Source organism: Brevibacterium senegalense (genome assembly GCF_000285835.1).
Lineage (GTDB): Bacteria > Actinomycetota > Actinomycetes > Actinomycetales > Brevibacteriaceae > Brevibacterium > Brevibacterium senegalense.
Genome location: NZ_HE978608.1, coordinates 106,895 through 147,578 on the forward strand (window position 1 = coordinate 106,895; position 40,684 = coordinate 147,578).

32 protein-coding genes, 1 tRNA gene and 3 pseudogenes are annotated in these 40,684 nt (G+C 71.3%); 25 read left to right on the forward strand and 11 right to left on the reverse strand.

The window, feature by feature from the left end; all coding sequences use genetic code 11:
- From nrfD to HGBR_RS13880, 3 genes are all read left to right on the forward strand, one after another.
- A partial coding sequence (gene nrfD / locus HGBR_RS13870) for an NrfD/PsrC family molybdoenzyme membrane anchor subunit (protein ID WP_147522520.1) occupies positions 1-1,128 on the forward strand: 1,128 nt, incomplete at its 5' end.
- A gap of 255 nt (positions 1,129-1,383) precedes the next feature.
- The gene (locus HGBR_RS13875) at positions 1,384-2,868 is read left to right on the forward strand and encodes an aldehyde dehydrogenase (NADP(+)) (protein ID WP_019159950.1); all 1,485 of its coding nucleotides are present in this window, start codon (positions 1,384-1,386) and stop codon (positions 2,866-2,868) included.
- Positions 2,865-4,148: a fumarylacetoacetate hydrolase family protein gene (locus tag HGBR_RS13880; RefSeq protein ID WP_315968876.1), complete on the forward strand. Its 1,284-nt coding sequence runs from the start codon at positions 2,865-2,867 to the stop codon at positions 4,146-4,148. Before HGBR_RS13875 ends, HGBR_RS13880 begins: the two co-directional genes overlap by 4 nt.
- A 224-nt stretch (positions 4,149-4,372) precedes the next feature.
- On the opposite strand, the gene HGBR_RS13885 is transcribed toward HGBR_RS13880, so the two are convergent.
- Both HGBR_RS13885 and selD read right to left on the reverse strand, forming a co-directional pair.
- The gene (locus HGBR_RS13885; protein WP_261795176.1) at positions 4,373-5,686 is read right to left on the reverse strand and encodes an anaerobic C4-dicarboxylate transporter family protein; all 1,314 of its coding nucleotides are present in this window, start codon (positions 5,684-5,686) and stop codon (positions 4,373-4,375) included.
- A 65-nt stretch (positions 5,687-5,751) separates the two neighbouring features.
- Positions 5,752-6,789, reverse strand: coding sequence for a selenide, water dikinase SelD (gene selD / locus HGBR_RS13890; protein ID WP_083882907.1), 1,038 nt, complete (start codon positions 6,787-6,789; stop codon positions 5,752-5,754).
- 91 nt (positions 6,790-6,880) lie between these two features.
- On the opposite strand from selD, the gene HGBR_RS13895 reads away from it, so the two are divergent.
- The 3 genes and pseudogenes from HGBR_RS13895 to selB form a co-directional block, all read left to right on the forward strand.
- A tRNA-Sec gene (locus HGBR_RS13895) sits at positions 6,881-6,975 on the forward strand.
- Between the two features lie 29 nt (positions 6,976-7,004).
- On the forward strand, positions 7,005-8,381 hold the full coding sequence (selA, locus tag HGBR_RS13900) for an L-seryl-tRNA(Sec) selenium transferase (RefSeq protein ID WP_019159954.1): 1,377 nt from the start codon (positions 7,005-7,007) through the stop codon (positions 8,379-8,381).
- A 104-nt stretch (positions 8,382-8,485) separates the two neighbouring features.
- Positions 8,486-10,381: pseudogene (gene selB, locus HGBR_RS13905) on the forward strand (selenocysteine-specific translation elongation factor); the annotation flags it as partial.
- On the opposite strand, the gene HGBR_RS13910 reads toward selB, so the two are convergent.
- Entirely contained in the window at positions 10,378-11,190 is an 813-nt protein-coding gene (locus HGBR_RS13910; RefSeq protein WP_019159956.1) for an ABC transporter ATP-binding protein, read from the reverse strand. The pseudogene selB and the gene HGBR_RS13910 sit on opposite strands and share 4 nt — an antisense overlap.
- Positions 11,191-11,473: 283 nt before the next feature.
- Here HGBR_RS13910 and HGBR_RS19070 point away from each other — a divergent pair, with 283 nt between their 5' ends.
- The gene (locus HGBR_RS19070; protein ID WP_147522512.1) at positions 11,474-12,520 is read left to right on the forward strand and encodes a hypothetical protein; all 1,047 of its coding nucleotides are present in this window, start codon (positions 11,474-11,476) and stop codon (positions 12,518-12,520) included.
- Between the two features lie 11 nt (positions 12,521-12,531).
- Here HGBR_RS19070 and HGBR_RS13920 read toward each other — a convergent pair whose 3' ends face one another.
- The gene (locus tag HGBR_RS13920; RefSeq protein ID WP_019159959.1) at positions 12,532-14,154 is read right to left on the reverse strand and encodes a TIGR01777 family oxidoreductase; all 1,623 of its coding nucleotides are present in this window, start codon (positions 14,152-14,154) and stop codon (positions 12,532-12,534) included.
- A 99-nt stretch (positions 14,155-14,253) separates the two neighbouring features.
- On the reverse strand, positions 14,254-14,907 hold the full coding sequence (locus HGBR_RS13925; RefSeq protein WP_019159960.1) for a GntR family transcriptional regulator: 654 nt from the start codon (positions 14,905-14,907) through the stop codon (positions 14,254-14,256).
- 164 nt (positions 14,908-15,071) lie between these two features.
- Here HGBR_RS13925 and HGBR_RS13930 point away from each other — a divergent pair, with 164 nt between their 5' ends.
- From HGBR_RS13930 to HGBR_RS13955, 6 genes are all read left to right on the forward strand, one after another.
- The gene (locus tag HGBR_RS13930; RefSeq protein ID WP_019159961.1) at positions 15,072-16,289 is read left to right on the forward strand and encodes a sarcosine oxidase subunit beta family protein; all 1,218 of its coding nucleotides are present in this window, start codon (positions 15,072-15,074) and stop codon (positions 16,287-16,289) included.
- 10 nt (positions 16,290-16,299) lie between these two features.
- Positions 16,300-16,608 carry a sarcosine oxidase subunit delta gene (locus HGBR_RS13935; protein ID WP_019159962.1) on the forward strand — a complete coding sequence of 103 codons (309 nt, stop codon included), beginning with the start codon at positions 16,300-16,302 and terminating at the stop codon, positions 16,606-16,608.
- On the forward strand, positions 16,605-19,514 hold the full coding sequence (locus tag HGBR_RS13940) for a 2Fe-2S iron-sulfur cluster-binding protein (RefSeq protein WP_019159963.1): 2,910 nt from the start codon (positions 16,605-16,607) through the stop codon (positions 19,512-19,514). The genes HGBR_RS13935 and HGBR_RS13940 overlap by 4 nt, the downstream gene beginning before the upstream one ends.
- Positions 19,507-20,151 (forward strand): sarcosine oxidase subunit gamma, encoded by a 645-nt coding sequence (locus HGBR_RS13945; RefSeq protein ID WP_019159964.1) that lies wholly within the window; start codon positions 19,507-19,509, stop codon positions 20,149-20,151. Before HGBR_RS13940 ends, HGBR_RS13945 begins: the two co-directional genes overlap by 8 nt.
- Positions 20,152-20,225: 74 nt before the next feature.
- Entirely contained in the window at positions 20,226-21,080 is an 855-nt protein-coding gene (purU, locus tag HGBR_RS13950; RefSeq protein ID WP_019159965.1) for a formyltetrahydrofolate deformylase, read from the forward strand.
- A gap of 138 nt (positions 21,081-21,218) precedes the next feature.
- Positions 21,219-22,142, forward strand: coding sequence for an alpha/beta fold hydrolase (locus HGBR_RS13955; protein ID WP_019159966.1), 924 nt, complete (start codon positions 21,219-21,221; stop codon positions 22,140-22,142).
- A 21-nt stretch (positions 22,143-22,163) separates the two neighbouring features.
- Here the strand turns inward: HGBR_RS13955 and HGBR_RS13960 are convergent, their stop codons facing one another.
- Positions 22,164-22,880: a hypothetical protein gene (locus tag HGBR_RS13960; protein ID WP_019159967.1), complete on the reverse strand. Its 717-nt coding sequence runs from the start codon at positions 22,878-22,880 to the stop codon at positions 22,164-22,166.
- Between the two features lie 129 nt (positions 22,881-23,009).
- A complete protein-coding gene (locus HGBR_RS20920; protein ID WP_019159968.1) occupies positions 23,010-23,162 on the reverse strand; it encodes a GntR family transcriptional regulator in 153 nt (50 codons plus the stop codon).
- Between the two features lie 10 nt (positions 23,163-23,172).
- Here HGBR_RS20920 and HGBR_RS18160 point away from each other — a divergent pair.
- Positions 23,173-23,715 (forward strand): annotated as a pseudogene (locus HGBR_RS18160) (SDR family oxidoreductase); the annotation flags it as partial.
- Positions 23,716-23,849: 134 nt separating this feature from the next.
- On the forward strand, positions 23,850-24,614 hold the full coding sequence (locus HGBR_RS18165) for a type 1 glutamine amidotransferase (RefSeq protein ID WP_019159970.1): 765 nt from the start codon (positions 23,850-23,852) through the stop codon (positions 24,612-24,614).
- 177 nt (positions 24,615-24,791) lie between these two features.
- Here HGBR_RS18165 and HGBR_RS13980 read toward each other — a convergent pair whose 3' ends face one another.
- Positions 24,792-25,427 carry a GntR family transcriptional regulator gene (locus HGBR_RS13980; protein ID WP_019159971.1) on the reverse strand — a complete coding sequence of 212 codons (636 nt, stop codon included), beginning with the start codon at positions 25,425-25,427 and terminating at the stop codon, positions 24,792-24,794.
- Between the two features lie 129 nt (positions 25,428-25,556).
- On the opposite strand from HGBR_RS13980, the gene HGBR_RS13985 reads away from it, so the two are divergent.
- From HGBR_RS13985 to HGBR_RS14025, 9 genes are all read left to right on the forward strand, one after another.
- Entirely contained in the window at positions 25,557-26,588 is a 1,032-nt protein-coding gene (locus HGBR_RS13985; RefSeq protein ID WP_019159972.1) for a 1-aminocyclopropane-1-carboxylate deaminase, read from the forward strand.
- Between the two features lie 56 nt (positions 26,589-26,644).
- Positions 26,645-29,158 (forward strand): transketolase-like TK C-terminal-containing protein, encoded by a 2,514-nt coding sequence (locus HGBR_RS13990; RefSeq protein WP_019159973.1) that lies wholly within the window; start codon positions 26,645-26,647, stop codon positions 29,156-29,158.
- A 149-nt stretch (positions 29,159-29,307) separates the two neighbouring features.
- Positions 29,308-30,156 (forward strand): fumarylacetoacetate hydrolase family protein, encoded by an 849-nt coding sequence (locus tag HGBR_RS13995; protein WP_019159974.1) that lies wholly within the window; start codon positions 29,308-29,310, stop codon positions 30,154-30,156.
- Positions 30,157-30,303: 147 nt separating this feature from the next.
- Positions 30,304-31,050 (forward strand): SDR family NAD(P)-dependent oxidoreductase, encoded by a 747-nt coding sequence (locus tag HGBR_RS14000; RefSeq protein ID WP_019159975.1) that lies wholly within the window; start codon positions 30,304-30,306, stop codon positions 31,048-31,050.
- Positions 31,051-31,269: 219 nt separating this feature from the next.
- A complete protein-coding gene (locus HGBR_RS14005; protein ID WP_019159976.1) occupies positions 31,270-32,574 on the forward strand; it encodes an enolase C-terminal domain-like protein in 1,305 nt (434 codons plus the stop codon).
- 133 nt (positions 32,575-32,707) lie between these two features.
- On the forward strand, positions 32,708-34,084 hold the full coding sequence (locus HGBR_RS14010; RefSeq protein ID WP_019159977.1) for a sugar porter family MFS transporter: 1,377 nt from the start codon (positions 32,708-32,710) through the stop codon (positions 34,082-34,084).
- 7 nt (positions 34,085-34,091) lie between these two features.
- Entirely contained in the window at positions 34,092-34,508 is a 417-nt protein-coding gene (locus HGBR_RS14015; RefSeq protein ID WP_019159978.1) for an RbsD/FucU family protein, read from the forward strand.
- A gap of 12 nt (positions 34,509-34,520) precedes the next feature.
- Positions 34,521-35,480 (forward strand): amidohydrolase family protein, encoded by a 960-nt coding sequence (locus HGBR_RS14020; protein ID WP_019159979.1) that lies wholly within the window; start codon positions 34,521-34,523, stop codon positions 35,478-35,480.
- Positions 35,481-35,562: 82 nt separating this feature from the next.
- A complete protein-coding gene (locus HGBR_RS14025; RefSeq protein WP_019159980.1) occupies positions 35,563-36,546 on the forward strand; it encodes an aldo/keto reductase in 984 nt (327 codons plus the stop codon).
- Positions 36,547-36,729: 183 nt separating this feature from the next.
- Here HGBR_RS14025 and HGBR_RS14030 read toward each other — a convergent pair whose 3' ends face one another.
- From HGBR_RS14030 to HGBR_RS18175, 3 genes are all read right to left on the reverse strand, one after another.
- Positions 36,730-37,416: a FadR/GntR family transcriptional regulator gene (locus tag HGBR_RS14030; protein ID WP_019159981.1), complete on the reverse strand. Its 687-nt coding sequence runs from the start codon at positions 37,414-37,416 to the stop codon at positions 36,730-36,732.
- A gap of 43 nt (positions 37,417-37,459) precedes the next feature.
- Positions 37,460-38,737, reverse strand: coding sequence for a TAXI family TRAP transporter solute-binding subunit (locus tag HGBR_RS18170; RefSeq protein ID WP_019159982.1), 1,278 nt, complete (start codon positions 38,735-38,737; stop codon positions 37,460-37,462).
- A gap of 295 nt (positions 38,738-39,032) precedes the next feature.
- Positions 39,033-39,470 (reverse strand): hypothetical protein, encoded by a 438-nt coding sequence (locus HGBR_RS18175; protein WP_147522513.1) that lies wholly within the window; start codon positions 39,468-39,470, stop codon positions 39,033-39,035.
- Positions 39,471-39,694: 224 nt separating this feature from the next.
- Between HGBR_RS18175 and HGBR_RS18180 the strand changes: the two are divergent.
- Positions 39,695-40,684, forward strand: a pseudogene (locus HGBR_RS18180) (IS256 family transposase); the annotation flags it as partial.

The following is a 40,684-nucleotide window of genomic DNA, read 5'->3' on the forward strand; positions in this document are numbered from 1 at the left end:
CTGAGTCGAGGCGCCGACGGCGGGCGCGAGATGCCCATGGTCGAGGACGTCGAGTTCACGTCGTACTACGGGCGGCCCATCGTCAAGGCGCCGCCGTGGGGCGATGAGATCGCCGCGTACCTGTTCCTGGGCGGTCTGGCCGGCGGTTCCGCGCTGCTGGGGCTGGGCGCGCAGCTGACGGACCGGCCCGCGCTGCGGTCCAGGACGCGACTGACGGCGCTCGCCGCGCTTGGGCTGGGCACCGTCGCGCTCATCGAGGACCTGGGCCGGCCCGACCGCTTCCTCAACATGATGCGCACCGTCAAGATCACCTCGCCCATGAGCCTGGGGTCGTGGATCCTGGGCGGATTCGGGTCGACCGCGGGTGTCGTCGCGGTGCTCGAGGTCGACCGGCTGACGGGCGAGCGGATCCCCCTGGGGCCGCTGTCGCCCGCGCGCACGCTGCTGCAGGCGGTCGAGACGCCGGCGGCGGTGACATCGGTCGTGTTCGCGGCCCCGCTGGCCGCCTACACAGGCGTGCTGCTGGGCGCCACGGCGGTGCCCACCTGGAATGCAGCGGGACGGAACGGTCTGCCGGTCGTCTTCGCGGCCTCGGCGTCGTTGGCGGCCGGCGGTGCCGCGATGGTGACGACACCGGTGGCCCAGGCCGGGCCCGCGCGGGTGTTCGCGCTCCTGGGGACCGTCGTGGAGCTCGCGGCGATGCGCGTCATGAAGAACCGGATGCATCCGGCGGAGGTCGAGCCGATGGAGTCGGGCGAGCCCGGCCGGCTGCTGCACCGGGCCGAGGTGCTGGCGCTCGCCGGGGGCGTCGCGACCGCGGCACTCGAAGTGGGCGCGCGGGTGTTCGAAGCGCGGGTGGCGCGCGGCCTCGGCGGCTCCGGCGCGAGTGGCTCTGGTGCGGGTGGTTCCGGCGGCTGGCGGACGGGCGTGCGCGTGGGGCTGCAGATCGGCTCGGCGGTGGCGGGAGCGGCACTGGCGGCGGCCTCGGCGTTCACGCGGCAGGGGATGCTCAAAGCGGGCATCGAGTCGACGAAGGACCCGCGCCACGTCGTGGTGCCGCAGCGCGACCGGCTGGAGGCGCGACGACAGGCCGGCATCACCCACGACTCCATTACGACGACCGGCTGAGGCGCGGCGCCCCGCCGGCGGCGCGTGCTCAGGAGACCCACGCTACTCGTTCGTATAGTGTTGGGGTGAAACCTATATTCCACGAGGCGGCGATTCGCCCGCGGACGACGTCGCCGTAGTGCCCGGCCCCGCCGGTCCGCCCACGACAGCCCGACCACCGTGCTCAGGCATGCGCGACCGGCCGGAACCGGACCGCCGCAGTCCCGACAGACCACACTCGACTCAGACAGTGAGATCCTCGAAAGGAGCACATTCATGACTGAGACCACTCGCACCGCACCCGCCGCCCCGCAGGGGGTCGCCGGCACGGATGAGGTCGTCCGCGCCGCTCACCAGGCGTTCCTCGAAGCGCGCACCCGCACCCGCGACGAGCGCGCCGCCTGGATGGACGCGATCGCCGACGCCCTCGAAGCGAACCGCGAGGAGCTCGTGCCGCTCGCGATGGAGGAGTCGAACCTCCCCGACGCGCGCCTGAACGGCGAACTCACCCGCACCGCGTTCCAGCTGCGCCTGCTGGCCCAGGAGGCCCGCCGCGGCGAGTTCCTGGGCGCCACGATCGACCACGCGGACGCTGACTGGGGCATGGGCCCCCGCCCCGACCTGCGCCGAATCAACGTGCCGCTGGGCGTCGTGGGCGTCTTCGGCGCCTCGAACTTCCCGTTCGCGTTCTCCGTCATCGGCGGCGACTCCGCCTCCGCACTGGCCGCCGGCTGCGCCGTCGTCCACAAGCTGCACCCCGCCCACGAGGGCCTGGCCCGCCGCACCGCGCAGATCGTCGCGGACGCGCTGACCGCCGCCGGCGCCCCGGCCGGCCTCTTCGGCGCCGTCGAGGGCTTCGAGGCCGCGCAGGCCCTCGTCGACCACCCGCAGGTCAAGGCCGTGGGCTTCACCGGCTCGGAGGCGGGCGGCCGCGCCCTCTTCGACCGCGCCGTCGCCCGCCCGGAGCCCATCCCGTTCTACGGCGAGCTGGGCTCCCTCAATCCCGTCGTCGTCACCGAGGCCGCCTGGGCCGCCCAGGGCGAGGACCTGCTGGCCGGCTGGATCGGCTCCATGACGATGGGCACGGGCCAGTTCTGCACGAAGCCCGGCCTGCTGCTGCTGCCGGAGACCGCCGCCGAGGCCGCGGAGACGGCCCTGCCCCGGCTCGCCTCCGAAGTCGCCCCCTCCGTCGGCATGCTCACCGAGTCGATCCGCGACGGCTTCGTCGCGAAGCGCGACGAGGTGGCCGGTTCGGAGGGTGTCGACGTGCTGGTCGCCGGTGACGGAGCGAACCCGCCCGCCCCGGGCGTGCTGCGTGTGCGCGCGGCGGAGCTGTCCGGTGACGCGGCCGCGATCCGCACGGAGATGTTCGGCCCCGCCGCCGTCCTCATCACCTACGCGGACACGGCAGAGCTCGAGCAGGCCCTCGACCTGCTGGGCGGACAGCTGACCGGCACGATCCACAGCGCGGACGGCGAGGACATCACCCGCGTCCTCCAGCTGCTCCAGGACCGCTGCGGTCGCGTGCTGCGCGGTGGATGGCCCACCGGCGTCACCGTCTCCTACGCGCAGTACCACGGAGGCCCGTACCCCGCCGCGACCCAGCACGGGACGAGCGTGGGCACCGCCGCGATCGACCGCTGGCTGCGCGGCGTCGCGTTCCAGGACATGGAGGACGCGATGCTGCCGCTGGAGCTCCAGGAGTCCAACCCCACCGGCATCGCCCGTCGCGTCGACGGTGCGTGGGTGGCGGCGCAGTGACGGCGGAGAAGGAGACTGCGGAGGTCGTGTCCGTGGAGGCGACCGGGCAGGCGGCAGGTGTTGCGGCCTCGGCGGCGGTGGTGACCGCACGGGACGTCCTGCCGGTCGACCAGACCGCCGGCACCTTCGTGGGCCGGGTCTGGGACCCGGCGCGCGGTGTGCCCGTGCCCGTCGCCCTGCGGGGCGCTCAGGTGTGGGATGCCTCGGAGCTGGCCGGGACCTCGGCGTCGCTGTTGGAGCGCGAGGGCCTGGCACTGGATCTGGCCGGCCTCTTCGCGACCCCAGCCACGTGGAGCGTCGACGATGTGCGGCTGCCGCAGGAGCTGGACGCGGGCGACGATCCGGCGCGGCCGTCCGCGCTCACCCTCCTGGCGCCCATCGACCTGCAGGTCATCAAGGCCTGCGGGGTCACGTTCGCGGGTTCGATGATCGAGCGGCTCATCGAGGAGCGGGCCGGCGGCGACCCGGGCAGCGCACAGCGGATCCGGGAGGAGATGACGCAGGCAGTGGGGGTCGACCTCGCCGCGATCGTGCCCGGCAGTCCGGAGGCCGCGGCCGTCAAGGAGCAGCTGCTCTCCTTGGGCTGGTGGTCGCAGTACCTGGAGGTGGGGCTGGGGCCGGACCCGGAGGTCTTCACGAAGGGGCCGCTGCTGTCCGCCGTGGGCAGCGGCGACGCGATCGGGATCCCGGCGTTCTCCGCGTGGAACAACCCGGAGCCGGAGCTCACGCTGGTCGTGACGGCCGACGGACGGATCGCGGGCGTGACCCTGGGCAACGACGTGAACCTGCGCGACGTCGAGGGGCGGTCCGCGCTGCTGCTGGGCATGGCGAAGGACAACAACCGGTCGACGGCCCTGGGTCCTGTCATCCGAGTGTTCGACGAGTCCTTCACCCTGGACGATGCGCGCAGCGTCGAGATCGAGCTGCGCGTCGAGGGCGCATCCGAGGCGGACGGCGGCGACGGCTTCGTGCTGGACGGGCTCAACACCGTGGGTGCGCTCAGCCGCACGTTCGAGCGCCTCGTCGAGGCGACGCTGGGTGACCACCACCAGTACCCGGACGGCTGCGTCATCCTCACGGGCACGCTCTTCGCCCCCACGCTCGACCGGGATGCGCCCGGCGAGGGGTTCACGCACAAGCACGGCGACGTCGTCACGATCGCCAACCCGCGCCTGGGCCGACTGGTCAGCACGGTCGGTCCCACCGAGCAGCTGGCACCGTGGACCTACGGCGTCCGCCAGCTCGTCGCGGACCTGAGCGCGGCAGGCCTGCAGGCGTAGGGCGACTGCGCGGCAGCGCGGAGTGTGAGGGCGGACGCGGGCCGCGCGGCAGCGCGGAGTGTGAGGGGCGTCAGCGAAGCTGGTGCCCCTCATCGTCTGCACCGAAGGAGACGCACCATGGCCACCTGGATCATCACCGGCTGTTCGACAGGTCTGGGGCGCTCACTCGCCGCCCCCGTCGTGGACGCAGGCCACAGTGCAGTCCTCACCTGCTGTTGACTCCGTCAGTGCCTCACGATCGAGCCGATGGCCGCCCCGGCAAGCATGGTGACGAGTGTGACCATGATGGAGGGGACGAAGAACGAATGGTCGTAGAGTCGGCGTCCGAGCTTCGTCGAACCCGTCTGATCGAACGCAGCAGCCGCGATCTGCAGTCCGTTGGTGGGAAGGAGATAGATGCCTCCCAGGCCTCCGACCCACAGGCCGACGGTGAGGGCGATCGGTATGCCGGCATCCAGACCGATGGGCACGATCGCCAGGGTCGCTGTTGATTGGCTGGTGGTCAGCACTGCTATCAGGAAGACGGCGATGGCCATCGCGAACGGCCATGCGTGCACCCACTCGCCCAGGCTCGCGAAGACCGTCTCAGCATGGGCGTCGAGGAAGGTGTTGATCATCCAGGCCAAGCCGAAGAAGGCGATGGCTGCCACCATGCCACCGCGGAAGATGTCCGCGGACGGGACGGAGTCCAGCTGAGGTCGTCCGACGATGAGAATCGCCGTTGATGTGACCAGCATGACCAACTGGATCATCACACCGACGCCCACGACGTCCCCCTCGCCGTTCGAGGGTCGGAGAGCCGGAAAGAGTCCGAACGCGACGACGCTGAGGACTCCCGCGAAGTACACCAGCGCACTTGCACGTGCGCGGGGCGTGATGCCTGTGGTCACGGTGGTCAGGCCCGTGATACCCGGAGGGGCGTCCCTCGCGGTGACGGCAGGACGGGTGTCGGGTCCACCCCACCGACTGACGAGCACCGACGTGACGACAATGCCCACAGCCGCTGCCGGAACGGTCACGACCATGATCTGCAGGATGCTCCAGCCCCCTGCCGGCTGCACGTCCATGATGGAGACCATGACCGCCATGGCTGCGGAGACGGGGGAGCACGCCAGTGCCACACTCGTCGCCACCACTGAGACGCTCATGGGCTTCGAGGGCCGCACTCCTGATCGCTCTGCGACCTCCTGGATCACGGGCAGGAGCGAGAAGAGGATGTTCGAGGTTCCTGCACCCACAGAGAAGAGGAAAGACACCAGGGGAGCCACGATGGTCACACTTCGCGGCCTCTTCACGATGACTCGAGCAGCGAGCGAGATCATCCAGTCGATTCCACCCGCGGCCTGCAGGACGGAGGTGGCGAGGATGACGGCCACGATGATCAGCAGAGCATCCACGGGAGGGGCTCCGATGTCCTCGCCGAAGACGAAGACGAGAAGAGCTGTGCCGACTCCTCCCCACAGTCCGATGCCGACTCCGCCAGCGCGGACACCCAGAAGGATCGCCCCGAGGACGATCATCGCTTCTGTCAGAAGCATGACTGTCTGCACCCGCGCATGTCCTTCCTGATGGTGCTGAGGCCCCAGCAGCAGGGCCGTGCGTCTCAGCGGATGTCGATGCCGTCTCCCGCGACGGTCTCGCCGATGACGGGATAGCCGGGGACCTCGCCCACGACCAGCAGGCCGCCGGACGTCTGCGCGTCGGCCAGCGCGAGGAGGTCGTCCTCCGTGATGCCGACACCCGCGCGCACGTGCGGGCGAACCCAGTCCAGGTTGCGGCGGGTGCCGCCGGAGACGTAGCCGTCGCGCAGGGCCTCGGCCGCACCGTCCAGCAGCGGGACCGCGGAGCGGTCGAGGACGGCGCCCACGCCCGAGGCCCGCAGCATCTTGTGCAGGTGACCCAGCAGGCCGAAGCCGGTGACGTCCGTCGCGGCGGTGGCCCCGGCCTCGAGCGCGGCGGCCGCGGCATCGCGGTTGAGCGTCGTCATCGAGTCGATCGCGGAGGCGAAGACCTCGCCGGTGGACTTGTGGCGGTTGTTCAGCAGTCCCACGCCCACGGGCTTCGTGAGGGTGATGGGCAGGCCCGCGGCGGCGGCGTCGTTGCGCAGCAGCCTGTCCGGGTGGGCGGTGCCGGTGACGGCCATGCCGTAGGTGGGTTCGGGACCGTCGATCGAGTGTCCGCCGATGACAGGGACGCCCGCGTCGCCCGCGACGGCCAGTCCGCCGCGCAGGACCTCGGTCATGAGCTCCATCGGGAGGGCCTCGCGCGGCCAGGCGATGAGGTTGATCGCGACGACGGGGGTACCGCCCATCGCGTAGATGTCGCTCATCGCGTTTGCGGCGGCGATGCGGCCCCAGTCGTACGCGTCGTCGACGACGGGGGTGAAGAAGTCCGCGGTGGAGAGGACTGCGAGCCCATCCTGGATGCGGACTGCGGCGGCGTCATCGCCGTCGTCGAGGCCCACGAGGACCTGCTCGAAGTCCTGGCCGGCCAGCGACGCGACGGCGGTCTCCAGCTCGCCGGGCGGGATCTTGCACGCGCAGCCGCCGCCTGCGGCCATCGTCGTGAGGCGGACTGCGGGAGCCGAAAGGGTGGGAAGAGGGGTGCCGTAAGCCGGTGCGGCGTCGCCATCGATGCTCATGCCGGGGAGTCTACGGGTGATCCGGGCTGTCAGGCCCCCGGGTTCGTATGCCGAGGGTTCCGTGTCCGGGATGCCTGGTAGTTTCACGGATGGAGGCGTCCGCGTCCTGGTGGTCGCCCCGGTCTTCAAAACCGGTGAAGCCCAGCATCTGGGCTTGGCGGGTTCGATTCCCGTCCGCCTCCGCCAATCTCTGGAGCCCCGATGGAGGAGTGTCCGTGGACGACGACAACGCAGCCGGCCCCGCAGACCCGCGCCGGCGGATCCCGCGCACGGACGCCCTGCTGGCGCACCCGCGGGTGGCCGCCGCCGTCGCCTCCCTGGGCCGGTCCGTCGTCCTGGGCCTCATCCGGGCCGCACAGGACCGTGCCCGGTCCGGTGACATCGCGCCCGAGGCCGTGGAGACGGAGCTGCTGGCCTCCCTCGAGTCGTCCCGGGCCTCGTCGCTCACCCCGGTGCTCAACGCGACCGGCGTCGTCGTCCACACGAACCTGGGCCGGGCCCCGCTGTCCCCGGCCGCGCAGCGGGCGCTGGCGGACGCCGCCGGGTACACGGACCTCGAGTTCGACCTTGTGTCCGGGGCGCGCGCCCGGCGGGGAGCGGCTGCGCGCGCCGCGCTGCTGGCCGCGTGCCCGGCGGCGGAGGACGCGCTGGTCGTGAACAACGGGGCGGCCGCCCTCATGCTCGCCACGACCGCGCTCGCCCGGGACGCGGGCGTCGCGATCAGCCGCGGCGAGTTCGTGGAGATCGGGGCGGGCTTCCGCCTGTCCGACCTCATCGAGTCCACCGGTGTGCGCCTCGTCGAAGTGGGGACGACGAACCGCACCCACCTGGAGGACTACGAGCGGGTGCTGGGCGAGGTCGCGGCCGTCCTGTCCGTCCACCGCTCGAACTTCCGGATCGAGGGGTTCACGGCGGACGCGGACCTGCGGGAGCTGGCGGACCTGTGCCACGCGCGCGACGTGCCCCTCATCGTCGACCTGGGCAGCGGACTGCTGGCGCCGGAACCGGCGCTGCCCAAGGAGCCAGACGCGGCCTCGGTCCTGGCAGCCGGAGCGGACGTCGTCATCGCCTCCGGGGACAAGCTGCTGGGCGGCCCGCAGGCCGGGATCCTGCTGGGACGGGCGGAGGCCCTCGCGACCCTGGCCCGGCATCCGATGGCGCGCGCGGTGCGGGCGGACAAGCTCACGCTCGCCGCGCTCGAGGCGACGCTGACCGCCGGTGACCCGCCGGTCCAGCAGGCGCTGCACACGGATCCGCAGGACCTGCGAGAGCGGACGGAGACCGTCGCGTACGAAGCGCGGTCCGCCGCGATGGACCATGCGGGGCGGGTCGCGATGGTCGCAGTGCTCGTCGTGGAGCACGCGGGACGCGTGGGCGGCGGTGGGGGCACCGGCGTCGACCTGCCCGGCTGGGCGATCGCGCTGCCGGAGGCCGCGGCGGCGCCGCTGCGGACCGGGACGCCGGCGGTCGTGACGCGGGTGCACGAGGGACGCTGCCTCGTCGACCTCCGCTGCGTGCCCCAGGACCAGGACGGTGCGCTGGCGGACGCGATCGGGCGGGTGCTGGCGGATCTGTCCGCCGGACGTGCGTGACGGGGGCAGGTGTGGCGGCAGCGGGGACAGGAGAGTCTGGGCCGGATCCGGCGGGCCGGACGTCGGCTCGGACGGGGTCGGAGTCAGCGAGGCGGGCTTCGTTCGTCGTCACGACGGCCGGGCACGTGGATCACGGGAAGTCGACGCTGGTGCGGGCGCTCACGGGGATCGAGCCGGATCGCTGGGACGAGGAGCGCCGGCGCGGCCTGACGATCGATCTGGGGTTCGCGTGGACGACGCTGCGCAGCGGCCGCACCGTGTCCTTCGTCGATGTGCCGGGGCACGAGCGGTTCCTGGGCAACATGCTGGCCGGCGTGGGCCCCGCGCCGATCGTGCTCTTCGTCGTCGCGGCGGACGAGGGGTGGATGCCCCAGTCCGGCGATCACCGGGACGCGATCGCGGCGCTGGGCATCGCGCACGGCCTGCTGGTCGTGACGCGGGCGGACCTGGCGCCGGACGGAGTGGACGCCGTGGTGGCGCGAGCGCGGGCGGAACTGGCGGACACGGGTCTGGCGGAGGCGCCGGCCGTCGTCGTGTCCGGGACGACTGGGCAGGGGGTCGACGAACTCCGTGAGCGGCTGGATGCGGTCCTCGCCGCGGCACCGGCCCCGGATCCGCACGCGCGCATCCGCCTGTGGATCGACCGCGCCTTCACGATCTCCGGCGCCGGCACCGTCGTCACGGGCACCCTGGGCGGTGGGACGCTGCGACCCGACGATGAACTGGTGCTGGTGGGCGCCGAGGACGCCGGCGGGCGCGCGGTCACCGTGCGCGGGATGCAGAGTCAGGACGCGGCCGTCGAGGTGCTGGGTCCCGTCACCCGTGCCGCGGTGAACCTGCGCGGGGTGCCGGCGGATGCCGTGCATCGCGGTGATGTCCTACTGAGCACGGGTGCCTGGGGCCTCACGTCCGTCGTCGATGTCCGCGGGCTGACGGGGGAGTCGCTGGAAGAGGCGCCGCGCGAGCTCACCGCGCACGTGGGGACCGCCGCGGTGACGGCGACGGTGCGGCCGCTGGGTAAGACGCACGCGCGGCTGACGCTGGCTCGGTCGCTGCCGCTGACGCTGGGGGACCGTGTGCTGCTGCGTGCCCCCGGTGATCGTGCGGTGTACGCGGGTGTCCAGGTGCTCGACGTCGACCCGCCGGAGCTCGCCCGCCGCGGGGACGCGCGCCGCCGGGCGGAGCAGCTGGCCGACATGCGGCCGGAGGGCGACCTGGCGACGGAGGTGCGGCGCCGCGGCGCCGTGCCGGTGAGCGTGTTGGGATCGGCGGGCCTGGAGGTGCCGGACGACGGCGCACTGCCTGCGGGAGTGCGGCGCGTGCGGGATGTGCTGGTCGACGAGGAACGGCTGGCGAGCTGGGCGCAGGCGCTGGGGGAGGCGGTCCGTGCAGAGCTCGCCGCGGATCCGCTGTCACCGGGGCTGACGGGCAAGGCGGCGGTCGACCGGTTGGGGCTGCCGGACCTGACCGGTGCGGGAGGTGACGTGCAGGCGGGGGTGCGGGCGGCCTCGGCGCTGTTGAGCGCGATCGTGCGGGAGGCGGAGCTGACCGTGGACGCCGGACGGATCCGCCCGCCGGGAGCCCCACGGACGATGGGGACGGCGGAGCCGGCGATCGCGGTGCTCGAGGACCAGTGGACCAGGGCACCGTTCCGGGCGCCGGAGGCCCGTGATCTCGACCGGCTGCGGCTGGGTGCGCGCGAGCTCGCGGCGGCGGAAGCGCAGGGTCGCCTCGTGCGGCTGGGCGGGCAGGACGCGCGCGGCGGCGCCGGTGCCCGCGGAGGCACGGCTGGTCAGGGCGATCCGATCGTGCTGGGGCCGGGAGCGCCGGCGCAGGCGATGCGGGTCCTGGCCGCACTGCCGCAGCCGTTCACCACGAGCCAGGCGCGGCAGGCTCTCGACACGACCCGGAGGACCGTCATCCCGCTGCTGGAGCATTTGGACACGCGGGGGTGGACGAAGCGACTGGACGCGGGCCACCGGGAAGTCGTGCGGTCTTAGCGAGAGCTCCGGTTCGTGCGGGCGCTCCAGCGGCCGTCGTCGTAGCGGACCGCGATGGGGTGGTCGAAGACGGCGGTGACATTCTCTGTGGTGAGGACATCGCGGGCCGGTCCGTGCGCCAGCGGTGCGCCGTCGCGCAGCAGGAGCGCATGCGTGACGGACGACGGGATCTCCTCGAGGTGGTGCGTGACGAGGACCGTCGTGAGGTCGGGGTGCTCGGCGGGGAGGATCTCGAGGGTCTCCATGAGCTGCTCGCGGGCGGCGACGTCCAGACCCGTGGCCGGTTCGTCCAGGAGGAGCAGGTCCGGATCGGCCATGAGGGCACGAGCGATGAGGGTGCGTCCGCGCTCGCCCTGGGACAGGGTGGGCCAGGCGGCGTGTGCGCGGTCGGCCAGGCCGAAGCGGTCGAGGAGCCCCAGTGCCCTCTCGTTCTGCTCCGGTGTGGGCTCCCATCGGAGCATCGTCTCGATCGTCCCGGTCAGACCGGTGAGCGTCACGTGGAGGGCGGTGAGCTTCGAGCGCAGGGGGTGGCGCGGATTCACGTGCCCGATCTGTTCGCGCAGGGCGCGGAGCTCGACGCGGCCCACCCGATGCCCCAGCACGTCGACGGTCCCACTGGTGGGGTGCCCCATCCCGCCGGCCAGACTGAGGATCGTGCTCTTGCCCGCCCCGTTTGGGCCCAGCATCACCCAGTGCTGGCCGCGGCCCACCGCGAAGGAGACGCCGGGGAGGATGACGGTGGAGGCGCGTCGGACCGTGACGTCGTCGAAGACGAGTGCGGCGGTGGGGCTTGCGGGGGCTGTGTGCACGGGGCTCCTGTGCTGGCGGTTGGCTGGGAAGCGGGTGTCGCGCCGCTCACACGAGAGTGCCACAACCGCGGATCCGTGGACCTCGGCGGGTCCCGGCTGTCAGGCGACCACCAGATTCGCGGGCGGCTCCCCAGGATCCCCTGAAGTGAGTGGGCGAGGCTTCCGGGAATCAGGATGGGGAGGGATGCCGGTGTCTGTGACACGAGGATTCGAGAGCCCGGGGCGAGTGCAGGATCGTGAGGCCCAGAGGGGCGCGAGCGGGAGTGACGAAGTCCGGGGAGGCGTGTACGGGGGAGGAGAACCTGCGGGGCACCACCTGCGTAACGACGGTGCGCCCACGACCGCGCAGATGCTGCCGGTCGTCACGGACGACCTGGCCCAGGTCCCCGCGTATGCCGGGGACGTGTCCACCGGACACGTGACCAGCGGACAGGCGGCCGCCTCCGGTGAGTCCGAGACCAAAGACGGCAACGGCGTCTCTGCCACGTCGCTGGTCGCGGGTGCGGCCGCGGCGGCGACCTCGTCCGTCATCGGCGGCCAGCTGGGAGTGGCGGGCACCGTCCTGGGAGCAGGGCTGGCGAGCGTGGTCACCGCCGTGGCGGTGACGTTCTACAGCCGAGGTCTGGACAAAGGCAAGGAGAAGGTCCAGAGGGCCGTCGCGAAGATCGGCCCGGTGCCGAACGCGAAGGATGGGCGCACGATCGCGATCGCGACGGATGAGCCACTCACCTGGCGGCAGAAGCTGCGGCGCAAGCGGGTCCTCTACCCGGTGGTGATCGGTGCGGCGACCTTCCTCGTGGGCATCGGCGCGGTCGTGGTCGCCGAGCAGGTGACGGAGAACGACATCTCACCCGGGACCTCGCAGATCTCGCGGTCGATCACGGGGGATGCGAGCGAGGGTGAGGGGACCTCGGGAACGGAGGAGACCGGCACCGGTGAGGCGGGCACCGGCGACACGGGCGGCTCGACCGGGTCGAACGGTGGTGCGGAACGGCAGGGGACGGGTCAGCAAGTCCCGGCCGACGAAGGCGGTTCCGGCACGGACGACGGGACCGGTGACCAGGAGGGCACGGGCGAGCAGGGCACCGGCCAGGAGTCCGACTCAGGAGCGGGTGAGGGCACCGGCGCGGACGGGTCCTCGGACAGCGGCGGCTCGTCCGGGTCGGGTTCGTCCGACGGAGGCTCGGCGGGGAGCGGCGGGTCCGGCGGAGGTGCGGGCGGCGACGCGAACTCGCAGGGCGGCGGTTCCATGGAGAGCGGATCGGGCAGCGGGAGCGATACGAGCGCGCAGGGCGCAGGCCAGGAGTCCGGCACCGCCGACGATGCCTGACGTCAGCGGGGTCAGGGGCCCAGTTCCTCGATGAGGCAGTCGCGCAGCTGAGGGTGGGCGAACTCGAATCCGACCGACTCCAGCGCGGTGGGGACGACGTTCTGACCGGCGAGGGCGAGCTCATCGGCCCCGTCGTCGCCCAGCAGGAGCGCGGGACCCAGTCGCGGCACAGGGAGGAGCGCCGGCCTGCGCAGATGTTTCCCCATCGTCTTCGCGAACTCCGTCTGCCGCACGATGCCCGGCGCCACCGCGTTGACGGGCCCGGAGAGGGAGTCGTCGACGATCGCACGCGCGTAGACGCGGACGAGGTCGTCGTGGCCGATCCACGGGAACCACTGGTCGCCGGAGCCCAACCGGCCACCGGCACCGGCCAGATAGAGCGGAACCTGCAGGGCGAGCAGACCGCCCAGGCCGCTGAGCACGAGCCCGGTCCGGACGGACACCCAGCGGACACCGGAGGCCTCCACCGCGGCGGCCTCGTCCTCCCAGGCCCGGCAGACATCGGCGAGGAAGCCGGTGCCGGCGGGTGCGGCCTCGGCGGCGGGGGTGCGACGGTCCGTGCCGTAGTAGCCGACCGCCGAGGCGCTGATGAACGCCTCCGGGCGATCTGCCGGCGGCAGCGCGGCGATCGTCCTGACGAGCAGGCGGGTCGATGCGATGCGGGAGGCGAGGATCTCCTCTTTCGCCGCGTCCGTGAGGCGACCCGCGATGCTGCGGCCGGCCAGGTGGACGACGACGTCCGCCCATGCGAGGTCGTCGCGCAGGAGGACATTCGCGCGGGGATCCCAGTGGGACTCCTGGTCAGGTGCCTCGCCGGTGGACGCGAAGCGGGTGGGAGGAGTGGGGGTGGATGCGGGTGTGTGGGCGTAGGCGGCGGTGGCGCGGGGAGCCGCACCGTGCGTGCCCGTCCGGGGCTCCTGCCGGACGAGGCGGCGGACCGTGTGGCCGGCGGTCGTCAGCAGTGCGGTGAGCTGGGTTCCCACCAGACCGGACGCGCCGGTCACGAGGATGCGCAACGGCCGGTCGCCGCCCGTCGTGGGCGCGTCGATGCTGCGGAGGAATGCGAACTCGCGGGTCAGGCGGGTGGTGCGGGCGGCGAAGGTGCGCTCGAGGTTCGTGAGCATCGCGGACTCAGGGAGTCCGGAGCCGGGGAGACGGGAGAGCCGTCCCGGCAGCTGCGGGAGCTCGAGATCGACGGTGTCCTCGATGAGGGTGGAGGAGCCGGGACTCGCGGCGGCCTCGGGAGCGGGGGAGGTGTGGGGTCGGAAGACGTGCCGGTGCTCCCACGAGCGCAGCGGGACGCGCGGGGAGTCGACCATGCGGTCGGCGAATCCGTAGGCGGTGCCGGTGTGGGTGGAGTCGTCCAGGGCGGCGGGAACAGCGGTGAGCGGGGCGATGGCGGGATCGTCCAGAGCGTCGTGCTCCGACTGCCAGGGGAGGCGGATCGCGCCGCGGGACCCGGGTGCGGCGATCTTCATGCGCGTGCGGGTGCCGGGGACGGCGGGATCGCCCTCCTGGACTACCGTCTGCGCCCAGTGCGGGGACAGGCGGGTGACGGCGCCGGGCAGCGCGTGCCAGCGGACCACCTGGTCGAGCGGGGCGGCCAGGGATTCCTGCGAGTGGAACCGGGTCATGCGCGTCCCTTTCAGTGGCTCGGACGGCGACCGGTCCGAGACCACCGGTCGGCTGGTCCGAGACTACGGGTGCGGAGCCGCAAGCGGAAGGCGAATGGCCTACGCGAGGGCGGAGCGGACGGTGGCCTCGAACTCGCGGACGTGGGTGCCTGCCTCCGCGCCGGCCCGGTCCTCGTCGCCTGCGAGGATCGCCTCGAGGAGGTCGACGTGGTCGCGGATGTGACCGATGAGATCCGGGATCCGCGGCAGCGCGAGGCACCAGATGCGCGTGGCCAGATCGTCGAGGTGGACGAGGGACTCCTGCAGGTGGAGGTTGTCGACCGCGCGGTAGACGAGCCGGTGGACCTCCAGATCGCTCTCGATGAGCGTCCGCGCGTCCTGCTCCGGGTCGAGGTCGCGGATCCGCGCGATCGCCTGGGTGAACTCCGCGCGCAGCTGAGGGGTGATGTTCCGCGAGGCGCGGCGCGCGGCGATCGGCTCGAGCGCCTCGCGCATCTCTGTGATCGCCGCGAGGTCCGTGATGTTCACGTTGCTGGCGAAGGTTCCGCGACGCGGGTAGGAGACGACGAGGTGCTCACCCTCGAGGCGCTTGAGTGCCTCGCGGATGGGTGTCCTTCCCACACCCAGCTCAGCGCTGAGGGATGCCTCGTTGATGGCGTCGCCCGGGGGAATGTCGAGCATGATGAGGCGATGTCGGAGGACCTCGTAGGCCTGGTCGGCCAGGGACGACCCGCCGTTCCGGATGTCTGGCACAGGCGTCACCTCCTGGTCGTGAGTCTCGTGTCTCAGAGCTCTTGCGCGGCTGGATTTCCGCCGCTTACACTACAGGAACACAACTGATATATTAGTTGACTATTAAAGGCGCCGGCGGTGGTGCCGTCGATCGCCCCTCGCATCGCAGAGATCGGAGCCCGCTGATGGCTGACCTCCTCCCCGAGCACCCGGACTTCCTGTGGCGCAATCCGGAGCCGAAGAAGTCCTACGAGGCCGTCATCGTGGGCGGCGGCGGGCACGGCCTGGCCACCGCCTACTACCTGGCGAAGAACCACGGGATGACGAACATCGCGATCCTGGAGCGCGGCTGGCTGGCCGGCGGCAACATGGCGCGCAACACGACGATCATCCGCTCGAACTACCTCTGGGACGAGTCCGCTGCGATCTACGAGAAGTCCCTCAAGCTCTGGGAGCAGCTGCCCGAGGAGCTCGACTACGACTTCCTCTTCTCCCAGCGCGGCGTGCTCAACCTCGCCCACACCCTCCAGGACGTGCGCGAGTCGCAGCGCCGGGTGGGCGCCAACCGGCTCAACGGCGTCGACGCGGAATGGCTGGACCCCCAGCAGGTCAAGGAGGTCTGCCCGATCATCAACATCAGCGACGACCTCCGCTACCCGGTCATGGGCGCCACCTACCAGCCGCGCGCCGGCATCGCGAAGCACGACCACGTCGCGTGGGCATTCGCCCGCAAGGCGGATGAGATGGGCGTCGACATCATCCAGAACTGCGAGGTCACCGGCATCGACCGCGTGGGCGACCAGGTCGTGGGCGTGCAGACGAACCTGGGCCCGATCGCCACGGAGAAGGTCGCCCTCGCCGTCGCAGGCGACTCCTCGGGACTCGCCGACATGGCCGGGGTCCGCCTGCCGATCCAGACCCACCCGCTGCAGGCGCTGGTCTCTGAGCTCTTCGAGCCCGTGCACCCCACGGTCGTCATGTCGAACCACGTCCACGTCTACGTCTCGCAGGCGCACAAGGGCGAGCTCGTCATGGGCGCCGGGATCGACTCCTACAACGGCTACGGCCAGCGGGGCGGCTTCCACGTCATCGAGGAGCAGCTGGCCGCAGCGGTCGAGCTCTTCCCGATCTTCGCCCGTGCGCACCTGCTGCGGACGTGGGGCGGCAACGTCGACGTCACCCTCGACGCCTCCCCGGTCGTGTCGAAGACGGAGGTCCAGGGCCTCTACGTCAACTGCGGCTGGGGCACGGGCGGCTTCAAGGGGACGCCGGGGGCGGGCTTCACCTACGCCCACACGATCGCGAACGACGAACCGCACCCGCTCAACGCCCCCTTCGCCCTGGACCGCTTCGAGACCGGTCACCTCATCGACGAGCACGGCGCCGCTGCCGTGGCGCACTGAAAGGTCCGACATGCTGCTCATCCACTGCCCCCACTGCGGGCCGCGCGACGAGACGGAGTTCCACTACGGCGGGCAGGCCCACGTGGCCTACCCCGAGGACCCGTACGCGCTGTCCGACCGCGAGTGGGCGGAATACCTGTTCTACCGCGACAACGACCGCGGCGCCTTCGCCGAGCGCTGGAGCCACAGCGCCGGCTGCCGCAAGTGGTTCAACGCCGTCCGCGACACGGCCACCTACGAGTTCACCGCGATCTACCCGATGGGATCTCCCCGCCCCGCCGCCGGAGCATCCGCCACCACTGAAGGAGGGGCTCGATGACGACCTCCACCCGTCTGCCCGGTGCCACCGGGATCGACACCGGTCGCCCGATCACCTTCACCGTCGACGGCACCGCCTACTCCGGATACGTCGGCGACACGATCGCCAGCGCCCTCATCGCGGCCGGTCGCCTGGACTGCGGCGCCTCGACCTACCTGGGACGGCCCCGCGGCATCCTGGGCGCCGGCGTTGAAGAGTCCAACGCCCTCGTCCGCGTGCATGCCCGGTACCCCGGCGACATCTCCGAATCGATGCTGCCGGCCACCCGCGTCCCGATCGCCGAGGGCCTGCAGGCGGACTACCTGTCCGGCCTCGGCATCCTCGACCCCGGCCAGGATGAGCAGACGTACGAGCACACGCACGTCCACACCGACGTCCTCGTCGTGGGCGCCGGGCCCGCCGGGCTCGCCGCCGCGCGCGAGGCCGGGAAGTCCGGTGCACGCACCCTGCTGCTGGACGACCAGATCCTGCCGGGCGGCTCCCTCCTGGCGGAGGGACCGGCCACGGCCCAGACCATCGACGGCCACGACGCGATCGACTGGGTCGAGAACACCGTCGCGGGCTTCGCGGAGCACGAGGAGCTCACCTACGTCCCGCGCACCACGGTCTTCGGCAGCTACGACTCGAACTACTTCGTCGCCCTCGAGGACCGGACCGAGGCCGTCGCCGCCGCGGGCGGTCGCGGCGTCCGCCAGCGCGTCTGGCACATCCGTGCCGGTCAGGTCGTGCTCGCCACCGGCGCGCACGACCGGCCGATCGTCTTCGCGGACAATGACCGTCCAGGCATCATGCTCGCCTCCGCCGTGCGCACCTACCTGGGCCGCTATGGCGTCGCCGCGGGGCAGCGGGTCGCCGTCGCCACGACGAACGACCACGCGTACGCCCTCGTGACCGACCTGCACGCGGCCGGTGTCGAGGTGGCGGCGGTGGTCGACTCCCGGACCACGGCCTCGGCGGTGGCCGCGAGCGTCACCGAGGCCACGGGCACCCGCCTCCTCCTGGGGTCCGCCGTCACCGGCACCGCCGGGGACGGCCCGGCGGGCCGGGTCAGCGCGATCACCGTGGCGGGTCTGGATGCGGACGGCGTGGCGGCGGCCGGGGGCGAGGAGATCGCCGTCGACCTGCTGGCCGTCTCCGGCGGGCACTCGCCCGTCATCCACCTGCACGGTCAGCGCAAGGGCCAGATCCACTGGCGCGCGGACATCGCGGCCTTCGTGCCCACGACGCCGGTCCGCGACCAGTTCACGGCTGGTGCGGTCACCGGGGACCAGTCCCTCGAGGCGGCACTGCGGCAGGGAGCGGAGGCGGGGAACGCAGCCGCGAACCGGACCGGGTTCCCCGCCGCCCTGGCCGTTCCCGAGGCCGCGGCGACGGCGTACGCGGCCGACCGCCCGCTGTGGCTCGTCACCACCGCGGAGGACGACCACGCGAACCTGGCCACGCACTTCGTCGACCTCCAGCGCGACCAGACGGTCGCGGACGTGCAGCGGGCGATGGGCGCGGGCATGCGCTCGGTCGAGCACATCAAGCGGTACACGTCGATCTCGACGGCCAACGACCAGGGGAAGACCTCCGCGGTCAACGCGATCGGAGCGATCGCCCGGGTGCTGGGGGAGACCGACGACCTGGGCAGCGTGGGGCACACGACCTTCCGCGCCCCCTTCGCGCCGGTGCCGTTCGCGGCGCTGGCCGGCCGGCGGAAGGGCGACCTGTTCGACCCGGCGCGGGTCACGTCGATCCACCCGTGGCACGTGGAGCACGGGGCCGAGTTCGAGGACGTCGGTCAGTGGAAGCGCCCCTGGTACTACCCGCAGCCCGGCGAGGACATGGACGCCGCGGTCCTGCGCGAATGCCGGGCCGTGCGCGAATCCGTGGGCTTCCAGGACGCCTCGACCCTGGGCAAGATCGAGATCCGCGGGGCGGATGCCGGTGAGTTCCTCAACCGCATCTACACGAACGGGTTCAAGAAGCTGGCCGTGGGCAAGGGCCGCTACGGCCTCATGTGCAAGCCCGACGGGATGATCTTCGACGACGGCGTGACCCTGCGCGTGGCGGACGACCGCTTCTACATGACGACGACCTCCGGCGGGGCGGCGACCGTCCTCGAGTGGCTCGAGGAGTGGCACCAGACGGAGTGGCCGGACCTCGACGTCGTTGTCACCTCGGTGACCGAGCAGTGGTCGACCGTCGCGGTCGCCGGCCCCCGGTCGCGCGACGTCATCGCGAAGATCGCCCCGGACCTCGACGTGTCGAACGACGCCTTCGAGTTCATGGGCTTCCGCGAGACGACGCTGGCGAACGGGATCCCGGCGCGCATCTGCCGGGTCTCCTTCTCCGGTGAGCTCGCGTTCGAGGTCAACGTCGAGACGTTCTACGGGCTCACCGTGTGGGAGGCGATCGCCCAGGCGGGCGCGGAGTTCGACATCACCCCGTACGGCACGGAGACCATGCACGTGCTGCGGGCGGAGAAGGGCTTCATCATCGTCGGCCAGGACACGGACGGCACGGTCACCCCGCAGGACGCCGGCATGGAGTGGATCGTCTCGAAGCTCAAGGACTTCGTGGGCAAGCGCTCCTACTCGCGGGTCGACACGGCCCGTGAGGACCGGAAGCACCTGGTGGGCGTGCTGCCCGTCGACGGGACCACCCGGCTGGCCGAGGGCGCGCAGCTCGTCGCCGAGGGCACCCCGATCACCCCCGAGGCCGGACCGGTGCCGATGATCGGCCACGTCACCTCGTCCTACATCTCGACCAGTCTGGAGCGGCCCTTCGGGCTCGCCCTCGTGGAGAACGGCCGAGGCCGTATGGGCGAGATCATCCAGTCCCCGCGGGGGGACACCCTGGTCGACGTCGAGATCACCTCGCCCGTCTTCTACGATCCGGAAGGGAACCGCCGCGATGGCTGATACGACCCACTCCGCGCGCACTGTCGATCTCGACGCGCTGCGCGTCTCCCCGGCCGCACACCTGAGCGAGCAGATGTCCCGGGCGAGTGCCGCGGGCGGCGACGCAGTCGCCCTGCGGGAACTGCCGTTCACGGTCCAGGTGGGCCTGCGCGCCCAGCCGGGCACGGCCTCGGGCACGGCGCTCGAGGAGGCCTACGGCCTCCCGCTGCCCCGCAGCGTGGGCGAGGTGACCGGCGCCGGTGCGGGACTCCACATCCTGTGGCTCTCACCGGACGAGTTCCTGGCCGTCGACGTCTCCCGGCGGCAGCGGCCGGGAGAGACGGCCCAGGCGGAGGCGGCCCTCGAAGGGCTGCCCGGGCAGGTCGTCGACCTCTCCGCCAACCGGACGATCCTCGAGCTGAGCGGTGAGCAGGCCCGCGCGGTGCTGGAGAAGAGCTGCCGCGCGGACCTCCACCCGCGCGCCTTCGGCGTGGGATCCGCGATCGTCACCGCGCTGGGACCCGTGCCGGTCATCCTCCACCACTCCGCGGAGCACGAGTACCGGGTGCTCCCGCGGGCCAGCTTCGCCGACTTCACGGTGCGCTGGCTGCTGGACGGGATGGCGGAGTTCCTGGCCGTCGAAGCCGTCGCCGGCTGACCGAGACCGCCGGCTGACTGAGGCCAGCACCTCACCCCCGTCACATCTGCACCATCGTCACAGGAGACACGGACATGCAGGATTACATCTTCACCCTTGAGTGCGACGAGCGGCCGGGCATCCTCCACGCGGTGACCGGCGCCCTGCTCACCCACGGCGGCGACATCAAGGAGCTCAAGCAGTTCGACGACCAGCACACGCAGCGCCTGTTCCTACGCATCGACTTCGGCATCACCTCGAAGTCTGACGGTGGCGTCGACGCGCTGCGAACGGACTTCGAGGCGATCGGGGAGGAGTTCGGCGCGACCTGGCAGCTGTGGCCGCAGGGCGAGAAGCGCCGCGTGCTCGTCATGGTGTCGAAGTTCGAGCACTGCCTCAACGACCTGCTGTTCCGCGCCCGGGTGGGCGAGCTGCCGATCGAGATCGCGGCCGTCGTGTCGAACCACCCGGACCACCGCGAGCTCGTCGAGTGGCACGGCATCCCGTTCTTCCGGATCCCCGTCACCCGGGACACGAAGCCGGAGGCGGAGGCGAAGCTGCTGGAGCTGGTCGAGCGCTTCGAGGTCGACCTCGTCGTGCTGGCCCGCTACATGCAGATCCTCTCCGACGATCTGGCGCGCGAGCTGACCGGGCGGGCGATCAACATCCACCACTCGTTCCTCCCGTCGTTCAAGGGTGCCAAGCCCTACCACCAGGCGTGGGAGAGGGGCGTCAAGACGGTGGGCGCGACCGCGCACTTCGTCAACAGCGAGCTGGACGAGGGCCCGATCATCGCGCAGCAGCTGGTCGAGGTCGACCACTCCTTCGGTCCGGACGACCTCGTGGCCGCGGGTCGAGACGCCGAGTGCAAGGCGCTGTCGAACGCCGTCAAGTGGCACTGCGAGGGCCGCGTGTTCCTCTCCGGCGCCCGGACCGTCGTGCTGCGCTGAGGCGGAGCGGGCTGGGCCTGCCCGGGCTGACTGCGTCGGGTCAGTGCTGACCTGGGCCCCACGCGACCCGGGCCTCGCCCCTCATGCCCGTGACCTCCGCCCGGTACCGTGGGAGGACGGCCCCGGAGGGAGACGGCGATGGTGCACGCACGACGGAGGACGATCGACCTGGGGTGGGGCACGGTGTCGTGCCTCGAGTGGGAACCGGCGGCGACGTCTGACGCGACGGCGACCACGGCCTCGGCGACGGCCCGCGACCTGAGTCCCGTCCTCCTGCTGCACGGCGGTGGCGTCGACAACGCGTGGCTGTCGTGGGGCGAGCTGGGCGGTGCGCTCGCCGCTAGCGGGCACCGGGTCTACGCGCCGGACAACCCCGGCCACGGGGAGAGCGACCGCGCGCCCTGGCCCTACACGCAGGAGCGACTCGTGACGTACGTGGGCGAGGTCGTCGACGCGCTGGGACTGGACCGCTACGTGGTGGGAGGCCTGTCGCTGGGCGGCGGGCTGACGATCGGCCACGTCCTGGACCGGCCGTCGCGCGTCGCGGGCGCGATGCTGCTGGGCACCTACGGGATCATGCGGCGGCAGTTCCCGGGCCCCCTCGCGCTGCCCGCGCACGTCTTCACGTGGATGACCGTCGCTACCGGCTTCATGGGCTGGATGCTGCGCTGGTACGGGAACGACCATCGCAGGCTGGAGCAGGGCCTCGTCGCGATCGTGCGCGACCCGCAGCGGCGGACCCCCGAACTCGTCGACGCCGTCCAGGCGGAGGCCCAGCGCGAGTCCGCCTTCGTCCCGTTCGAGCAGTGGCAGCGGGACCAGATCGGCCCGCTGCGGCTCACGACGGACTACTCGGACCGGCTGGCGCAGTTCCCCGTGCCCGCCCTGGTCGTCCACGGTGACCGGGACACGGGGGTCCCGGTGGCCCGCGCCGAGGCCGCAGCCGGGTCGATCCCCGATTCCCGCCTCCTCGTGGTGACGGGGGCGGGTCACTGGGTGCAGCGCGACCGGCCGGACGTCGTCACCCCCGCCGTGCTGCGGTTCCTCGACGCGGTGGGGTGACGGCGGCCTCGGGACCGGTGTCTACTGCCACGGGGGTGCGACGGGCGGCAGGCCCGGCAGCAGGCGGTGGCGGTCGGCCGGGCTGCGGGTGAGTGCGCGGGTGGGCGCGGCCTCGGTGGCGTCGGCCAGATGGGTCAGACCCTGGCGACGTGCGGCCTGGGCGATCTCTGCGGCGACGGTGGACGGCGGGGTGCGGCCGGTGCTCGCGAACCAGACGGTGCGGCCGTCGACCGCACGCATCGCGGTGGAGCGGAGGGCCGGGCGGGCGGTGCGGGGACGGGTGGCCTCCTCGGCCTCGGGGCCCACGAAGTGGAGGCCCTGCGTCGTCCCCGTGAGGACGCGCAGGGTCTGCGACTGACCGGGCGGTCGCGTGAGGGCGCGGTAGTTCTGCGCGCGGGTGACGGGGACCAGCGAACCGGGGACGATCTGCTCGTACCGGACGACGAACCGCGGGGCGCCGGGGTGCTGGCGCATGCCCAGCATGAGCCCCCGCTCGCAGACGACCAGCGGTTCCAGGGCGCTGAAGACGACGAGCCACACCAGGATGACCCCGGTGACGACGGTGAAGGCGATGGGCTCCCACATGCCGAACCAGGGGAGCAGGAGGAAGACAGCCACACCGACCACCCACGGGAGTGCGACGGTGAGGAGCAGGCGGAGGGTCAACCCTGCCCGGTGGATCGACAGGGGTGCGCCCAGCTCGTCCCGGTGGTCGTCGAGGAAGCGTCGGAGTGCCATCGTGGTGGTCCCTTTCTGCGGGTTCGAAGGGGCGCGTGCGGTCACTCCCTCACCACGACGATATGCCGAGGCACGCCGGCGGAGTCGCCGGTCGTGTTCCACATCTGCGACATGCGACGCGGCCAGCCCTCACCCCTGTCGTTCCAGGAATCCGCGCAGCAGGGACTCCGTGCCGCGGGCGTGATCCGAGGCCAGCTGGGCGGCGCGGTCCGCGTCACCGGCGAGGATCGCATCGATCAGGTCCGCGTGCTGGTGGTTCGCGTGCCCCAGATTCACCGCCATGGCGAAGGACACCTTCGGCAGCGTCGACGTCGCGTTCAACAATGCGGGGATCAACCCCACAGACGACTCGTCGATCCTGGACACCGGGCTGGACGCGTGGTCGCGGGTGCAGAACGTGAACCTCACGTCCGTGTACCTGTGCAGCAAGTACGCGCTCACGCACATGGTCGAGCAGAAGTCCGGCTCGATCATCAACACGGCCTCGTTCGTCGCGCTCATGGGGGCGGCGACCTCGCAGATCTCGTACTCCGCCTCGAAGGGCGGCGTGCTGTCCATGAGCCGTGAGCTGGGCGTCCAGTTCGCGAAGGACGGGATCCGCGTGAACGCGCTGTGTCCCGGGCCGGTCAACACGCCGCTGCTGCAGGAGCTGTTCGCCTCCGACCCGGTGGCCGCGCAGCGCCGGCTGGTGCACGTGCCCGGCGGGCGGTTCGCGGAGCCCGAGGAGATCGCGGCGGCCGTCGCGTTCCTCGCCAGCGATGACGCGTCGTTCGTCAACGCCAGCACGTTCACGGTGGACGGCGGCATCAGCGCCGCGTACGTGACGGCGGAGTGAGAGGCGGCGGGTGACCGAGCGGTGCCCGGCCGGGTCTCGACGCCCGCGATCGGTGTGCCACGATCAGTGAGGTCCGGCGGGCGCGCGACCTGCGCCGCCGGACCTCGGTCTTCGCATCAGGACGAGGAGGAACCATGGCCCCGCGCATCATCGTGATCGAGCACGAGGAGGGGACGGACGCCCGCAGGCTCGGTGACTGGCTGGAGGCGTCCGGTGCGCAGCTGGACGTGCGGCGGCCGTATCGGGCGCTCGTCGCGGACGGTTCACTTGACGCGCCGGCGGCGCTCGCCACGATCCCCACGCTCCAGGAGTTCCGGGCGCCCGGTGTGGGTCTGCTGGTGCTGGGCGGGCAGGCGGGCCCGGTCGATGATGACGACAATCCCTGGTTCCCTGCGGTGCGGGAGCTGCTGGCGGCCTCGGCGCAGGGCGAGTTCGCGAGCCTCAACGTGTGCCTGGGTGGGGAGATGCTCACCGAGGCCCTGGGCACCCCGGTCGTCCACCGAGTCGTCCCGCAGGTGGGCGTCATGACAGGGCGCCTGCGCCCGGAGGCGGCGGACGATCCGCTGTTCTCGCGGGTTCCCGCGCAGTTCCCGGTCGTCCTGTGGCACGGACTCCAGATGAAGCTGCCCGCCGGTGCCGTCCATCTGGTCGACGGGACGGACGCTCCCGTCCAGGCGTTCCGGGTGGGGCGTGCGTGGGGCACACAGTTCCACCTCGAGGCCGACACCGCGCTGCTGCGCGGGTGGGTCGACGGTGCTGGCGGCCTGCCGGAGACGCTGCCCAGCGACCTCACCGTCGACGCGGTCGTGGACCCGGTGACGGAGGCCGAGCCGGAGCTCGAAGCTGCGATGACCCCCGTCGCCCGTGCCTTCGTGGGGCTGCTGGCCGCCGAGGTATGACGAACCGGCGTCAGCTCCGCGGATGCAGGCGGGGGAGCGGATCGACGTGGCGATGACGCCGCCTCGTCAAGGCCGTCCGCAGCGTCTGCCAGGAACAGTGGAAGCTGGAGCGTGGGACCTTCTTCACGCAGAACTACTGGATCGAGGGCAAGTCCGGCCGCTGACGCGGGCCTGCGTTCAGGCCAGGGAGAGCCAGTTCTCGCGGGTGAGATCCGCTGCGCGGTCCGCGTCGCCTGCGACCAGTGCCTCGAGGATCGCGTCGTGCTGGGCCGCGGACGCCGCGGCGGTCTGCGCGTCGAAGTGGAGGAACTCCGCGCGGAGCAGGATCGGGACCAGCGTGTCCAGCTGACCCGGCAGCAGCGGGTTCCCGGACAGGGCGACCACGACGTCATGGACGTCCGTGTCCGCGGTGATCGCGGCCTCGGGATCGGTGGCCCTCCGCAGTCGTTCGTTCGCCTCGCGCAGCCGGGTGAGCGCGGCGGTGTCCGCGGCGGCGTGGGGTGCGGCGAGGCGGGCGGCCAGCGCGTGGAGTTCGGCGGCGAGGGTGCGGGCGTGGTCGAGCGCGACGGGATCCTCGGGGGCGACGATCGTCTCGCGGCCGGGGCGGGCGGTGACGAGTCCGGCCTCCGCGAGCTTGAGCAGCGCCTCGCGCACCGGGGTGCGGGACACGCCCAGCCAGTCACCCAGCTCGCCGTCGCGCAGCTTCTCGCCCGGCTGCAGCTCGCCGCGGACGATCGCGTCGCGGATCCTCCGGTGCACGTCATCGCGCAGGAGTGTGCGCGGGGTGAGGCCCGGGCCGGCGGGGATGGGCACGAGGGCGGCTCCTTCGGGTGGTCGTGGCGATCGACTGTGGACATCGCGTCGAACGTGTGCCAGTCTATGACATGCATCACGCAATATATCGCATATCGCTTGCACGCACCGACCCCAGAGAGGCGCCCCATGGCCACTGCAGACCTGCCCCGTTACCCGCTCACCTTCGGCCCCAGCCCCATCCACGAGATGCCGCGCCTGGCCCGCCACCTGGGCGGCGAGGATGCGCCCCGGATCTTCGCGAAGCGCGAGGACGTGAACTCCGGCCTGGCCTTCGGCGGCAACAAGACCCGCAAGCTCGAATACATCGTTCCGGACGTCCTGGAGTCCGGCGCGGACACGCTCGTGTCGATCGGCGGCTACCAGTCCAACCACACCCGCCAGGTCGCCGCGGTCGCCGCGCACCTGGGGCTCAAGGCGCGCCTCGTGCAGGAGCGCTGGGTCGATTGGGACGATCCGGTCAACGACAAGGTCGGCAACATCGAGCTCTCCCGCATCATGGGGGCGGACGTCCGCCTGGACGACGCCGGCTTCGACATCGGCATCCGCGACTCGTGGAAGCAGGCGCTCGAGGAGGTCGAGGCCGCCGGCGGCACGCCGTACCCCATCCCGGCGGGCGCCTCCGAGCACCCCCTGGGCGGCGTGGGCTTCGCCAACTGGGCGCACGAGGTCGTCGCGCAGGAGCAGGAGCTGGGCGTCTTCTTCGACACGATCATCGTCTGCGTCGTCACCGGCTCCACGCAGGCCGGCATGATCGCGGGCTTCGCAGAGATCGAGGATGCCGGCGGCCGCCCCCGCCGCGTCATCGGCATCGACGCCTCCGCGACGCTCGACAAGACGATCGACCAGGTCACCCGCATCGCGAACACGACGGCGGAGAAGATCGGCCTGGGCCGCGCGATCCGCGAAGACGAGGTCATCATCCGCTCCGGCTGGGAGGGACCGGCCTACGGCATCCCGGACGAGTCGACGATCGAGGCGATCCGCACGACCGGCGAGCAGGAGGGCGTCATCCTCGACCCCGTCTACGAGGGCAAGTCGATGGCGGGCCTCTTCGGCCTCATCCGCGCCGGTGAGCTCACCTCCGAGAACACGGTGCTCTACGCTCATCTGGGAGGCCAGCTGGCGCTCAACGCGTACAGCGCGATCTTCGACGACTGAGCGCGCGCCGCCCACCCACCGCGGCCCGCCGCACGCCCGAACTCCCGGAGGGGACGATGACGACCGACCACCGCAGCCACGACGCCCGGACGCAGGACGACCAGGTCCACGACGCCCTGGAGCGGGACGACCGCACGCACGAGGCCCGGACGCGCGACGTCCGCGCGATCAATGACGACGGCGTCCAGTTCGAGACGTCCACGCAGATCGATCCGCCCACCGCGAACGATCGACCGCTGCGCGCGTCCGCCAGCACGGAGGTCCTCGACGAGGTCGCCCAGCGCGTCCTGTGGCTGGCCACGTCGATCATCGATGCCGCGAACCGCGGCCGGGAGAACGCGGACGGGGTGAAGGTGGGCGGCCACCAGTCGTCGTCGGCGTCGATGGTGGGCATCATGACCGCGCTCTACCTCACGGAGCTCACCGCGCGGGACCGCGTGTCCGTCAAGCCGCACGCCTCGCCCGTCCTCCACGCGCTCAACTACCTGCTGGGCGACCTGGACCAGAAGTGGCTCACGACGCTGCGGGCGAAGGGCGGTCTGCAGCCCTACCCGTCGCGCACGAAGGACCCGGACACTGTCGACTTCTCGACCGGCTCCGTGGGCATCGGCGCCACCGCACCGCTGTGGGCCGCCCTGTCCCACCGGTACCTGGCCGATCGCTTTCCGGACACCACCCCGCCGGCCGGACGCTTCTACTCCCTGCTGGGCGATGCGGAGCTGGACGAGGGCGCGGTCTGGGAGGCCATCATCGACCCCGAGGTCCGCAGCCTGGGCGAGGTCGTCTGGATCGTCGACCTCAACCGGCAGTCCCTGGATCGCGTCATCCCCGACGTCCAGATCCAGCGCCTCCAGGGCATGTTCGCCGCCGCGGACTGGCAGGTCATCACCCTGACCTGGGGCCAGCGGATCAGCGCGCTCTTCGCCGCATCCGGCGGTGACGTCTTCGAGCGGCGCATGCGCGACATGCCCAACGAGGAGTACCAGCGCCTGCTGCGCTCCCACCCGGACGAAGTGCGCGAGCGCCTCCTGGCCGGCCTCGAGGGCACCGACCGGGACACGCTCGCGGGCCTGCTCGAGCCGCACACGGACGCGGACCTCGCAGAGATCGTCCGCGACCTGGCCGGCCACGACCTGGCCCAGCTGGTCGACGCGTTCGGTCGCATCGACGACACCCGCCCCACCGTCATCTTCGCGTACACGATCAAGGGACGCGGCCTCGCGACGGAGGGCCACCCCGGCAACCACGCGGCCCAGCTGACAGGTGCGCAGATGGGAGAGCTGGCCGCGGCCTCGGGCATGGATCCGGACGACCCCTGGCAGAAGTTCGAGGACGGAACCCCCGCCGCCGAGGCCCTGGCTGCCGCCGCGGACCGCCTGCGCCGCGATGCTGTGGAGACGCAGCCGGTGCCGGCCGTCCCGGCCGAGCTGGGGTACGCGCCCAAGGCGACGACCTCGACGCAGGCGGCGCTGGGCCGGTTCCTGTCCGACCTGCACCGCGCGCAGCCGGAGGTCGCGGACCACGTCGTGACGCTCAGCCCGGACGTCGCGACGTCGACCAACCTGGGCGGCTGGATCAACAAGACCGGCGTGTGGTCCATCGCGGGCCGCGCGGACTGGTTCGCGGACGACCGCGAGCGCGTCATGCGTTGGCGCGAGACCGCGGCGGGCCAGCACGTGGAGCTGGGCATCGCGGAGGTCAACCTCGTGTCGCTGGCGGGCGAGCTGGGCTCGACCGGGCAGCGGTGGGGGAGGACCCTGCTGCCGATCGCGACGATCTACGACCCCTTCATCAACCGCGCGCTGGAGCCGTGGACGTTCAGCCTCTACGCGGGCGGGCGGTCGATCGTGGTGGGCACGCCGTCGGGCGTGACGCTGGCGCCGGAGGGCGGCGCGCACCAGTCATTCAACACCCCGTCCGTCACCCTCGAGATCCCCGGCCTCACCAGCTGGGAGCCCGCGTTCGCGCAGGACCTCGAGTGGACGATGCTCGAGGCGATGCGGCGGCTGGAGCTGCCGGAGTCCGAGGGCGGCGAGGCGGCCTACTTCCGCCTCAGTACCCGGCCCGTCGATCAGTCACTGGCGCGAGTGCCGGAGGATGCGACCCTGCGCGAGCGGCGCCGGCGGGATGTGCTGGCTGGCGGGTACCGGCTGAGTGAGCACCCGGCGGCTGAGGATGTCGTGACGCTCGTGGGTGCGGGGGCGATCATGACCGAGGTGCTCGAGGCGGCCACGCGACTCGAGGGGCTGGGCGTGCGCGCGGGCGTCGTCTGCGTGACGAGCCCGTCGCTGCTGTTCCGGTCGCTGCAGGCGCGGCACGAGGTCGAGCAGACGCGGCGCAGCGCGATCGTCGATCAGCTGTTCCCAGTGGAGGCGCCGGCACCGCTCGTGACGGTCATGGACGGGCACCCGCACACGCTCGCGTTCCTCGCAGGTGTGCGCGGCGACCGGACGCGGAACCTGGGCGTGACCCGGTTCGGCGAGGCGGCCTCGGTGTCGGAGGCGCACGCGATCCACGGGATCGATGCGGACGCGATCACGGGGGCGGCGCTGGACCTTACGGGGCGGTGAGGGGAGCGGTCGCCGGGTGGTGACCGGTTCCTCACGACGGAACCCTATACACATTCAGGAGTTCCTATATTCTTGGGATGAGAAGCTGGACGTGCGCCCCGCTGCGGCGGGGTGCACACCCGCTGCCATCCTCGGTGAAAGGAATCCCCATGAAGCTCTGGACCTCCGGACCCGCGGGCGCGGAGACGCCCGTCGCGACGATCGACGGGACGGACTACGACGTCTCGACCGTGACCGCCGCCTTCGACCCCGCCTTCTTCGCCGCCGACGGCCCGGCCCGCATCGCCGCGGCCGCCGCAGCCGGCGAGCTCACGGCGTTCACGGCGGAGGAGGGCGCGCGGATCGGCTCGCCCCTGGCCCGCCCGCAGGCACTCATCTGCATCGGCCAGAACTACGCCGCACACGCCGCGGAATCCGGCTCCGAGCCGCCCGCGCACCCCATCGTCTTCTTCAAGCACCCCAACACGGTCGCGGGCCCCTACGACGAGGCCTTCATCCCGAAGAACTCCCAGAAGACCGACTGGGAGGTCGAGCTGGGCATCGTCATCGGCAAGCCCGTCTCCTACCTGGAGACCCGCGAGGAGGCTGCCGCGGCGATCGCCGGATACGTCGTCGCGAATGACCTCTCCGAGCGCGCCTTCCAGATCGAGGTGTCCGGCGGCCAGTGGTCGAAGGGCAAGAGCTCGCCCGGCTTCTCGCCGCTGGGCCCCTGGGTCGTGACCGCGGACGAGGTCGACCCCCACGCGCTGTCGATCCGCAGCTGGGTCAACGGTGAGGTCCGCCAGGACTCGAACACCCGCGACATGATCTTCGACGTCGAGGCGATCATCCTCGACCTCAGCCAGTACATGCAGCTGGAGCCGGGCGACGTCATCCTCACCGGCACCCCGGAGGGCGTGGCCCTGTCCGGCCGCTTCCCGTACCTCAAGGCCGGCGACGTCGTCGAGGTCGAGATCGAGGGCCTGGGCCGTCAGCGCCAGGTCTTCGCCCAGGCCTGAGCAGCACGATCGGCTGAGCAGCACCGGACCGCGGCGTCGAGCCAGTGACCCCGAGTCAGTGACCCCGAGGCCGCGGTCGGCTGACCGGCCGCCCCGACCCGGTTCCGTCCGGGCCGTGAACCCACACGCATTCTTGGAGGAGTAACCATGGCATTCGACATGACGGGACTGACCGCCATCATCACCGGCGGAGCGTCGGGGATCGGCGCGGCGACCGCCGCGCAGTTCGCACAGCTGGGCGCGAACGTCGCCGTGTTCGACATCAACACGGACGGCGTCAAGCACTTCGCGCAGAAGGTCGACATCACGGACGACGCTTCTGTGCGCGCGGGCGTGCAGGCGGTCGCAGAGAAGTTCGGCGGCATCGACATCGTCATCAACAACGCGGGCATCGGCGCGCAGGGCACGGTCGAGGCCAACGACGACGAGGAGTGGCACCGCGTCCTGGACGTCAACGTCCTGGGCATCGTGCGCGTGACCCGTGCGGCGCTGCCGCACCTGCGGGAGTCGAAGGCCGCCTCGGTCGTCAACACCTGCTCGATCGCTGCGACCGCCGGTCTGCCGCAGCGCGCGCTGTACTCCGCGTCGAAGGGTGCGGTCTACTCGCTCACGCTCGCGATGGCGGCGGACCACCTGCGCGAGGGCATCCGCGTCAACTGCGTGAACCCCGGCACCGCGGACACCCCCTGGGTGGGTCGCCTGCTGGACTCCGCGGACAACCCGGAGGCCGAGCGCGCGGCGCTGAGCGCCCGCCAGCCCAGCGGACGCCTCGTGTCTGCGGACGAGGTTGCCGCGGCGATCGCGTACCTCGCCTCGCCGGCTGCATCCGCCGTGTCCGGCACCTCGATCGCCGTCGACGGCGGCATGCAGGGGCTGCGCCTCCGCTCGGAGTGAGCGCTGATCCATCCGTGGAGTGCTGACACTCTTCGCCGCGCGTGACGACGGGCGCCTTCCGCTGGGGGAGGCGCCCGTCATCGTGAGGTGAGTCTCTTTGACCACCAAGACATCCTATGTTTAACTGCGAACAACGCGGGTTCCGCTGTGAGATCCGTTAAAACTGCCGCAGACATTGGATGTGTGCGGAAATCGCACAAGCTTGGAGAGCAGAGACGCATGAGCACCATCGTCGGCATCGACGTCCACGACGTCCGATTCCCCACCTCGCGGGACCTCGACGGGTCCGACGCGATGAACCCGGATCCGGACTACTCCGCCGCCTACCTGGTGGTCCGCACGGATGCGGGCGACGACCATGAGGGACACGGCTTCGTCTTCACGATCGGCCGCGGCAACGACGTCCAGTCCGCTGCGATCGAGGCCCTGGCCACGACGCTGCGCGGCCGCGACGTCGAGGCGATCCTCGACGACATGGGCGGCTTCTGGAAGGAGCTCGTCCACGACTCGCAGCTGCGCTGGCTGGGCCCGGAGAAGGGCGTCATGCACATGGCGATCGGCGCGGTCGTCAACGCGTTCTGGGACCTCAAGGCCAAGCGCGCCGGACTCCCGCTCTGGGAACTCCTGTCGCAGATGACGCCGGAGCAGATCCTCGACCTCGTCGACCTGCGCTACCTGTCCGACGTCATGACGGAGGAGGACGCGCTTCAGATCCTGCGCCGCGGCGCGCAGGGCCGCGAGGAGCGCATCGCCCGTCTGCGCGCGGAGGGCTACGCCGCCTACACGACGACGCCGGGCTGGCTGGGCTACAGCGACGAGAAGCTGGCCCGCCTGTGCCGCGAGGCGATCGACGAGGGCTTCGGCCAGATCAAGCTCAAGGTGGGCGCGGACCGGGAGGACGACATCCGACGTCTGCGCATCGCACGCGAGGTCTGCGGCGAGGGCTTCCCCATCGCCGTCGACGCGAACCAGCGCTGGGACGTGGCCGAGGCGATCGACTGGATCAACGACCTCGCGCAGTTCGACATCCACTGGGTCGAGGAGCCCACCAGCCCGGACGACGTCCTGGCCCACGCGAAGATCCAGCGCGGCATCGACCCGATCCCGGTCGCGACCGGCGAGCACTGCCAGAGCCGCATCATGTTCAAGCAGTTCCTCGACGCGGAGGCGCTGCGCGTCCTCCAGATCGACGCGTGCCGCGTGGCCGGCGTCAACGAGAACATCGCGATCCTGCTGCTGGCCGCCCACAAGGGCGTCCCCGTCTGCCCGCACGCGGGCGGCGTGGGCCTGTGCGAGATCGTGCAGCACCTGTCGATGTTCGACTTCATCGCGGTCTCCGGCGAGTCAGACGGCCGCGTCATCGAGTTCGTCGACCACCTGCACGAGCACTTCGTCGAGCCGGTCGACGTGCACGACGGCCGCTACTGGCCGCCGGCGCTGCCCGGCAGCGGCGCGCAGATGCACGCCGCGAGCATCGAGGAGCACCTGTTCCCCTCCGGTCAGGTCTGGGCGACCGCCCACTGACCCGGCCCGGTACCCGGGGTGAGACATCCCGGGGACCCGGCCACGGCCTCGGGCGCGGATGCCCGAGGCCCCGGCCGGCCCGGCGACCCATCGCCGGGAACCGGCACCCCCACATCCCAGGAAGGAATCGCTGATGCGCAACGACGCACCCGGCGAGGCGGCCACGCAGGCGCCCCACCCCGTCCGCGACCACTCGCAGGAGCCCATCCCGCGCAAGGTCTACTTCATCGCCGTGCTGGCCGGCTTCTCCGGCCTGCTCTACGGCTATGACTCCGGTGCGATCTCCGGAGCCCTGCCGCCGCTCACCGACCAGTTCGGGCTGAGTGCCCAGCAGCAGGGACTCATCACGTCGCTGCTGCTGTGGGGCGCCCTGCCCGCGATCGTGGGGGCGACGCTGGCCTCGCGCCGGTTCGACCGCCGCCACATCCTCATCGTGGGCGCGATCATCTTCGTCGTGGGCTCGATCGCGAACGCGCTGGCGCCCACGCCCGAGTTCCTCATGGGCGCGCGGTTCTTCCTGGGACTCGCGGTGGGCATCGCGAACATGTTCGGGCTCATCTACCTGTCCGAGCTCGCCCCCACCCGCATCCGCGGCATGCTCACCGGCATGTACCAGCTCACGGTGAACGTGGGCATCCTCTGCGCCTACATCGTGGGCGACGTCTTCCAGGAGTCCGGCTCGTGGGAGTGGATGCTGGGCATCGGTGCGTTCCCCGCGGCCGTGTTCCTCATCGGCATGATCATCGCCCCGGCCTCGCCGCGCTGGCTCATGACGCGCGGCCGCGATGACGAGGCGCTCACGATCCTGCGCTCGCTGCGCGGCGGCGAGGATTACGCGCAGTACGAGGCGCGGGAGATCCGCGCGAGCCTCGCTCAGCAGGAGGGCGGAGTGGGGCAGCTGCTGCGGTCCGCCCGCAAGCCACTGGTCGTGCTGGTCGTCCTGACGTTCTTCCAGGTGTTCACCGGCATCAACGCGGTCGTCTACTACGCGCCCATCATCTTCCAGAACGTGGAGTCGATGGGTGAGAACGCGGGCATGATCGCGAACTACGGCGTGGGCTCCGCACTCGTCATTTCGACAGCGATCGCGCTGCCGATCATCGACAAGCTGGGCCGCGTCAAGCTGCTGGCGATCTCGATGGCCGGCCAGGCGGTCGCGATGACGGTCCTGTGGCTGGCGCCCGATGCGGGCATGCTCACGATCGCCGCGGTGTTCGTCTACACCTTCGCGTTCGGAATCGGCCTGGGACCCGTCTTCTGGCTGTACGTGCCTGAGGTCCTCCCGCTGCGCGTCCGCGCGATCGGCATGGGCGTCATCACGTTCCTGCAGTACACGATGAACGCGATCTTCGCGGCGGCGTTCCCGGTGGCGCTCGAGGGCTTCGGACCCATCGTGTTCCTCGTCTTCGCGGTGCTGTCCGCGGCGGGACTGCTGTATGTTCTCACCCGAGTGCCGGAGACCAGTGGCCGCTCCCTCGAGGAGATCGAGGCCCACTGGCGGGAGGGATGATCCGACCATGCTGCTGACCGACATCGTGCACCCCGACCTGCTGCGCGCCCTGGGCCGCAGCGGGCACGGCACGAAGATCCTCCTGGCCGATGGCAACTATCCGCACAGCACGGGTGCGCCGGCTGCCGCCGAGCGGATCCACCTCAACCTCACCCCGGGCCTCCTGACGGTCACCCAGGTACTGGAGCCGCTGGTGCGGACCGTGCCGATCGAGGCTGCGGAGATCATGCTGACGGCCGAGGACACCGAGGCCCCCGTCATCGCCGACTACCGCGCACTCCTGCCACAGGCGGAGTTCGTGGGCCACGAGCGCTTCGCGTTCTACGACGCCGCCCGCACGCCGGACGTGGCCGTCGTCGTCGCGACCGCCGACCAGCGCCAGTACGCGAACCTGCTGCTGACCGTCGGGGTGCGCACGGCATGAGCGGAGCATCCCATGCGTGAGGCCCCGCGCGCCGCGCTCCTCATCGACTCCCACCTGCACCTGTGGGACCGCGACCGGCTCGAGTACCCGTGGATGGCGGGCCTCGACCTGCCGCACACGTCCCTGCCGGGGGACCCGTGGGATGGGGGTGCGGCTGAGGAGACTGCTGCTGTGGTCGGGCAGGCGGACACCGCGGCCGAGGCCGGGGCAGCACCCGCTGTCCTGCCGGCGGCCGTCGTGGTCGAGGCCGGGGCGGCGGCTCACCAGTGGGATGATGAGATCGCGTGGGTTCGCGGCCTGGCGGAGACGCACCCGCACCTGCGGGGAATGGTCGCTGCGGTCGACTACACGGCGCCGGACCTCCACGAGCGACTGGGCCGGTACGCGGCGAACGACTTCGTCGTGGGCGTGCGCGACAACTTCGAGGGCCTGCCGGCCGGGGAGCTCGACGTTCCCGCACGGGTGGCGGGTGTGTTGGCTGCGCGACAGCGCGGACTGACCGTCGACCTGTGCATCCGCGCGGATCAGACGGACGAGCTGCTCTCCCTGTTGAAGCGGGTCGTCGCCCAGCGCGGCGACGCCGCGGGGATCGTGCTCGATCACCTGGGCAAGCCGGATGTGGGCGGGGCGGCGGACGACGTAGCACTGCGTGCTCTGGCCGCGATCCCCGGGCTCCACGTGAAGGTCTCCGGCCTGCCGCCGCTGGCCGGTAGCACGGTCGATGCGGAAGAGCTTGAGCGACTGGTGCGGACGTTCGCGCTGCCGGCGATCACGGCGCTTGGGCCCGACAGGTGCATGGTCGGCACGGATCACCCGGTCTCGACGGTGCCGCACGGACTGACGCGCGCCGACTGGGTGCGCGCGGTGGCCGATGCTCTGGCCCAGGTGGCAGGCGAGCTGGCAGGGCCGAGTCGAGCCGCGGACGTCGGAGCGGTGCTGGGTACGACGGCCCAGCGCTTCTACGGGGTGTGAGCCCGGCCCGGGGATCCCGGGCGGCGACAGGATGACGACGGTGCCCGGGACCTCGGGTGCGGCGATGATGTGAGGAGAACCGATGACAGCGAACCGGACAGTGGAGAGGCTCTCCACGGTCGGCCTGGGGTTCGGCGGCGCGCCCGTCGGCAACCTCTACCGGGCGATCGACGATGCGACGGCGCACGCGGCGGTCCAGGCCGCCTGGGACGGCGGCGTGCGGTACTTCGACACGGCGCCGCACTACGGCCTCGGGCTCTCCGAGCGACGGCTGGGCGCGGTCCTGCGGGACAAGCCGCGCGATGAGTTCCTGCTGTCGACGAAGGTGGGCAGGCTCATCCGGCCGGCCTCGGCGCCGCAGGAGCAGGACGACGAGGGCTTCGCGGTGCCCGGTGATCAGATGCGGGTGCGGGACTACTCGGCGGACGGGGTCCGGCGGTCGCTCGAGGAGTCGCTCGAGCGGATGGGCCTGGACCGCTTCGACATCGTCTTCATCCACGATCCCGACGATCACTGGCAGGAGGCCGTGGACGGTGCGGTCCCGGAGCTCGAGCGCATGCGGTCCGAGGGCATCATCGGCGCGTGGGGCGCGGGCATGAACCAGTGGGAGATGCTCCACCGGTTCGTGACGGAGACGGACATCGACGTCATCATGCTGGCCGGGCGCTACACACTGCTGGACCAGAGCGCGCGCGAGGACCTCATCCCCGCCTGCGCGCAGCGGAGCGTGGGCATCGTCGATGTGGGCGTGTACAACTCGGGGATCCTGGCGAACCCGGATCCGTCCGTGCATGCGACGTTCAACTATGCGCCCGCCGAGCAGGAGGTGCTGGAGCGCGCCCAGGCCCTGGCCGCGCTGTGCACCGAGTGGGGCACGACGCTGCCGGCCGCCGCGATCGCCTTCGTGCAGCGCGATCCCGCAATCACGAACGTGACGCTGGGGATGCGGACGCCGGAGCAGGTGGCGAGCAACCTGGCGCACGTGAGCGCGGAGTTCCCGGAGGGCTTCTGGGGCGCGGCGGTGGAGCGCGGGCTCATCACCGTCGATCCCGCGACGCTGCGGTGAGGTGACCGGGAGGTGGGGCTGAGTGAGGGGCTGAGTGAGGGGCCCGGTCCCGGTCTGGTGGGCACGGCCTCGGTCTGATGGGTCCGGCGTCGACGGGTGCGGTGACCGCGGGAGTCGGGGTTGCCACCCTTGCGGGCGGCGGCGGGCCGCCGTCCTCGGGACCTTCGGTGACGGCGGGGGTCCTCAGTCCTGATCGGGGGTGTCGCCCGCGTGGCTGACCCACTGCTCGAGTCCGGCGAGGTGCACCGTCATCGCGGCGCGGGCGGTGTCCGGGTCGCGTGACTCGAGGGCGCTCACGATCGTGCGGTGCTCCTCGATCGTCGAGGCGATCGCGCCGGTCTGGGTGAGTCCGCGCCACGTGCGCGCGCGGCGGGTGTTGACGGAGACCGCGTCGAGGATGCCGGCCAGGTAGCTGTTGCCGGCGGCGTCCGCGATCGTCCGGTGGAACTCGATGTCGTTCTCGACGAGGGAGTCGATGCTGTCCTCGTCCGTCTCCTCGATCGTGCGACGCAGTGTCGCCAGCTGGTCGTCCGTGATGCGCGACGCGGCGAGGTAGGCGGACTGGGCCTCGAGAATGCGGCGGACTGCGAGGATCTCCTCGATCGAGTTCGAGGCGTGGATCTCCACGACGAACCCGATCGCCTCGCGCAGCTGCTCGCCGGTCAGCTGCGCCACGAAGGTGCCGTTGCCGCGCTTCACCTCGAGGACGTTGATGAGCTCGAGGGCCTTGACCGCCTCGCGCAGGGAGTTGCGGGACAGGCCCAGCATCGCGGACAGCTCGTTCTCCGGGGGCAGACGCTGACCGGGGGACAGCTCACCGGAGGCGATGAGGTCCTTGATCCTCGTGAGTGCCGTGTCCGTCAGTGCCATGAGTGCATCCTATGGCCCTCTACGGTGGGGAAGAGAAGGCGGCTCAGAAGAAGCCGCTCGTGATCTCCTCCGACTCCTTGGCCAGGCCGTTCTCGCGCTTCCACTCGAGCCACAGGCGGTAGGTGTCCTCGTCCGCGGGTTCCGTCTTCATGAACTCGGCCCACTCCTCGTGGAGACGCTCGCCGCGCTGGGTGAGCTCATCCTGCGTCTCCTGCGCCTCCTCACTCCAGCGGTCGTGGTCCTTGAGCCACTGGACCGCTCCGTCGTGGAACGGCGTCTCCTGCGGTTCGACGACGACTTCCTCCGGATCCCACCGGGGGAGGCTGATGGTCGAATCCTTGTACTCGGGGTACGTGTCGACCATGGAGTCGATGAGGTTGTAGATGGCCTCGTCGTCGATCTCGTCGTACGCGGCAATCGCGACGCTGTAGTAGATCCCGTGGTCGGATTCGCCCTCCTCCTGGGCGGGCGCCCTGTCGAAGCTGCCGACGGAAGCGGCGGGGACTACGGTCTGCAGACGGTCCACGGCCTCGGCGTCGTCCGGGTCCAGATCGACCCACTGGACGTCGACCTGGGAGGCGAGTTCGAAGAACGAGCCGCCGTAGACCGCGCCGTAGATCATGTCGATCTGCCCCTGCTGGAGCGCGTCCGCCTGCTCGCCGTAGCCGATGTTGACCCACTCGACGTCGTCCGGAGTGAGCCCGCCGTAGGCCAGCAGGGCCTGGACCTTCGCGTTGGCCGACGGGTTCGCGGTGTAGCGGGGGATGCGCTTGCCGCGGAGGTCCGACATCTCGTCGAGGCCGTCTGCGGTGCGCGTCATGACGCCGTGCGGGGACAGGGGCACCCACACGACACGGATGTCCTGCGGGCCCCAGTCCTGGTTGGCGAACTCGTTGACGCCCTCGAAGCCGAAGATGTACTCATCGCCCAAGCGGCCCACCTGCGCGGCACCGGATCGCAGGGCGGCGAGGCGCCCCACCGAGGTGTCGGAGGTGATGATGCGCACTCGTGCGCCGGTGTCGACGGAGACGCGGTCGGCCACCGCTGCGAGGTCCGCGTACGAACCGGTCGACGTGCCGTAGGTGGTGAGGACCAGGGGGTCGGGCAGGCCGCCCACGGTCTTCGCCTCCATCGCGCAGCCGGAGAGGACGAGTGCGCCGGTGACGGCGGCGGCAACAGCGGCCGTCGCGCGGGTGCGCAGCGTGCGTGTGCGGCGGTGTGCAGACTCCTGCACGTGCGGGTCCGCGGAGGTGCGCATACCAGCGGGGGTGCGCGAGGCTGTGCGGGCGGGGTGGCTCTGGCGGCGGTCTGCGCGGGGCACGGGACTCCTGTGGACTGTGACGGTCATGCGCGAGCATGCGATCAGTGTGAACAGCGCCATAGCTTAGCCGAATGATCGCATGGACGACACCAATGGGTGATTGCTGATGATGGCGGCGTATTAATCGCAGATCGTGAGGGGTTCAGTGCGGGTGTGGCGCTGGGGACGCTCCGCGGGAGTGAGTTCGCAACGCGTCGTCGGCTCGCGGTTGCGTGAGGGCCGGGGCGACGGATGAGCCGGGGCGAGGGACGGGCCGCTGGTTCGACACGCGGGTGCGTGCGTGTGTCCCTCGAACTCATCCGGGCAGGGGCGGCGTCGCGTGAACGAGGCGGCGGATCTCACGGAACGTCTCCGGGGAGAAGAGGTCGGCCCACGTGAGCTGATAGACGCGGTAGCCCATGTTCCGCAGGCGGTAGTCGCGCTGCCGCTCCTGACGAGCGCGGCGGCTGCCCGCCTCTCCGTCGACGTATTTGATCTCCCCGTTGACCTCGAGGATCAGCTTCGCGGCGCGGTGGAGGAAATCGAGGCGGGCACGGAACGCCCCGTCGGGGCTGCCGAATGTCACCTGGGTGTCGAAGCCGTCGATCGCATGCTCGTGGAGGCGAACCGCGCAGATCGATTCCGCGGGAGATTCGTGAGAAGGGTCGGCGATCGACAGGGCGCGGCGCGCGCGGCGGGCTCCCCGTCGTTCAGTCGATCGGTCGATGAATGCCGCGACTTCATCTGTGCTCACATGAGCAGCGCGGAGCGCCGCGTCGATCATCGGCACGGAGACGTCCAGAGGGTAATCGGGCTCTTCCCAGATGAGGGTGTAGGTCGGCCGGGAGCGTCGGTCGGTAGTGCCTCATAGAGTGGTGTAACGCACGGAGGTCCGGGCACATCGCTCCTGATGTGGACGCGGCCACCGTGTGATCCTTCGAGTCAACCTTCCAAGAATCCTCGAACGGAGTCACAACGATGACCGCTCCTCACATTATCGACCCTGCCGGCCTGCTGGGTGAAGTCCTGTCCGAAGCCTCCCCGGACATGATGCGTACCCTGCTGCAGACCATGATCAATACCCTGCTGTCCGCGGACGCCGATGCCGTCGTTGGTGCCGAGTGGGGCAAGTCCTCCCCGGACGGGACGGCTCGACGTATCGGCTACCGCCACCGGGAGCTCGACACCCGGGTCGGGACGCTCGACGTGGCCATCCCGAAGCTGCGACAAGGCACGTACTTCCCGGAATGGCTGCTCGAGCGCCGCAAGCGTGCAGAGTCGGCTCTGATCACGGTCATCGCGGACTGCTACCTCGCGGGGGTCTCCACGAGACGGATGGCTCCACGGATGCACGCTTCGCGGACATCGCATCCGCGGCTCCCAGCTCGTCAAGACCCTGGGCATCAACGCCTTGTCGAAGTCCCAGGTCTCCCGGATGGCAGCGGATCTCGATGAGCAGGTCGAGGCTTTCCGCCACCGGCCCCTCGATGAGTCCGGCCCGTTCACGTTCGTCGCCGACGCGCTGACGATGAAGGTCCGCGAGAACGGACGGGTGGTCAACGTCGTCGCCCTGCTGGCCACTGGCGTCAACGGTGATGGTCACCGAGAGGTCCTCGGACTGCGGGTGGCCACCAGTGAGACAGGGGCGGCGTGGAACGAGTTCTTCGCTGACCTCGTCGCCCGTGGGCTGGCTGGGGTCCGTCTGGTCACGTCCGACGCCCACGCCGGGTTGAAGGACGCGATCGCTGCGAATCTGCCCGGCGCGGTGTGGCAGCGCTGCCGGACTCACTACGCGGCGAACCTGATGGGCATCACCCCGAAGTCCATGTGGCCGGCGGTGAAGGCGATGCTGCACAGCGTGTACGACCAGCCCGACGCCGCGGCCGTGGATGCCCAGTTCGATCGGCTCTTGGACTACGTGACTGAGAAGCTGCCGCAGGTCGGCGAGCATCTCGACGTGGCGCGGGC

Coding starts and splice junctions, on each gene's coding strand:
- purU (WP_019159965.1), top strand. CDS start 20,226: ATGCAGGATTACATCTTCACCCTTGAGTGCGACGAGCGGCCGGGCATC.
- HGBR_RS14005 (WP_019159976.1), top strand. CDS start 31,270: ATGAGCACCATCGTCGGCATCGACGTCCACGACGTCCGATTCCCCACC.
- HGBR_RS13940 (WP_019159963.1), top strand. CDS start 16,605: ATGACGACCTCCACCCGTCTGCCCGGTGCCACCGGGATCGACACCGGT.
- HGBR_RS14025 (WP_019159980.1), top strand. CDS start 35,563: ATGACAGCGAACCGGACAGTGGAGAGGCTCTCCACGGTCGGCCTGGGG.
- HGBR_RS13885 (WP_261795176.1), bottom strand. CDS start 5,686: ATGCTTCTGACAGAAGCGATGATCGTCCTCGGGGCGATCCTTCTGGGT.
- HGBR_RS20920 (WP_019159968.1), bottom strand. CDS start 23,162: ATGGCGGTGAATCTGGGGCACGCGAACCACCAGCACGCGGACCTGATC.
- HGBR_RS13985 (WP_019159972.1), top strand. CDS start 25,557: ATGGCCACTGCAGACCTGCCCCGTTACCCGCTCACCTTCGGCCCCAGC.
- HGBR_RS13935 (WP_019159962.1), top strand. CDS start 16,300: ATGCTGCTCATCCACTGCCCCCACTGCGGGCCGCGCGACGAGACGGAG.
- HGBR_RS13960 (WP_019159967.1), bottom strand. CDS start 22,880: ATGGCACTCCGACGCTTCCTCGACGACCACCGGGACGAGCTGGGCGCA.
- HGBR_RS18165 (WP_019159970.1), top strand. CDS start 23,850: ATGGCCCCGCGCATCATCGTGATCGAGCACGAGGAGGGGACGGACGCC.
- selD (WP_083882907.1), bottom strand. CDS start 6,789: ATGAGCATCGATGGCGACGCCGCACCGGCTTACGGCACCCCTCTTCCC.
- HGBR_RS13920 (WP_019159959.1), bottom strand. CDS start 14,154: ATGACCCGGTTCCACTCGCAGGAATCCCTGGCCGCCCCGCTCGACCAG.
- HGBR_RS14030 (WP_019159981.1), bottom strand. CDS start 37,416: ATGGCACTGACGGACACGGCACTCACGAGGATCAAGGACCTCATCGCC.
- HGBR_RS13875 (WP_019159950.1), top strand. CDS start 1,384: ATGACTGAGACCACTCGCACCGCACCCGCCGCCCCGCAGGGGGTCGCC.
- HGBR_RS14010 (WP_019159977.1), top strand. CDS start 32,708: ATGCGCAACGACGCACCCGGCGAGGCGGCCACGCAGGCGCCCCACCCC.
- HGBR_RS13945 (WP_019159964.1), top strand. CDS start 19,507: ATGGCTGATACGACCCACTCCGCGCGCACTGTCGATCTCGACGCGCTG.
- HGBR_RS13955 (WP_019159966.1), top strand. CDS start 21,219: ATGGTGCACGCACGACGGAGGACGATCGACCTGGGGTGGGGCACGGTG.
- HGBR_RS14020 (WP_019159979.1), top strand. CDS start 34,521: ATGCGTGAGGCCCCGCGCGCCGCGCTCCTCATCGACTCCCACCTGCAC.
- HGBR_RS14000 (WP_019159975.1), top strand. CDS start 30,304: ATGGCATTCGACATGACGGGACTGACCGCCATCATCACCGGCGGAGCG.
- HGBR_RS13990 (WP_019159973.1), top strand. CDS start 26,645: ATGACGACCGACCACCGCAGCCACGACGCCCGGACGCAGGACGACCAG.
- HGBR_RS14015 (WP_019159978.1), top strand. CDS start 34,092: ATGCTGCTGACCGACATCGTGCACCCCGACCTGCTGCGCGCCCTGGGC.
- HGBR_RS13930 (WP_019159961.1), top strand. CDS start 15,072: ATGGCTGACCTCCTCCCCGAGCACCCGGACTTCCTGTGGCGCAATCCG.
- HGBR_RS13995 (WP_019159974.1), top strand. CDS start 29,308: ATGAAGCTCTGGACCTCCGGACCCGCGGGCGCGGAGACGCCCGTCGCG.